Annotated in this window: 55 protein-coding genes (1 of these 55 only partly in view); 21 read left to right on the top strand and 34 right to left on the bottom strand. The window is 72.5% G+C overall.

The window, feature by feature from the left end; translation table 11 throughout:
* Positions 1-214: 214 nt before the first annotated feature.
* A complete protein-coding gene (locus F5972_RS35030) occupies positions 215-967 on the bottom strand; it encodes a maleylpyruvate isomerase N-terminal domain-containing protein (protein WP_150940168.1) in 753 nt (250 codons plus the stop codon).
* A 108-nt stretch (positions 968-1,075) separates the two neighbouring features.
* On the opposite strand from F5972_RS35030, the gene F5972_RS35035 reads away from it, so the two are divergent.
* A complete protein-coding gene (locus tag F5972_RS35035; protein ID WP_150940170.1) occupies positions 1,076-1,417 on the top strand; it encodes an MmcQ/YjbR family DNA-binding protein in 342 nt (113 codons plus the stop codon).
* Between the two features lie 20 nt (positions 1,418-1,437).
* Here the strand turns inward: F5972_RS35035 and F5972_RS35040 are convergent, their stop codons facing one another.
* Positions 1,438-2,229: an SDR family NAD(P)-dependent oxidoreductase gene (locus tag F5972_RS35040; RefSeq protein WP_150940172.1), complete on the bottom strand. Its 792-nt coding sequence runs from the start codon at positions 2,227-2,229 to the stop codon at positions 1,438-1,440.
* 85 nt (positions 2,230-2,314) lie between these two features.
* Here F5972_RS35040 and F5972_RS35045 point away from each other — a divergent pair, with 85 nt between their 5' ends.
* Together F5972_RS35045 and metE are read left to right on the top strand one after the other, a co-directional pair.
* Positions 2,315-3,166, top strand: coding sequence for a helix-turn-helix transcriptional regulator (locus tag F5972_RS35045; protein ID WP_150940173.1), 852 nt, complete (start codon positions 2,315-2,317; stop codon positions 3,164-3,166).
* Positions 3,167-3,337: 171 nt separating this feature from the next.
* On the top strand, positions 3,338-5,608 hold the full coding sequence (metE, locus tag F5972_RS35050; RefSeq protein ID WP_150940175.1) for a 5-methyltetrahydropteroyltriglutamate--homocysteine S-methyltransferase: 2,271 nt from the start codon (positions 3,338-3,340) through the stop codon (positions 5,606-5,608).
* On the opposite strand, the gene F5972_RS35055 is transcribed toward metE, so the two are convergent.
* Both F5972_RS35055 and F5972_RS35060 read right to left on the bottom strand, forming a co-directional pair.
* Positions 5,560-6,234 (bottom strand): response regulator, encoded by a 675-nt coding sequence (locus F5972_RS35055; RefSeq protein ID WP_150940177.1) that lies wholly within the window; start codon positions 6,232-6,234, stop codon positions 5,560-5,562. The two genes, metE and F5972_RS35055, sit on opposite strands and share 49 nt — an antisense overlap.
* On the bottom strand, positions 6,231-7,406 hold the full coding sequence (locus F5972_RS35060) for a sensor histidine kinase (protein WP_150940179.1): 1,176 nt from the start codon (positions 7,404-7,406) through the stop codon (positions 6,231-6,233). Before F5972_RS35060 ends, F5972_RS35055 begins: the two co-directional genes overlap by 4 nt.
* A 194-nt stretch (positions 7,407-7,600) precedes the next feature.
* Here F5972_RS35060 and F5972_RS35065 point away from each other — a divergent pair, with 194 nt between their 5' ends.
* Positions 7,601-8,620 (top strand): carboxymuconolactone decarboxylase family protein, encoded by a 1,020-nt coding sequence (locus F5972_RS35065; RefSeq protein ID WP_150940181.1) that lies wholly within the window; start codon positions 7,601-7,603, stop codon positions 8,618-8,620.
* Between the two features lie 31 nt (positions 8,621-8,651).
* On the opposite strand, the gene F5972_RS35070 is transcribed toward F5972_RS35065, so the two are convergent.
* On the bottom strand, positions 8,652-9,590 hold the full coding sequence (locus tag F5972_RS35070) for an AraC family transcriptional regulator (RefSeq protein ID WP_150940183.1): 939 nt from the start codon (positions 9,588-9,590) through the stop codon (positions 8,652-8,654).
* Positions 9,591-9,731: 141 nt separating this feature from the next.
* Between F5972_RS35070 and F5972_RS35075 the strand changes: the two genes are divergently transcribed.
* Entirely contained in the window at positions 9,732-10,289 is a 558-nt protein-coding gene (locus F5972_RS35075; protein ID WP_150940184.1) for an NADPH-dependent FMN reductase, read from the top strand.
* 27 nt (positions 10,290-10,316) lie between these two features.
* On the opposite strand, the gene F5972_RS35080 is transcribed toward F5972_RS35075, so the two are convergent.
* Genes F5972_RS35080 through F5972_RS35090 form a run of 3 tightly spaced genes read right to left on the bottom strand, consistent with a single transcriptional unit; the run spans position 10,317 to position 13,655 of the window.
* Positions 10,317-11,135: a PhzF family phenazine biosynthesis protein gene (locus F5972_RS35080; protein ID WP_150940186.1), complete on the bottom strand. Its 819-nt coding sequence runs from the start codon at positions 11,133-11,135 to the stop codon at positions 10,317-10,319.
* 44 nt (positions 11,136-11,179) lie between these two features.
* Positions 11,180-12,274 (bottom strand): acetate/propionate family kinase, encoded by a 1,095-nt coding sequence (locus F5972_RS35085; RefSeq protein WP_150940189.1) that lies wholly within the window; start codon positions 12,272-12,274, stop codon positions 11,180-11,182.
* Between the two features lie 46 nt (positions 12,275-12,320).
* A complete protein-coding gene (locus F5972_RS35090) occupies positions 12,321-13,655 on the bottom strand; it encodes an endo-1,4-beta-xylanase (protein WP_225312178.1) in 1,335 nt (444 codons plus the stop codon).
* Positions 13,656-13,822: 167 nt separating this feature from the next.
* Between F5972_RS35090 and F5972_RS35095 the strand changes: the two genes are divergently transcribed.
* Both F5972_RS35095 and F5972_RS35100 read left to right on the top strand, forming a co-directional pair.
* Complete coding sequence (locus F5972_RS35095; protein ID WP_150940191.1) at positions 13,823-14,392, top strand: CGNR zinc finger domain-containing protein; 570 nt, start codon at positions 13,823-13,825, stop codon at positions 14,390-14,392.
* A gap of 100 nt (positions 14,393-14,492) precedes the next feature.
* Entirely contained in the window at positions 14,493-15,242 is a 750-nt protein-coding gene (locus F5972_RS35100) for an SDR family NAD(P)-dependent oxidoreductase (RefSeq protein ID WP_150940284.1), read from the top strand.
* Positions 15,243-15,282: 40 nt separating this feature from the next.
* Here F5972_RS35100 and F5972_RS35105 read toward each other — a convergent pair whose 3' ends face one another.
* A complete protein-coding gene (locus F5972_RS35105) occupies positions 15,283-15,978 on the bottom strand; it encodes a PP2C family protein-serine/threonine phosphatase (protein ID WP_225312179.1) in 696 nt (231 codons plus the stop codon).
* 97 nt (positions 15,979-16,075) lie between these two features.
* Here F5972_RS35105 and F5972_RS35110 point away from each other — a divergent pair, with 97 nt between their 5' ends.
* On the top strand, positions 16,076-18,118 hold the full coding sequence (locus F5972_RS35110; RefSeq protein WP_150940195.1) for an N-6 DNA methylase: 2,043 nt from the start codon (positions 16,076-16,078) through the stop codon (positions 18,116-18,118).
* A gap of 40 nt (positions 18,119-18,158) precedes the next feature.
* On the top strand, positions 18,159-19,061 hold the full coding sequence (locus F5972_RS35115) for a serine/threonine-protein kinase (protein WP_150940197.1): 903 nt from the start codon (positions 18,159-18,161) through the stop codon (positions 19,059-19,061).
* Between the two features lie 16 nt (positions 19,062-19,077).
* Here the strand turns inward: F5972_RS35115 and F5972_RS35120 are convergent, their stop codons facing one another.
* The 9 genes from F5972_RS35120 to F5972_RS35160 form a co-directional block, all read right to left on the bottom strand.
* Positions 19,078-20,121, bottom strand: coding sequence for a DUF2293 domain-containing protein (locus tag F5972_RS35120; RefSeq protein WP_225312180.1), 1,044 nt, complete (start codon positions 20,119-20,121; stop codon positions 19,078-19,080).
* The gene (rodA, locus tag F5972_RS35125; RefSeq protein WP_150940199.1) at positions 20,114-21,301 is read right to left on the bottom strand and encodes a rod shape-determining protein RodA; all 1,188 of its coding nucleotides are present in this window, start codon (positions 21,299-21,301) and stop codon (positions 20,114-20,116) included. The genes F5972_RS35120 and rodA overlap by 8 nt, the downstream gene beginning before the upstream one ends.
* Positions 21,298-23,325, bottom strand: a complete 2,028-nt coding sequence (mrdA, locus tag F5972_RS35130) for a penicillin-binding protein 2 (RefSeq protein ID WP_225312181.1) — start codon at positions 23,323-23,325, stop codon at positions 21,298-21,300. Before mrdA ends, rodA begins: the two co-directional genes overlap by 4 nt.
* Complete coding sequence (locus F5972_RS35135; protein ID WP_150940201.1) at positions 23,318-23,872, bottom strand: hypothetical protein; 555 nt, start codon at positions 23,870-23,872, stop codon at positions 23,318-23,320. Before F5972_RS35135 ends, mrdA begins: the two co-directional genes overlap by 8 nt.
* Positions 23,872-24,741, bottom strand: coding sequence for a rod shape-determining protein MreC (gene mreC, locus F5972_RS35140; protein ID WP_191910472.1), 870 nt, complete (start codon positions 24,739-24,741; stop codon positions 23,872-23,874). Before mreC ends, F5972_RS35135 begins: the two co-directional genes overlap by 1 nt.
* Positions 24,742-24,794: 53 nt before the next feature.
* On the bottom strand, positions 24,795-25,829 hold the full coding sequence (gene mreB, locus F5972_RS35145; RefSeq protein ID WP_225312182.1) for a rod shape-determining protein: 1,035 nt from the start codon (positions 25,827-25,829) through the stop codon (positions 24,795-24,797).
* A 95-nt stretch (positions 25,830-25,924) separates the two neighbouring features.
* On the bottom strand, positions 25,925-26,953 hold the full coding sequence (locus F5972_RS35150) for a class A beta-lactamase-related serine hydrolase (RefSeq protein WP_225312183.1): 1,029 nt from the start codon (positions 26,951-26,953) through the stop codon (positions 25,925-25,927).
* 128 nt (positions 26,954-27,081) lie between these two features.
* Complete coding sequence (locus tag F5972_RS35155) at positions 27,082-27,768, bottom strand: response regulator (RefSeq protein WP_150940293.1); 687 nt, start codon at positions 27,766-27,768, stop codon at positions 27,082-27,084.
* 8 nt (positions 27,769-27,776) lie between these two features.
* A complete protein-coding gene (locus tag F5972_RS35160) occupies positions 27,777-29,117 on the bottom strand; it encodes a sensor histidine kinase (protein WP_225312184.1) in 1,341 nt (446 codons plus the stop codon).
* 394 nt (positions 29,118-29,511) lie between these two features.
* On the opposite strand from F5972_RS35160, the gene F5972_RS35165 reads away from it, so the two are divergent.
* Entirely contained in the window at positions 29,512-30,669 is a 1,158-nt protein-coding gene (locus F5972_RS35165; protein WP_225312185.1) for an alpha/beta hydrolase family protein, read from the top strand.
* 30 nt (positions 30,670-30,699) lie between these two features.
* On the opposite strand, the gene speB is transcribed toward F5972_RS35165, so the two are convergent.
* The 6 genes from speB to F5972_RS35195 form a co-directional block, all read right to left on the bottom strand.
* Positions 30,700-31,713 carry an agmatinase gene (gene speB / locus F5972_RS35170; RefSeq protein WP_150940207.1) on the bottom strand — a complete coding sequence of 338 codons (1,014 nt, stop codon included), beginning with the start codon at positions 31,711-31,713 and terminating at the stop codon, positions 30,700-30,702.
* Between the two features lie 61 nt (positions 31,714-31,774).
* Entirely contained in the window at positions 31,775-33,391 is a 1,617-nt protein-coding gene (locus F5972_RS35175; RefSeq protein ID WP_225312186.1) for a PH domain-containing protein, read from the bottom strand.
* Positions 33,388-33,849 (bottom strand): PH domain-containing protein, encoded by a 462-nt coding sequence (locus F5972_RS35180; protein WP_225312187.1) that lies wholly within the window; start codon positions 33,847-33,849, stop codon positions 33,388-33,390. Before F5972_RS35180 ends, F5972_RS35175 begins: the two co-directional genes overlap by 4 nt.
* 91 nt (positions 33,850-33,940) lie before the next feature.
* Positions 33,941-34,780, bottom strand: a complete 840-nt coding sequence (locus tag F5972_RS35185; protein WP_150940211.1) for an LLM class flavin-dependent oxidoreductase — start codon at positions 34,778-34,780, stop codon at positions 33,941-33,943.
* Between the two features lie 166 nt (positions 34,781-34,946).
* Positions 34,947-36,386 (bottom strand): MFS transporter, encoded by a 1,440-nt coding sequence (locus tag F5972_RS35190; protein WP_191910473.1) that lies wholly within the window; start codon positions 36,384-36,386, stop codon positions 34,947-34,949.
* A gap of 61 nt (positions 36,387-36,447) precedes the next feature.
* Positions 36,448-36,891, bottom strand: a complete 444-nt coding sequence (locus tag F5972_RS35195; RefSeq protein ID WP_150940213.1) for an ATP-binding protein — start codon at positions 36,889-36,891, stop codon at positions 36,448-36,450.
* A 266-nt stretch (positions 36,892-37,157) separates the two neighbouring features.
* On the opposite strand from F5972_RS35195, the gene F5972_RS37675 reads away from it, so the two are divergent.
* The 3 genes from F5972_RS37675 to F5972_RS35205 are packed head-to-tail and all read left to right on the top strand — an operon-like array spanning position 37,158 to position 37,784.
* Positions 37,158-37,307, top strand: a complete 150-nt coding sequence (locus tag F5972_RS37675; protein WP_191910474.1) for a hypothetical protein — start codon at positions 37,158-37,160, stop codon at positions 37,305-37,307.
* Positions 37,308-37,318: 11 nt separating this feature from the next.
* On the top strand, positions 37,319-37,546 hold the full coding sequence (locus F5972_RS35200) for a DUF6158 family protein (RefSeq protein ID WP_150940216.1): 228 nt from the start codon (positions 37,319-37,321) through the stop codon (positions 37,544-37,546).
* Entirely contained in the window at positions 37,539-37,784 is a 246-nt protein-coding gene (locus F5972_RS35205) for a hypothetical protein (RefSeq protein WP_150940218.1), read from the top strand. The genes F5972_RS35200 and F5972_RS35205 overlap by 8 nt, the downstream gene beginning before the upstream one ends.
* 112 nt (positions 37,785-37,896) lie before the next feature.
* Here F5972_RS35205 and F5972_RS35210 read toward each other — a convergent pair whose 3' ends face one another.
* Entirely contained in the window at positions 37,897-38,268 is a 372-nt protein-coding gene (locus F5972_RS35210; RefSeq protein WP_150940220.1) for a hypothetical protein, read from the bottom strand.
* Positions 38,269-38,373: 105 nt separating this feature from the next.
* Here F5972_RS35210 and F5972_RS35215 point away from each other — a divergent pair, with 105 nt between their 5' ends.
* From F5972_RS35215 to F5972_RS35240, 6 genes are all read left to right on the top strand, one after another.
* A complete protein-coding gene (locus F5972_RS35215) occupies positions 38,374-39,366 on the top strand; it encodes a LacI family DNA-binding transcriptional regulator (protein ID WP_150940221.1) in 993 nt (330 codons plus the stop codon).
* 57 nt (positions 39,367-39,423) lie between these two features.
* On the top strand, positions 39,424-40,434 hold the full coding sequence (locus tag F5972_RS35220) for a LacI family DNA-binding transcriptional regulator (protein ID WP_150940223.1): 1,011 nt from the start codon (positions 39,424-39,426) through the stop codon (positions 40,432-40,434).
* 158 nt (positions 40,435-40,592) lie between these two features.
* Complete coding sequence (locus tag F5972_RS35225; RefSeq protein WP_150940225.1) at positions 40,593-41,960, top strand: ABC transporter substrate-binding protein; 1,368 nt, start codon at positions 40,593-40,595, stop codon at positions 41,958-41,960.
* 84 nt (positions 41,961-42,044) lie between these two features.
* A complete protein-coding gene (locus tag F5972_RS35230; RefSeq protein ID WP_150940227.1) occupies positions 42,045-42,926 on the top strand; it encodes a carbohydrate ABC transporter permease in 882 nt (293 codons plus the stop codon).
* The gene (locus F5972_RS35235; RefSeq protein ID WP_150940228.1) at positions 42,926-43,819 is read left to right on the top strand and encodes a carbohydrate ABC transporter permease; all 894 of its coding nucleotides are present in this window, start codon (positions 42,926-42,928) and stop codon (positions 43,817-43,819) included. Before F5972_RS35230 ends, F5972_RS35235 begins: the two co-directional genes overlap by 1 nt.
* Positions 43,820-43,878: 59 nt before the next feature.
* Positions 43,879-45,462, top strand: coding sequence for a glycoside hydrolase family 13 protein (locus F5972_RS35240; RefSeq protein WP_150940230.1), 1,584 nt, complete (start codon positions 43,879-43,881; stop codon positions 45,460-45,462).
* A gap of 42 nt (positions 45,463-45,504) precedes the next feature.
* Here F5972_RS35240 and F5972_RS35245 read toward each other — a convergent pair whose 3' ends face one another.
* From F5972_RS35245 to F5972_RS35280, 8 genes are all read right to left on the bottom strand, one after another.
* On the bottom strand, positions 45,505-46,725 hold the full coding sequence (locus F5972_RS35245) for an alpha/beta hydrolase family protein (RefSeq protein ID WP_150940232.1): 1,221 nt from the start codon (positions 46,723-46,725) through the stop codon (positions 45,505-45,507).
* Positions 46,726-46,766: 41 nt separating this feature from the next.
* Positions 46,767-48,203 carry a S41 family peptidase gene (locus F5972_RS35250; RefSeq protein WP_150940235.1) on the bottom strand — a complete coding sequence of 479 codons (1,437 nt, stop codon included), beginning with the start codon at positions 48,201-48,203 and terminating at the stop codon, positions 46,767-46,769.
* Positions 48,200-49,258 (bottom strand): ABC transporter permease, encoded by a 1,059-nt coding sequence (locus F5972_RS35255; RefSeq protein ID WP_150940237.1) that lies wholly within the window; start codon positions 49,256-49,258, stop codon positions 48,200-48,202. Before F5972_RS35255 ends, F5972_RS35250 begins: the two co-directional genes overlap by 4 nt.
* Complete coding sequence (locus F5972_RS35260; protein ID WP_150940301.1) at positions 49,255-50,145, bottom strand: ABC transporter ATP-binding protein; 891 nt, start codon at positions 50,143-50,145, stop codon at positions 49,255-49,257. The genes F5972_RS35255 and F5972_RS35260 overlap by 4 nt, the downstream gene beginning before the upstream one ends.
* Before the next feature lie 35 nt (positions 50,146-50,180).
* Positions 50,181-50,576: a GntR family transcriptional regulator gene (locus F5972_RS35265; protein ID WP_150940239.1), complete on the bottom strand. Its 396-nt coding sequence runs from the start codon at positions 50,574-50,576 to the stop codon at positions 50,181-50,183.
* Positions 50,577-50,719: 143 nt separating this feature from the next.
* Positions 50,720-51,148 carry a large conductance mechanosensitive channel protein MscL gene (gene mscL, locus F5972_RS35270; protein ID WP_150940240.1) on the bottom strand — a complete coding sequence of 143 codons (429 nt, stop codon included), beginning with the start codon at positions 51,146-51,148 and terminating at the stop codon, positions 50,720-50,722.
* 244 nt (positions 51,149-51,392) lie between these two features.
* Positions 51,393-52,901: a serine/threonine-protein kinase gene (locus F5972_RS35275; RefSeq protein WP_150940242.1), complete on the bottom strand. Its 1,509-nt coding sequence runs from the start codon at positions 52,899-52,901 to the stop codon at positions 51,393-51,395.
* Positions 52,888-53,892 (bottom strand): LacI family DNA-binding transcriptional regulator, encoded by a 1,005-nt coding sequence (locus F5972_RS35280; RefSeq protein ID WP_150940244.1) that lies wholly within the window; start codon positions 53,890-53,892, stop codon positions 52,888-52,890. The genes F5972_RS35275 and F5972_RS35280 overlap by 14 nt, the downstream gene beginning before the upstream one ends.
* 417 nt (positions 53,893-54,309) lie before the next feature.
* On the opposite strand from F5972_RS35280, the gene F5972_RS35285 reads away from it, so the two are divergent.
* Positions 54,310-54,978: a DUF305 domain-containing protein gene (locus tag F5972_RS35285; protein ID WP_150940246.1), complete on the top strand. Its 669-nt coding sequence runs from the start codon at positions 54,310-54,312 to the stop codon at positions 54,976-54,978.
* 28 nt (positions 54,979-55,006) lie between these two features.
* On the opposite strand, the gene F5972_RS35290 is transcribed toward F5972_RS35285, so the two are convergent.
* Positions 55,007-55,630: a hypothetical protein gene (locus F5972_RS35290; RefSeq protein WP_150940248.1), complete on the bottom strand. Its 624-nt coding sequence runs from the start codon at positions 55,628-55,630 to the stop codon at positions 55,007-55,009.
* 158 nt (positions 55,631-55,788) lie between these two features.
* Here F5972_RS35290 and F5972_RS35295 point away from each other — a divergent pair, with 158 nt between their 5' ends.
* Positions 55,789-56,127: the 5' portion of a response regulator transcription factor gene (locus F5972_RS35295; RefSeq protein WP_150940250.1), read on the top strand. It continues 345 nt past the right edge of the window; only the first 339 of its 684 coding nucleotides appear in the window; it begins with the start codon at positions 55,789-55,791; the stop codon falls past the right edge of the window.

A 56,127-nucleotide genomic window follows, 5' to 3' on the forward strand; every position in this document is an offset into this window, starting at 1 on the left:
GACTCCGCCACCGAGATCGGCACCTCGAAGGTCAACGCCGACCTCGCCCTGCGCACCCCCGTCGACGTCGCCGCCGGCGAATACCACTCCACCCTCACCCTCTCCCTCTTCAACCAGACCTGACCCGGTCCTGAACCGGAGAGGGAACCACGTGCCCCGCGACACGCGTCGCGGGGCATGTGCGCGACAAGGCGCCGGTGGCCGTGCGGGCCGTTCACTGTGTGGCAGCGGTGCGCAAGGCGTGAAACTGGTCGAGCAGCGCCTGGTCACCGGACAGGTGCACGTCCCCGTCGCCGCCGCGGTTCCACAACCACAGCAGCAGCGGCTCGGCCTCACCGCTGACCAGGGCCTCGCCGTCGAGGCCGGTCGCGGCCTCCCGGACCTCCACCCCGGCCGGAGCGGCCCGCACTGTCCAGGCGTGGTGGCCGGTGGAGACCGAGAGCGTGCGCGGATCGGGTGCCTCCAGCAGCGAGCCGAAGTCGTCGTCCCACCTGGTGCTGCCATAGCCGAGGAAGAGGGTCAGCACCTCGTCCACGCCGTCGAGAGCCAGGTCGCTCGCGACAGGTGAGACCGGCCCGCCCGCGGCGAGCTCGGCGTCGACGCGGTGGGTGACGGTCTCCAGGGCCATGCGGCGGATCCAGAAGCCGACCGTCTGGTCGGGCTCGTGCCAGGTAGCCGCGGGATCGGTGGGGGAGTGCTCGGCGAAGGCCGAGGTCAGCCGCTCGTAGTACCTGTCCAGTGCGGTCAGTGGGTCGGACGGGATGTCCTCCGGCCATGCCTCGGGAAAGGCGTTCAGCCGGATGCACTCGGTCTTGTGCAGGTAGACCTGGGCGACGTGCCGAGTCAGGTCGGCGACCGACCACTTCGGACAGGTCGGCACGGGCGCCGTGGGTTCGGCGGCCATTACGGCCGCGCGCAGGAGGGAGAAGTCCCTGGCGAGATGCTCAAGAAGTCGAGGGTGTTCCATGCCCTAATCAGATCAGCCCCCGCCGGCCTCCTCGAACGATTTCCACAGGCCGGCCGGAATGTCGGTGGCCGCCGCTACCGTTCGTCGGGAACGGGAGGAGAGCGTCCGATGGTCACGGTCGACGACGTACGGCGGGTCGCGCGGGCACTGCCGCGCACCGAGGAGGCACTGGTCCGCGATCACGTGAAGTTCCGGGTCAGGGGCATCGTGTACGCCTCCGTGTCCCCGGACGAGACCCTGATGGGCTTCGGGTTCCCCAAGGAGGAGCGGGCGGCCCTCGTGGCCGCCGAGCCGGAGAAGTTCCTCATGCCCCTGCCCTCGGACGAGCGTTACCAGTGGGTCAGGGTCCGGCTGGCGGCCATCGACGTGGCCGAGATGCGGGAGCTCGTCACCGACGCGTGGCGGATGGTCGTCCCGAAGAAGGTGGCCGCCGCGTACGACGCGCTCTGACCCCCCACTCAGGCTCCCGCTCAGACCCGGGCGCCGCCGTCGACCCGCAGGACGGCGCCGGTCACGAAGGAGGAGCGGTCGCTCAGCAGCCAGGCGGCGGCCTCGGCGATCTCGGCCGGGTCGGCTCCGCGGCGAAGCGGCGTCATCGCGGTGAGCCGCTCCTGGAGTCCGGGGGATCTGGCCTCCCATTCGCGGATCATCTCGGTGAGCGTGTTGCCGGGAGCGATCGCGTTGACCCGGATGCCCTCGGGGCCGTAGGTGACGGCGGCCGACTCGGTGAGACTGTTGACCGCCCGCTTCATCGCGCCGTAGGCGGGCAGCTCGGGGTTGCCTCCCCAGCTGCCGACGGACGAGTTGTTGACGATGGCGCCCGTGCCGGCCGTGGCCCGGATCGCCTCCACCTCGGCGACCATGGCCAGCCAGACGCCCTTGAGGTTCACGGCGTAGAGGTGGTCGAAGTCGGCCTCCGCCATCCGGTCCATCGGGCCGGGCTCCTGGCCCGTCGCCCCGTTGTTGAAGGCGACGTCGAGCCGGCCGTACAGGTCCACGGCGCGGCCCACGGCGGCGCGCACACCGGCCGCGTCGGCCAGGTCGCACACCACGTGGTCCGCGGTGCCGCCCGCCGCCCGGATCTCCTCGGTCACCGTCTTGAGCTGGGCCTCCGTCCGGGCCGCGAGCAGCACGCGGGCGCCCTCCCGGGCGAACAGCCGCGCCGCCGCGGCCCCGATGCCGCGTCCGCCGCCGCTGACGAAGGCGACCTTGCCGGCCAGCAGGCCCGCACCGGGCGTGGCGTTCGTGAATGTCTTGTCCATGGCGACGAGCCTGCTCCGGTGGGCGCGGCCCATCCAGGTACCGGCGATACCTGGACAGTCCGCACACCCCGGGCAGACTGGGGGTATGGACCGACGAGAACTGGCGGCCTTCCTGCGCAGCAGGCGTGAGCGGATCAGCCCGGCCGACGTGGGACTGCCCGCGGGGATCAGGCGACGCACCCCGGGCCTGCGCCGTGAGGAGGCGGCGCAACTGGCGTTCATCTCGACGGAGTACTACACCCGGCTGGAGCAGGCCCGCGGCCCGCGCCCGTCCCGTGAGGTGCTGGCCGGGCTGGCCCGGGCCCTGCGCCTGTCGGACGCCGAGCGCGCCCACCTCCACCACCTCGCCGGCTCGCCGGTCGCCCCGCCGCCGGGGCCCCCGCGGGAGGTGCGGCAGAGCATCCTCGATCTGGTGCGGAGGCTGCCGCAGTCCGCCGCGTTCGTCACGTCCGCGACGCTCGAGGTGCTTGCCTGGAACGACCTGGCGGCCGCTCTGATGGAGGACTTCTCGGCTGTGCCGCGGCGTGACCGCAACCTGGTGCGCCGCGTGTTCCTCGGGCCGCACCCGGAGGGACGCCGCCTGTACGGCGTCTCCGACTCCGACGCGTTCGCCCGCCACGCCGCCCGGCGGCTGCGTGCCGCCGCCGCCCGCTACCCGGACGCGCCGGAGGTGACCGGGCTGGTGGACGAGCTCCTCGCGGGAAGCCCGGAGTTCGCGCGGCTGTGGGCCTCCCACGAGGTGGAGGGCCCGCACACGCTGTGCAAGACCTTCCGGCACCCGATGGTCGGCCCGGTCACCGTCAACTGCGACACCCTCGACGTCGCCGACCGCGACCAGCAGGTGGTGATCTACACCGCCGTCCCCGGCTCGCGGTCCGAGGAGGCGCTGCGGCTGCTGTCGGTCATCGGCACCCAGCGGATGGACGTCCCCCTCTGAGCCGCGCCGTGCGGTGCGATCCGGCGCACGTCGTTCACGACGGCTTATCGATGCCCTCGGCCTGCCAGGACGACGCCGAGGTGATCCATAAGCGGGGCTGATCGATCCGTCGCGGCGGAACCGGCCGGGGAGAGGATGCGGGGCGTCCTGTTCGACGAGCGAGGAGCCGTGATGACGTCGTCCTTTCCAGCATCTTTTCCCGAGTCCACCGTGCTGGGGTATCCGAGGATCGGGCCCGATCGGGAGCTGAAGCGGGCGCTGGAGGCGTTCTGGGAGGGCCGCTCGGACCGCGCGGCCCTGGAGCGCACCGCGCGGCGGCTGCGGGAGGACACCTGGCGGCGCCTGGCGGAGCTGGGCCTGGGCGGGTTGCCGTCGAACACCTTCTCCTACTACGACCACGTCCTCGACACGGCCGTGCTGCTGGGCGCGGTGCCCGAGCGCTACCGGAACGACGACGACCTGGCCGCCTACTTCGCGATGGCCCGCGGCGCCGATGGGCTGCCGCCGCTGCGGATGACCAAGTGGTTCGACACCAACTACCACTACATCGTGCCCGAGATCGGGCCGGACACGGTCTTCTCCCTCGACGCCGCCAAGCCGCTCTCGGAGGTTCGCGAGGCTCGCGCGCTGGGCCTGGAGACGCGGCCGGTGCTGGTGGGACCGGTGACGTTCCTCCTGTTGTCGCAGGCCGCGCCGGGAAGCCCGGACGGCTTCGCGCCGCTCGACCGGCTGGACGACGTGGTCGAGGTGTACGGACGCCTGCTGGGCGCGCTGGCCGCGGAGGGCGTCGGGTGGGTGCAGCTCGACGAGCCCGCGCTGGTCGCCGACCGGACCCCCGCCGAACTCGCCGCCGTCGAGGCGGCGTACGGCCGGCTCGGCGGGCTGGCGGAACGGCCCGCGCTGCTGGTCGCCACCTACTTCGGGAGCCTCGGCGAGGCGCTGCCCGTGCTGGCGCGGACGCCGGTCGAGGCCGTGGCCCTGGATCTCGTCCGGGGCACGACCGACGATGTGGGCCTGCTGGCCGGGAAGACGGTCGTCGCCGGCGTCGTGCCGGGCCGGGACGTGTGGCGCACCGACCGGGACCGGGCCCTCGCCACGCTGCACGCCGTACGGGAGCGGGCCGGGAGGGTCGTGGCCGGCACCTCCTGCTCGCTCCTGCACGTGCCGTACGACGTGGAGCGGGAGACCGGCCTCGACCCCGCGCTGCGGGACCGGCTGGCGTTCGCCGAGCAGAAGGTCGCCGAGGTGGTCGCGCTGGCGGCCCTGCTCGCCGAGGGCGCAGGGACCGACGCACCCCGCCTCCCCGCGCCGCAGGCGCAGCCTTCCGCGTCCGGAGCCGAGATACCGCATGAGGGCCGGGCGCCCTACTCCGTACGGGCGGCGGCGCAGGCGGAGCGCCTGAAGCTGCCGCTCCTCCCGGTCACCACGATCGGCTCGTTCCCGCAGACGGGGGAGCTGCGCCGGGCCAGGGCGGCGCTGGCGGCCGGGGAGATCGGCGAGGAGGCGTACGAGAGCCTGGTCCGCGCCGAGATCGAGCACGTCATCGCGGTGCAGGAGCGGCTGGGGCTGGACGTCCTCGTGCACGGCGAGCCGGAGCGGAACGACATGGTCCAGTATTTCGCCGAGCACCTCGACGGCTTCGCCGTCACCCGGCACGGCTGGGTCCAGTCGTACGGCTCGCGCTGCACCCGGCCGCCCATCCTGCACGGCGACGTGCGGCGGCCGGAGCCGATCACCGTCCGCTGGGCGCGCTACGCGCAGTCGCTGACGAGCAGACCGGTCAAGGGCATGCTCACCGGCCCGGTCACGATCGTGGCGTGGTCGTTCGTCCGCGACGACCTGCCGCTGCGCGACGTGGTCTTCCAGGTCGCCGACGCCGTCCGCGAGGAGGTGCGCGACCTGGAGGAGGCGGGCATCGGGGTCGTCCAGGTCGACGAGCCGGCCCTGCGCGAACTGCTGCCGCTGCGCCGGGACGGGCAGGCCGCCTACCTGGAGTGGGCCGTCGCGGCCTACCGCCGGGCGACCTCCGGCGCCGGCGACCACACCCAGATCCACACGCACCTGTGCTATTCGGACGCCGACCAGATCCTCGCCGCGATCGACGCCCTCGACGCGGACGTGACGAGCGTCGAGTCGGCCCGCTCACGCGGCCGGGTGCTGGCTGAGGTGGGCGGCTTCGGCCGGGGGCTCGGCCCCGGGGTCTACGACATCCACTCGCCGCGCGTGCCCGGCGCCGACGAGGTGGAGCGGCTGCTGGAGGAGGCCCTGCGGGCGGTGCCCGCCGACCGGCTGTGGGTCAACCCCGACTGCGGCCTCAAGACCCGGTCGCACGAGCAGGTCGAGGCCGCGCTCGCCAACGTGACCGAGGCCGCCGCCCGCCTCCGCGAGCGGCTTCACCGCGGGGAGGCGGGACGCCGGGGCGAGACCAGGCCGGACTCGTAGGCGAAGACGACGAGCTGGGCGCGGTCGCGCGCGCCCAGCTTGGTCATCGCCCTGCTCACGTGGGTCTTGGCGGTGAAGGGGCTGATCACCATGTGGGCGGCGATCTCCTCGTTGGTGAGGCCGCGGGCGACCAGGGCGACGACCTCCCGTTCCCGATTGGTGAGCGCGTCCAGGGTGGTCGCGGGCGTCGCCTCCGGCGGGCGGGAGACGTACTCGCTGATGAGCGTCCGGGTGACGGCGGGGGAGAGCAGGGCGTCGCCCCGCGCGGCGACCCTGATGGCCTGGAGGAGCTCCACCGGATCGGTGTCCTTGAGCAGGAACCCGCTCGCGCCCGCCCGCAGCGCGTCGAAGACGTACCGGTCGAGACCGTAGTTCGTGAGGATCACCACCCGGGTGGCGGCCAGCCGGGGATCGGCGGCGATCCGCCGGGTCGTCTCGATGCCGTCCATCACGGGCATCTGGATGTCGACGAGGGCGATGTCGGGCACATGCCGCTCGGCCAGGGCCAGGCCCTGCGCGCCGTCGCCCGCCTCGCCGACCACCTCCACGCCGTCCTCGGCGTCGAGCAGCGCGCGGAAGCCCGCCCGGATGAGCGCCTGGTCGTCCACGAGCAGCACCCTGATCACGCCGCTCCCTCCCGGACGGGCAGGGGGAGCTCGGCGTGGACGCGGAAGCCGCCCTCCACTCCCGGCCCGGTCTGGATGCGCCCGCCGAGCGCGGACACCCGCTCGCGCATGCCGGTGAGCCCCACCCCCGGCTCATGCGCGGCCTCCGGGGGGCCGTTCGCGCCCCGGCCGTCGTCCTCGACGCGTACGACGAGGGCGTCCGGCTGGTAACCGACGTGTACGGAGGCCGACGCGGGTCCCGCGTGCCGGGCGACGTTGGTGAGCGCCTCCTGCACGATCCGGTAGGCGGCGAGGTCCACCTCCGGCGGCAGGGGGCGCGGCGTGCCGGTGACCGCCAGCGTGGCCGGCACGCCCGCCGACCGCGCCCGCTCGACCAGCTCGCCGATCCGCCCGGCGCGGTCCTGCGCGCCGCCGTCCTCCTCGCCCGGCTCGCGCAGCACCTCCAGCGTGGCCCGCAGCTCCCGCATGGCGTCCGCGCTCGCGTCCTGGATCGCCAGCAGCGCGGCCGGCACCTCCTCGCCCCGCTTGCGCGCCAGATGGACGGCCACGCCCGCCTGCACCTTGATGATCGAGATGCTGTGGGTGAGCGAGTCGTGCAGCTCCCTCGCGATGCGCAGCCGCTCCTCGCCGGCCCGGCGCAGCGCGACCTCCTCGCGCGTGCGCTCCGCCTCGGCGGCCCGCTGCTCGGCCTGGCGCAGGTAGGCCCGGCGCTGCCGCGACACGATTCCCGCCACGTTGGCGGCGACGAACCAGCCGACCAGCAGACCGATCTGGTCCAGCACCTCGCGCGGGGTCCGCGCGCCGAGGTCCGCCAGCTCCCTCAGCAGGGCGGCGCCGAGGTAGACCACGCTCGCCGACAGCGCCCACACGCGCCGCCCGGCGCTCGCCGCCGAGTAGACGGTGATCAGGACGGGCAAGGTGGGGGCGGCCTCCGGAAACACCACCAGGGCGTAGCCGATCATGCAGGCCGTGGCGACGGCCATCGCCGCCACCGGCGCGGCCCGCCGCCCGGTCACGGCGGCGCACCCTCCCACAAGGAGCAGATAGCCGATCACCCCCACCCGCGCCGGGTTGTTCGGGGCGCCGGGGACTAGGGTGCCGGCCACGAGCAGCGCCGCCAGGACGGCCGCCGCCACCCCGTCCTGGGCATACGGCCGCAGATCACGGTCCATGTCCCGAAGCGTAAACCGCGCCCGGTTCGTCCGCCTCCTCCCGGCGGACCCTTCGGGCGCTACTCCCGGCGGAGTACGCCGGGCCGCGTTCGCTCTCCGGGGGAGCGGCTCGCGGACTCTCCCGCCGTACGACGACCCGGAGGGCCGTGACCGGCAGGATCGGCGCCTGACAGTTCGACTCCTGGGAGGCCGAGATGCCGACGCCGTACCGCTATGTGACACCCGTGCCCGTGGACGCGGCCACCGGCAGGGTGGCGGAGGTCTACCGCCAGATCGCCCGCGACTTCGGCATGACCCGGATGCCGCTCTTCCTGACGCTGTCGCCGGCGCCCGACGTGCTGGCCGCCACCTGGGCGTTGCTGCGCGAGTCGCTGCTCGTGGGCGAGGCGCCGAGGGCGGCCAAGGAGATCGTCGCCGCCGGGGTGTCGCTGGCCAACGAGTGCCCGTTCTGCGTGGACGCGCACACCGTGCTGCTGCACGCGACCGGTGAGCACCGGCTGGCCGAGAGCATCGCGCGAGGGGAACGGCCGCCGGATCCGGAGCACGCGCGGCTGTTCGACTGGGCGACCGGCGTGACCGGTGGCGGGCGGACGCCGCAGTGCCCTCCGCCGTGCCCTCAGGAGCAGGCCGCCGAACACATCGGCACCGCGCTCGCGTTCCACTTCATCAACCGTATGGTGTCGTCCCTGCTCACCGCCGACCTCCTGCCCGCCGGCCTGCAGCGGTCCCGGCTCGTACGCCGCCTGGGCGGCGGAGCCCTGTCCAGGGCGGTGCGCCGGAAGCCGCCGCGCGGGGAGGCGCTGCCCCTGCTGCGCGGGCTGCCGGCGTACCGGGAGCCCGGCTGGGCGGCGGGCGCCCCGATGGGCGCGGCGTTCGCCGCGCTGCTGGCCTGCGCGAGAGAAGGGGCCGCCCTGCTGGACGACGAGGCGGTCGAGGCGGTCCTGGAGGCCGTCGCCGTCTGGGACGGCGGGCATCCTCCGCTGTCCGGGTGGCCGTCCGGGCCGCTCGCGGACGTCGCTCCCGCGCGGCGCCCGGCCGCCCGGCTCGCGCTGCTCGCCGCCCTCGCGCCGTACCGGGTGACCGACGCGGACGTCGCCGCCTGGCGGGAGACCGGTCGCGGCCGGTCCGACGCCGACCTCGTACGGCTGCTGGCGTTCGGGGCGATCTCCGCCGTCGAGCGCGTCGAGGCCGCCCTCGACGTACCGTCCCGGTGACGCCAGGCGGCTTGGGCGGCTTTGGCGGCTTTCAGGAAACGGGAGCGCAGTCCGTACGACGGCGGTACCTGCCCGGGGAGATTCCGTGCTCGCGTTTGAACGCGTTTCCGAACGCGAACTCCGAGCCGTACCCGACCAGCTTGGCCACCTCCGCCACAGAGGCGTCGGTCTCCTGCAGCAGGCGGGCCGCGATGGACAGTCGCCACCAGGTGAGATAGGCCAGGGGTGGCTTGCCGATCAGATCGGTGAAGCGGCGGGAGAAGGCGGCCCGGGACAGGCCGGCGCGCTGTCCGAGTGACTGGACGGTCCAGGGGTGGGCGGGGTCGCGATGGAGGGCGTCGAGCGCGGCGCTGACGGCCGGGTCGGTGAGGGCGGCGGCCCAGCCCGAGTCGGAGCACTGCGCTCCCTCGGCCTCGAACCAGGCCCGCAGGATGTAGAGATGAAGGACGTCGATCAGGGACGAGACCACGGTGTCCGTGCCGAGGCGGGGAGTTTCGATCTCCTGGGCGAGCAGGTCCACCGCGGCCCGCAGTTCGGGATGTCGGCCGAGCCGGGCGGGCAGATGGATCACGCTCGGCAGTGACCGCAGGCTGGGATGGGACCTGGCCGGGGCGAGCCGGTACCCGCAGCAGAGCGTGACCGTCTCGGCTCCGGTGCCGCCGAGAGTCGCCGTACTGGTCGCACCGCCGTCCCGGAACGGGTCGCAGACGGGCTCGGCCAGGAGAGCCGACGGGTCGTCGGCCAGGCCGTACCCGCCGCCCTGAGGGAGGAACACCACGTCTCCCATGCTCAGCGCGACGGGCTCACCCTCGGGCGGAAGGAGCCAGCAGGAGCCGCGCAGGACCACCTGGAAGGTCGCGGAGCCGGGCTCCTCCGGGAAGCGCTGTCCCCAGGGGGCCCGCCAGGAGACGAGGGCGGAGCGCGGCCGGCCCGTACGCATGATGGAGACGACGTCACTGAGGAGATCCACACGATAAGTCTAGGGTGCGAGACTTTCGCGTATAAATCCCGTACCCATACGCATTGGTCTTCTTCCGGCTGCTTCCTAGAGTTGTCGTCACGCCGCGGGCCCCGGCGCCGAGTCCCCTCCTACCGGGAAAGAGACCATCCAATGATCAAAGTCGGTGTCATCATCGGCAGCACCCGCCCCGGCCGCAACGGGGCGGCGGTCGCCCACTGGGTCCACGACCTGGCCGTCAAGCGCGGCGACGCCGAGTACGAACTGGTCGACCTCGAGGACTACGCGCTGCCGCACCTGGACGAGCCGATTCCCGCCGCGGCCCGGCAGTACCAGCACGCCCACACCAAGAAGTGGTCGCAGGCGGTCGCGGCGCTGGACGCGTTCGTCTTCGTGACCCCGGAGTACAACCGCTCGACGACGGGAGTGCTCAAGACCGCCATCGACTTCCTGTACGCGGAATGGGAGAACAAGGCCGCCGGGTTCGTCGGGTACGGCGTGAACGGCGGCGCGCGCGCCATCGAGCACCTGCGTCAGATTCTCGGCACGGCCGCCGTGGCCGGAGTGGCCCCGCAGGTCACGCTCTCCATCCACGACGACTTCGAGAACTTCTCCGACTTCCGGCCCGCCGCCCGGCACGAGGACGTCCTGCGGCTCATGCTCGACCAGGTCGTCGCGTGGGCCGAGGCCCTGCGTACGGTGAGGGCATGACGGGCGCAGTGTGACGGGCGGGGGAGGTCAGACCTCCAGCTCGCCCGACCAGATGGTCACGGCGTGACCCGCGAGTTCGGCGCGGTCGCCCTGCGGGGTCGTGCCCGGGGCGGCGGGCGGGGCGGTGCGCAGGGTGGTGCGCACGGTTCCGCCGCGCTCCGACACCTGCTCGCCGACGAGCGCGTCCCGGCCCAGCCGGGCCGACCAGTACGGCGCGAGCACGCAGTGGGCCGAGCCGGTGACGGGGTCCTCCGGCACGCCCGCCCGCGGGGCGAAGAACCGTGACACGTAGTCGGCGGAGGTGCCCTCACCGGAGGCGGTCACGATGACACCGCGGGCCTCCACCGCGATCAGCCGCTCCATGTCCGGGTTCACGGCCCGCACCTCCGCGACGGACCCGACCTCGACCAGGAGGTCGAACTCACTGCGCCCGGTCCACACGGGTGTGACGCCGAGGGCCTCGACGAGGCCGTCCGGCGGCGTCCCCGGCGTGGCCGGCTTCGCGGGGAAGTCCATCGCGATCAGGCCGTCACCGGTCTGCTCGGTGGCGAGCACGCCGCTCTTCGTGGCGAACTCCAGCCTGCCGGACTCGCCCAGGGAGTAGAGGACGTGCGCGGCCGCCAGGGTGGCGTGCCCGCACAGCGCGACCTCGACGGCCGGGGTGAACCAGCGCAGCGAGTGCGGCCCGCCGTCCTCCCGCAGGACGAAGGCAGTCTCCGAATGGCGCATCTCGGCGGCCACCGCCTGCATCCACTCGTCGGGCACGGCGTCGTCGAGGAGGCACACCGCGGCGGGGTTGCCCCGGAACGGCCGGTCGGTGAAGGAGTCGACGGTGAAGATACGCATGTCGGCTGATTCTACGGCTCGGCTGATTCCACCACCGCTCGCGGTCAGGCGGGGTGGCCGAGGGCGGCGAGGGTCTCCCGGGCGACCTGAAGCTCCTCGCGGGGCCGTACGACGAGGACCGGCACCCGGGCGCCCTCCGGGCTGACGACGCCGTCCCGGTCCACGCCGCCGACGGCGGGAGGCGCCACGCCGAGCGGCGACAGCCTCCGGCACACCGCCTCGCGCACCTCGGGCTGGTCCCAGCCGATCTCGCCGGTGAACACGAGCGCGTCGAGCCGGTCCAGGGCGGCGGTCGAGGCGGCGATCTCGCGGCTCACGCGGTGGGCGAACACGTCGAGCGCCAGCGCGGCGGCCGGAGCGCCCGACGCGACGAGGTCGCGGGTGTCCCCGGACAGGCCGCCGGAGAGCCCGAGCAGCCCGGACGAGTGCTCCAGCCCGTCGCGCAGCTCCTCCAGGGCGAGCCGCGACCCGGACAGCAGCCACAGGAGCATGCCGGGATCGACGCTGCCCGACCGCTTGCTCATCGGCACCCCCTCCAGGGGCGTGAACCCCATGGAGGTGTCCACGCTCCGCCCGGCCCGTACGGCGCACACCGAGCACCCGCCGCCGAGATGCGTGACAACAAGCCGCAGGTTCTCGCGCCCGAGCAGCTCCGCCGCCCGCCGGGTCGCCCAGGCGTACGACAGGCCGTGGAAGCCGTACCGGCGCAGGCCCCAGCGGCGCCGCCACTCGGCGGGCAGCGCGTAGGTGGCGGCGGCGTCGGGCAGCCCCGCGTGGAAGGCGGTGTCGGGGCAGAGCACGTGGGGCACGGACGGCAGCACCCGCCGGGCCGCCTCGACCAGGGCGAGCGCGGGCGGCACGTGCAGCGGCGCGAGGTCGGCGTAGCCGCGCACCGCCTCCACCACGTCGTCGCCGGCGAGCGTGGGCGCGCGCACGGCCTCCCCGCCGTGGACGAGCCGGTGACCGACCGCGCTCACCTCGGCGTCCGCTCCGGACAGGAAGTCCGACAGCGTGCGCTCCGCGGCGGCGGGTTCGGGGCTCTGCTCGCTGTGCTCGCTGCGCAGCACCCGGCCCTCCCGCACCAGATGCAGCTGGAGGCTGGAGGAGCCGGCGTTGACCGTGAGCACGACCGGTGTCATGGCGATCCGTCTCCCCGCCGTCACGCGCCGCAAACACGGCGCCCGGTCAGGCGGGCCGGCAGGTGACCGTGGGCCAGGTCCGGTTTCCGTTGTGCCTGATCGACACGCCCCAGGTGTTGCCGTGGCCGTCGGGCCGGGCCGTCATGACACTCCGGGTGGAGTTCACGGTGGCGCCGGCGTTCCAGGTCGCGATGAACTTCTCCGGGTACGGCAGGGTCATGGTCACGATCCAGTCGTCCGAACCTGTGACGGTGACCTGGAGGTCGTACCGGTCGAACCACTTCGGACCCGACGTGAGGGTCGCGGTGCACCTCCCGGCGGGCGGCGTGGGACTCGGTGAGGGGTCGGTTCCGGCGGCGTTGAGGGTGTCGAGGACCGCGTCGTAGGCGGGCTTCCTGTCGTTGCCGCTGAACAGCAGCGGGGTGTCACCGGACCGCCAGGAGTCCTGGTCGCGTACGCCCCACACGGTGATGCCGGCGCAGCGGGGCACCGCGAGGCAGTCGGCGGTCACGGCGGCGTACGTCGTGGCCGGAGCGCCCTGGATGTCCAGCTCGGTGATCTGCACGTCGACGCCGAGTGCGGCGAAGTTCCGCAGCGTCGTGCGGAAGTCGGCGCTGTAGGGGGTGAGGCTGTTGAAGTGGGCCTGGAAGCCGACGCAGTCGATCGGCACACCGCGCTGCTTGAAGTCCTTGACCATGGTGTAGACGCCCTGCGTCTTGGCCCAGGACCAGTTCTCGATGTTGTAGTCGTTGTAGCAGAGCCTGGCGGCCGGGTCGGCGGCCCGCGCGGTCCGGAAGGCCACCTCGATCCAGTCGTCGCCGGTCCGCTGGAAGTTGGAGTCGCGCCGGCCGCCGGTGCTGTCGGAGAAGGCCTCATTGACCACGTCCCAGGCGTAGATCTTGCCCTTGTAGTGGGCCATCACGCCGTTGATGTGGTCGATCATCCCCTGGCGGAGCGCGCTGCCGGTGAGGCTCTGCAACCACGAGGGCTGCGCGGCGTGCCAGACCAGGGTGTGGCCGCGGACCCGCTTGCCGTTCTGCACGGCCCAGTCGAAGATCCGGTCGGCGGCGGTGAAGACGAACTGGCCCTGCCGGGGCTCGGTGGCGTCGAGCTTCATCTCGTTCTCGGGTGTCACCATGTCGAACTCGCGGCCGGCGATCGTGGTGTACGCCGGATCGCCGAGCTTGCTCGCACTGATCGCGGTGCCGAAGTAGCGCCCGCTGCGGGCCGCCGCCGTGCCCAGGGTGGTGCCGGGTGGAGCCGAGCCGGCGCTCGCGCCGGGGGACGGGCCGGCGGCGTTAGCGCCGGTCGTCCCCGGCGCCGCGACACCCAAGGAGAACACCGCGACCACGCAGGCGACGAGCACACTGGGACGTTTCACCGTGGTACGTCCTTCCACTGGGCGAGCTGGACGCCGATATGTTTCGAATTTTCAGCGAAATTTTGCGCACGGACAAGTCGTCCGTCATGTTGGGCTGCCTGTAACTGCCATGTAGGATTTCGCCAGTCACGTACCGGAATGCGGTACTGGAATGTGAAGGCGTAACCGTGAACTTCAACAGTCACACCGACGCCGTGGTGGTCATCGCCGTCGGCCTGGTGAACGCGTTGACGGCAGGCGAGGCGCGGGGGCGTCCGTACGAGCCGCCCGCGGACGGGGCGCGCGCCGAGGTCGTCGCCGAGATCATCGACGCGGGCCGCGGCGGAGCCGTCGCGATCGGCGAGGCGGAGGCCGGCGAGCTGGCGGAGACGGCGCGGGCGCTGCGCGGCGTGTTCGAGGCGGTGTCACGCGGGGACGTCGACACGGCGGCGCGCACGGTGAACCGCCTGCTGGCCGAGACCGACGCCCGGCCGCACCTCGACCGGCACGACGGCGAGCCCTGGCACCTGCACTTCCACGGCGCGGGCGGGACGCTCGCGGGCAACTACGCGGCCGGCTGCGCGACGGGCCTCGCCGTCGTGCTGGGCAGCGACCTGCACGACCGGCTGGGGGTGTGCACCGCGCCGCACTGCGACCGGGTGTACGTGGACACCTCCCGCAACGGCACCCGCCGCTTCTGCTCGACCGCCTGCCAGAACCGCGTCAAGACCGCCGCCTTCCGCGCCCGCGGCGCCTGACGCGCCGAACGACAGGACCGAATGACAGGACCGAATGACAGGTCCGATCGCCGCCGGACCCGTCCGGCGCCCTTCCGGCACGCTCGACGCCATGAACGACATGGACGAAACAAAGGACATGCACGGCAGGGCGGCCCTGGTCACCGGGGGCGGACGCGGCATCGGCGCGGCGGTCGTGCTGAAGCTGGCCGAGCGCGGGGCCGACGTGGCGCTGACCTACGAGAGCGACGCGGACAGCGCGGCGGAGATCGCCGGGAAGGTCAGGGAGATGGGCCGGCGGGCGCTGGCCATCAGGGCCGACAGCGGCGACGCGGCGGCGGTGAGCGCGGCCGTGGACGAGGCCGCCGCCGCGTTCGGCAGGCTCGACATCCTCGTCAACAACGCGGCGGTCTTCCCCGTCGCGCCGATCGAGGATCTCGGGCCGGATGAGGTCGACCGTGCGCTCGCGGTCAACGTGCGGGGGCCGTTCCTGGCCGCCCGGGCCGCGGCGGGTCACATGACCGAAGGCGGCCGTGTCGTCAGCATCGGGAGCAACGTCGCCGGACGGACGCCCTTCCCCGGGTTCGCCCTGTACGCGCTGAGCAAGACGGCGCTGATCGGGATGACCAGGGGCCTCGCCCGGGACCTCGGGCCGCGGGGCATCACCGTCAACCTCGTCAACCCCGGCCCGACCGACACCGCGCTCAACCCGGCCGACGGCCCGATGGCGGACACGATCCGGGGGCTCACGGCCCTCGGCCGCTACGCGGCGCCGGCGGAGATCGCGGAGGCGGTCGCGTACCTGGCGGGCGACGGCGGCCGATACGTCACCGGCGCGACGATCGACGTCGACGGCGGCTGGACCGTCTGACGCACAGCCGCGGCATCCGCCGCCTCTCGGGTACGAGCGGTCAGGCCTCGGCGGGCTCGACGTCGGCGACCACGCAGGAGATGTTGTCCGGGCCGCCGCCCTCGTTGGCCAGTTCGATCAGCCGGGCGACCGCCTCCCGGGGGTCGGCGACCGTGCTGAGGACGGTGTGCAGCGCCTCCGCTTCGAGGACGGCGGTCAGGCCGTCGGAGCACAGCAGGTAACGGTCGCCCGGGTACGCCTCCCGCAGCGACAGGTCGGGCTCGGCCAGGCCGCTCGTCTCCAGCGCCCGCAGCAGCAGGGACCGCCGCGGGTGACGGGCCGCCTGGTCGGGGCTCATCCGCCCGTCGTCCACCAGCGACTGCACCAGGGTGTGGTCCCGTGTGATCTGGTAGAGGGCGCCGTCCCGCAGCATGTACGCCCGGGAGTCGCCGACGTGGGCCAGGGCGAACCTGCCCTCGCCGTCCCACAGCATGGCCGTGACGGTCGTGCCCATGCGCTCGAGGGCAGGGTCCTGCGCGGCGAGGTCGCCCAGGCGCTGCCCGGCCTCGCGTACGGCGTCGGCCAGGGCGGCGACCGGGTCGGCGGGAGCGGGATCGTCCTCCAGGCGGGCCAGTTCGGAGATGACGGCGGCGCTGGCGACCTCGCCGTGTCCGTGACCGCCCATTCCGTCGGCGATGGCGAGCAGGCGCTCGCCCGCGTGCACCGAGTCCTCGTTGTTGGCACGCGAGCGTCCCACGTCCGACCCCGCGGCATACCGAATGCGGCTGTGCGTCATGGTTTTGAGTAAACCATTGGTTGAGTCACTTCACAAGCATGGTGCTACCCTCGTGTTCATGGATCACGAGGCCCCGGTGGACGCCGGCGTCGAAGCGACCGTGAACGCGGGTGACATCGCCCGGCTGGCCGACGTCGGCAGGGCGGCGGTCAGCAACTGGCGCCGCCGGTACGACGACTTCCCCCAGCCCGTCGGCGGAACCGCCTCCAGCCCGCTTTTCTCGCTGCCCGAGGTCGAGGCGTGGCTGCGCCGGAACGGCAAGTCGTTCGAGGTCTCCCAGGGCGACCGCGTCTGGCAGCGGCTGCGAGCCTCGGCCGACGACCTGCGGCTGGGCGAGGTGATCCGGGAGGCGGGCGCCTTCCTGCTCTACGTCCAGCGCGACCCCGGCGGCTGGAAGCGGCTCGCGAAGTCCGCCGACCTCGCCGTACGGCTCCCGCGTGTCGTGGCCGAGGCGACCGGCGACCTGTTCCCGGGGGACCCGTCGAGCGTCGAGCCCGGGCTGCTCCGCCTGGTCGCGGCCATGGCCGAGCGGCACGGCGCGGCCGCGACGTTCGAGTTCCTGTGCGAGCGCTACGCCGAGGCGCACAGCCGCAGGCTCGCGCTGACCCGGCCCGACGTGGCCGCCCTCATGACCCGGCTGGCCTGCGCGGAGGCGCGGACCGTGCTCGATCCCGCCTGTGGCATGGGAACGCTCCTGCTCGGCGCCGCCGAGGTCATGGCCGACCCGGCCAGGCCGGCGGAGAGGGTGGCGGACAGGCCGGCGTACAGCGTGCGGTTCCTCGGCCAGGACGCCAACGAGACGGCGGCGGCCCTCGCCGCGCTGCGGCTGCTGCTGCGCGGGCGGGACGCCCGGATCGTGCCCGGGGACGCGCTGCGAGGCGACGCCTTCCCGCCGGAGCGGCCGGTCGACGCGGTCGTGTGCGACCCGCCGTTCAACGAGCGGGCCTGGGGACACGAGGACCTCGTCGGCGACCCCCGCTGGCAGCACGGCATGCCGCCGCGGGGCGAGTCGGAGCTCGCCTGGGTGCAGCACTGCCTCGCCCACGTGCGGCCCGGCGGGCTGGTGGCGATCCTGATGCCGGCCGCCGCGGCGAGCCGCCGCCCGGGCCGGCGGATCCGCGCGAACCTGCTGCGGGCGGGCGCGCTGCGCGCCGTCTTCACGCTGGCCGCCGGAGGGCCCGACCTGTGGCTGCTGCGCAGGCCCGAGCCGGGCGAGCGGGGGCCCGCCACGATCGTCGTGGGCGACGCGGGCGACGACCCCGAGTCCGTCGAGCGGTGCTGGCAGGCCTACCTCGCCGAGGCCGAACCGCCGCGTGGCGGGCGCGTCGTCCGGATCATCGACATCCTCGACGACGAGGTGGACGTGAGCCCGGCGCGGCATCTGTCTCCGCGCGTCGACACCCGGGGCTTCCCCGCCGCGCGCGAGCGGTTCCGGGAGGTGTCGGCGGCCCTGGCCGACGGCCTGCCGGACCTGGAGGTGCTCACCGGAGGTGGGGCGGGCTGGGACGTCTCCTGGTCGACCGTGGCCGAGATGGCCAGGGCCGGCCTGGTCGTCATCCGGCATTCGCCGCTGAGAGCCCTCCCGGACGGCGAGACCCCCGAGGTCCCCGAGGGCGGCGAGGACGGTGAGGACGGCGTGCCCGTGCTGACGGCCGACGACCTGGCGGCCGGGGCGGCGGGAACGACGGGCTCCGCGCCGGCGCGGCGGATTCCCCCCGCCCCCGGCCTGGTCGCCGTGCGGCCCGGGGACGTCGTCGCGTCGGCGGTCACCGCCCGGGTGGTCACGGCGGACGGGGCGGTGCTCGGCCCGCATCTCAGCCTGTTCCGGGTCGATCCCGGCAAGGTGGACCCCGAATTCCTCGCGGGATTCCTGCGGTACGCGGCGGGCGGAGGCCGCCCGCACCCGGGCAGCGGCCGGGTGGAGGCCCGCCGGGCCCGCGTCCCGCAGCTTCCCCTGACCGTCCAGCGGGCGTACGGCGCGGCCTTCCGGCGGCTGCTCGCGCTGGAGGACGGCCTGCGCGAGGTGGCGGCCGCCGGGGAGGCGCTCGCCCGCCTCGGTGTCGAAGGGCTGGTCGGCGGACGTCTTCGCCCACGCGGGTAACGGTGTAGCTTTTTCCCCGAAAGGTCGACGGGAGGGGCGCATGGTCATCGGCGACCGGTATGAGCTGGACGACCTTCCCCTGGGCCAGGGCGGCATGGGCGCCGTGTACGGCGGCCACGACCGGCGGCTCGACCGCAAGGTGGCGGTGAAGTTCCTGCGCCTGCCCGACGGCCCCGACGAGGAGCTGCAGCGCCGGTTCATCCGCGAGGCGCGCATCCTGGCCAAGCTCGACCACCCGGGGGCGCCGGTCCTGTACGACTTCGGCACCTACGAGCAGCGCCTCTTCCAGGTCATGCAGTTCATCGAGGGCGTGACCGTGGCCGACCTGCTGAGCGAGCACGGCCCGCTGCCGGTGCCGTGGGCGGCGGCCGTCGCCGCCCAGGCCTGCGCCGTGCTGACCGCCGCGCACAAGCTGTCGATCTGCCACCGGGACCTCAAGCCGACCAACCTCATGCTCTGCCCGGACGGCAGCGTGAAACTGCTCGACTTCGGGCTCGCCATGCTCCGCGAGGCGGACCGCGCGGGGGTGACGGCCCAGTTCACCCGGATCGGGCAGATCCTCGGCACCCCGGCGTACATGTCGCCCGAGCAGATCCAGCGCGGGGTGGCCGGGCCGAAGAGCGACCTCTACTCCCTCGGCTGCGTGCTGCACGAGATGCTGACGGGCAACCAGCTGTTCACCGGGCCCACGGAATACGCCGTCTTCGACAAGCAGGTGAAGGAGCGGCCGCCCCGCGTGCCGGGCGTCCCCGCCGCCCTGGACCGCCTGATCGCCGAACTGCTGGAGAAGGACCCGGACCGGCGCCCGTCCGACGCGTACACGCTGTTCGAGCGGCTGCAGCCGTTCGCGGTGGACCTGCCCCCGCTGCCCGGCTTCCTCAACCCGTCGTCGGTGCCCAGCCCCGGGCGCATGTACGCCCAGATGGTCGGCCGCGTCCGCTAGACGTCCCCGGAAGTCGTCAGGCCCGCCAGGAGGCGAGCACCTCGTCGACGCGGGGGCGGATCCGCTCCCGGGCGGTCATCCGCGGCACCCCCGACATCAGCAGCACGTCGTAGTCGGTGTCCAGGTGCCGCACGCTCGCGACCACGGCGAGCGTGACGGCGCCCTCGTCGAGGGCGCGGGCGGCGGCGGTGCGGCCGACCCGCCCGCTGCCGCGTACGGCGGCGTGCCCGGCGATGGCCTCGGCCCGCCCGGCGGGACAGCCGGGGAAGAGCCGGCGGATCTCCTCGGCCATCCGGTCCCGGAACCCGGCGTCCTCGTCGGCCCTCCGCTCGCGATCGCGCTCCCGGCGGCGCAGCCGCGCCTCCTCGTCGGCCAGGCACTGCTCCTCGGCCCGCGCCAGCGCCTCCTCCTCCACGAGGACGCCGAGCCGCTCGTACCTCTTGCGCCGCCGGTTGAAGCGGACCACGACGGCCGACAGCCCGCTCTCCTTCTTGGCGCGGCGGCTCAGCGCCGCGTTGCCCGCGGGCAGCAGGCACAGGTGGTCCATGTCCGCGCACGTCAGGCAGTGCGGCGCATCGTCCTCCATGATCAGGTACGGCCCGCTCTCGCCGCAGCCGGCGCAGGTCCAGGCCTCCAGCGGCGCGACGGCCACGAGGTCGGGGGCCCGGCCCTGCCGTTCCTCGATCTGCCGCCGCCGGGCCTCGCTCAGGTCGGGCGACAGCCAGTGGACGCGGAAGGCGCGCTCCGTCTCCTCGCCGCCCGCGGCGGTGAAGCGCAGGGGCCGCCGGTCGCGGGTCCCGGCCGTGTACGCCGCCTCGCTCTCCAGCAGGTTCCGCGACCGGGCCCACTCCCGCAGATGCGACAGGGCCTCCTCCATCCGGTCCGCGTCCACGGCGGCCAGCCGTTCGAGGCTCTCCACGCGGCCCTGCCGCCAGGTCTGCACGTGGCGGTCGTGCAGCCAGCGCAGGCCGGTGAGGACGTCGATGGGGGTCACGTATCTGCGGGTGGCCAGGGCGATCTCCGCCGCCTGGGCCACCCGTCCGCCGAGCTTGCTACGCACCCCTCCTAGATTGCCCTATGCGGGGAGTGCGGGTGCGGCGGTTGACGGCGGCGAGCAGCCCCACGGCCGCGAGGCTGGAGATCGTGGCCGACCCGCCGTACGAGACGAACGGCAGCGGCAGCCCGGCGACGGGCAGCAGGCCCATCGTCATCCCCACGTTGACGAACGTCTGGAACGCCAGCCAGCACACCACCCCTCCGGCCAGGACCGTGCCGAACGGCGAGGGGCTCCGGGCCGCGATCCACAGACCCCGCCACAGCAGGGCGAGCATCAGCAGGATCACGCAGGCGCCGCCGACGAAGCCGAGCTCCTCGCCGGCGACGGTGAAGATGAAGTCGGTGTGCTGCTCGGGCACGAAGTGGCCGGCCGTCTGCTCGCCGTGGAACAGGCCCTTGCCGAGCAGCCCGCCCGAGCCGATCGCGATCCTCGACTGCGTGGCGTTGTAGCCCATGCCCATCGGATCGGCGTCGGGGTCGGCCAGCACCATCAGCCGCTGGAGCTGGTAGGGCCGGATGAGGTCGAGCCGCCACACGAGCAGCACCCCGGCGGCCCCGGCCGCGGCGAACGCCGCGAACCACCTCTTGGGCGCGCCGGAGACGGCGATCATCCCGAAGGTGAGGACCAGGAAGACCAGGGCGGTGCCGTGGTCGGGCTGCAGCGCGATCAGGCCGACCGGCACCGCGGCCACCCCCAGCGCGAGCAGCACCGCCCCCGCGCCCGGCCGGCGCTCCCCGTCGCGCAGTTCGCCGAGGATCGTCGCGAGCGCGAGCAGCGTGGCCGCCTTGGCGAACTCCGACGGCTGGAACTGCAGGCCGCCCCCGAGAACGATCCAGGCGTGCGAGCCGTTGATCGTGCGCCCGAGCGGGGTCAGCACGGCGACCAGCCCGGCGAGCCCGAGCAGGTAGAACAGCGGCACGTAGGCCCGCAGCAGCCGCAGGTCGATCCGGGAGACGGCCCACATCAGCACCAGGCCGATGCCCACGCTGACGGCCTGCCGTTCCGGCAGGGTGGAGCCCGGCCGGCCGCGGGTGGCCGACCACACCAGCAGCAGCCCGATCGCCGACAGGGCGACGGCGGGCAGCACCAGCCCCAGGGCGGGAAGGGAGACGCCCGCCGAGGCCCGCCGGCGGGTGGCGCGGGCCGATGGCAGCCGTACGGACAGGGGCCCCAGCGTCGTCATCGCCCACCACCCTTCTTGTGCTTCTTGTCCTTCTTGGGGTGCTTCTTGTGGTGGGTGAGCGCGTCGATGCCCTCCCAGATCTCCCTGGCCGCGGGGGCCGCCGTGGTCCCGCCCGTGCCGCCCTGCGACACCACGACGACCACGACGTACTTGGGGTCCTTCGCGGGGGCGAAGGAGGCGAACCACGAGGTGTCCTGCCTGCCGTACGCCTCGGCGGTGCCGGTCTTGCCGGCCACCGGGAAGCGCTTGAGCGGGAACCCCGCGAACGCGCCGGCGGCGGTCCCCTCGCGCGGCACGCCGGCCAGCGCGTCGCGGATGAAGCGCAGCGTCTTGCGGGAGGCGTCGATCTTGCCCACGACCGGCGGGACGATGGTGCGGACCACCGTGCCGTCGGGACGCTCGATCCGCTTGCCGATCCTCGGGCTGAAGACCGTGCCGCCGTTGGCGAGCGCGGCGTAGCCCCGGGCGAGCTGGAGCGGCGTCACCAGCACGTCGCCCTGGCCGATGGAGAAGTTGGCCGCGTCACCGGCCCACCAGACCCCGCCGGAACGGCAGTTGTCGGCCGCGAGCGCCTTGAGGTAGGCCGCCCGCTTCCGGTCGGACTCGTCCGGATAGCCGCTCTTGGCGCGGCGGCAGGCGTCGGCCCGGGTCCGCTCCCAGTTGGCCTTCTTCCAGGCCCGGTCGGGCACCCTCCCGGCCGCCTCGTGCGGCAGGTCGATCCCGGTGGGCGCGCCGAACCCGAACTCCTTCGCCATCTCCTGCATCGGGTCTTTGGGCCGCTTCACGGGCGTGAGGCCGCCGTCGCGCTTCCACATCCGCTCCGCGAAGCGGTAGAAGATCGTGTCACAGGAGACCACCAGGGCCCGCCGCATGTCCATGCGGCCGAGCTCGGCGCTCTCGAAGTTGTGGAACACCCGGCCGCCGATCTTGTAGCCGCCCGGGCAGTCGTAGGAGTCCCGCAGCCCGTAGCCCGCCTTCGCCGCCGCGGCCGTCGAGGTGACCTTCCACGTCGACCCCGGGGCCCACTGCCCCTGCACGGCGGCGCTGATCAGCGGCAGGTCCTCGTAGGCGCGCTGGGAGATGCCGCCGGTCCACACGACGGGGTCGTAGCTGGGGTAGTCGGCGATCGCCGTCACCCGCCCGGTCTTCGCCTCCAGCACGACCGCCGCGCCGCTGTCGGCGGGCTCGCCGCGCCCGCGCGCGCCGGCCACCGCCCGGGCCAGCGCCCGTTCGGCCACGTCCTGGATGCGCGCGTCGATGCTGGTCACCAGCGTCTCGCCGGGTACGGCGGCCTCCTCACGGATCAGGCCGGTGACCTTGCCGGTGCTGTCCACCGCCACCTCCCTGATCCCGGTCCGGCCGGCCAGGTCGCGGTCGTACCGCGCTTCGAGGCCGTCGCGGCCGATCAGCTCGGGGCCCCCTTCGGGGTCGTCGGGGGAGGGCGGCTGCAGGTAACCGAGGACGTGCGCCGCGGCCGGGCCGAGCGGATAGGTCCGCACCGGCCGCAGCGCCGTGCTGACGCCGGGGAACTCGTTCTGCCGCTCCGCGATCCACAGCGCCGTGCGCACGCTGACGTCGTCGGCGACGACGATCGGCTGGTACGGCGAGCCGGGCCAGCACGGCCGCGGCACGTCCCTCCCGCACAGCCGGGCCCGGTCGGCGAGTTCCTGGTACGGCCGGCCCAGGGCCCGCGCCAGCCGGGTCAGCACGTCCGTCCCGCCGTCGGGCTGGTGGAGGAGGGCCATGTAGTCCACCGACACCTGCGGCCGGGTCTCGTTGGCCACCAGTGGCCGGCCGCGCACGTCGAGGATCTGCCCCCGCACGGGCGGCAGGACCACCGAGCGCACCCGCGACTCCGTCGCGGCCCTGGAGTACGACGAGCCGGTGACGACCTGCAGATACCACAGACGGCCGAGCAGGGTCAGCATGAGCGTGGTGACCACGACGAAAACCACCGTGAGGCGCCCCCGGTTGGCGTTTCCCCGCATGCCGCCCCGGATGTCGGCGCGGGCGCCGCTACGCACGCCGTCCCCCGCGCGCGTACAGGGGGCGCGAGGCCGGCACCCGGCCGAAGGACCGGCGGCGGGGGAGGAGGGCGAGCCCGGCCGTCACGAGGGCCGCGCCGCCCGTGGTCCAGGCGATCGCGCCGGGGGCGAGCGCGGCCGCCCAGGGCGTCCCGTCCAGCAGGGCCGCGAGCACGCCCCCGGCGAACGACGCGCAGAGGGCCACGACGGCGGCGCCCGCGACACGGCGCCCGGCCCCGTCGTCGGCGGGGATCCGCGTGGACACCCAGCCGGCCAGGCACAGCACCAGCGCGAGCCGTCCGATGGTGTGGTCGGCGGGCGGGGCGACGTCGGCGGCCAGGCCCGCGGCGAACCCCAGGAGCGCTCCCGCCCCCGCTCCCGTCCCCGTGCGTGACCCCGTGTATGACCACAGCGCCGGCGCGAGCGCGATCACGCAGATCAGCACGATGTCGGGCACTCCCCCGGGGAGCGACCACCCGTTGACCACGGTGACCTGGAGCACCGGCGCGGCGAGGACGAGGAGCACCGACAGGATGACCGCCCTCATCACGCCCCCTCCGCATGCCCGGACGAGTCCTTCTTCTTCGCTCTCTTCTTCTTGGACTTCTTGGCCTTCTCAGGCTTCTTCTCGGGCTCCGGCCGGGCCGCGGAAGCCTCCGCCGCCGTGTCCGTGACGGCCTGCTTGTCCGGCCCGGTGTCCGGCAGCGGCCCGAGGACCACCGTGACGTTCTCCAGCGCGGTGAAGCGCGCGAAGGGGCGCACGAGCGCGGTCCTGGTCAGCGCGTCCGGCGCCGGCTCGACCGTGATCACGGTGCCGATCGGCACGTCGGGCACGAACGGCCGCAGGTCGCGTGACCCCAGCGTCACCACCCGGTCGCCCGGCTTCACGTCGGCCGAGGGGTTGAGCAGGCCAAGCCGCAGCAGGCCGTGCTCGGGCACGCCGGTCACCAGGCCGACCTCCCGCGAGCCCTCCAGGCGGGCGCCGACGGACGCGCCGGAGGCGGTGGCGAGTTGCACGGTCGCCGTTCCCGGGCCGGTGCGCAGGACCCTGCCGACCAGCCCGTCGCCGTCGAAGACCGTCATGTCGGGGGCCACCCCGGCGCCGGAGCCGGCGTCGATGGTGACGGTGCCGTCCCGGCCGAAGCCGACGGCGTGGGCCGAGACGACCTGGTAGCCGTTCCCCTCGGCCGGGGACGGGGTGGCCCGGCGAACGGCGAGCAGTTCGGCGCGCAGCCGGGCGTTCTCCCGTTCGAGGTCCTCCAGGCGGCCCGCGCCCGACGCCCAGCGGACGCCGGCGGACGCCGCGTCCTCCAGTCCGCCGTAGACCGCCGACCCGAACGCCCGCAGCGGATCCAGAGGGGTCACCGTGTCGGCCGCGATCAGCGCGGCGGCGGCGAGCGCCAGCAGCACGGGCACCCGGCGACCCGGGCGGCCCGGACGAGCCGGGCGGCCTGGGTGACCTGGCATCCTCATCTGCGGGTTTCGGGGAGGAACACGTCCTGCATCTCGTCGAACCGCTCGGTGCAGCGGCCCGCGCCCAGCACAACCGACTGGAGCGGCTGCTCGACGAGGTGGATCGGCATGCCGACCGCCTCTTCGAGCCTCCCGGCGAGGCCTTCGAGCAGCGCCCCGCCGCCGGTCAGCACGATCCCGTTGTCGAGCAGGTCGCCCGCGAGTTCGGCCGGGCACTGGTCCAGTGTGGTCTGGACGGCGTCGACGATCGTCTGGACCTGGTCCTCGATGGCCTCCCGGACCTGGCCCCTGGTGATCGTCGCCGTCTTGGGCAGGCCGGTGACCAGGTCGCGGCCCCGGATCGGCCGCGTCGTCGTGTCGTCGCCGCCCGGCCGGGCGCTGCCCATGGTGATCTTGATGTGCTCGGCCGTGCGCTCGCCGAGCAGCAGGGAGTGTTCCTTCTTGACGTAGTTGACGATCGCCTCGTCGAGCTCGTCGCCGCCGACCCGCACCGACTTCGACACGACCACCCCGCCGAGCGAGACGATCGCGACCTCGGTGGTCCCGCCGCCGATGTCCACGACCATGTTGCCGGTCGTGTCGCCCACGTTGAGGCCCGCGCCGATCGCCGCGGCCATGGGCTCCTCGATGATGTGGACGCGCCGGGCGCCCGCCTCGTACGCCGCCTCGCGCACCGCGCGCTGCTCGACGCTGGTGGTGCCGCTCGGCACGGCGACGACCACGCGGGGCTTGGCCAGGTAGCGGTTCCGGTGCGCGAGCTGGATGAAGTGCCGCAGCATGCGCTCGGCGGCGTCGAGGTCGGCGATCACGCCGTCCTTCAGCGGCCGCAGAGTCGCGATGTGGGGCGGGGTCCGCCCGATCATCTCCTTCGCCGCGGTCCCGACGGCCACGATCCGGTCGCTGTGCAGGTTGATCGCCACGACCGAGGGCTCGTCCAGGACGACGCCCTTCTTGCGGACGTACACCAGCGTGTTGGCGGTACCGAGGTCGACCGCCATGTCCCGGCCGAGCAATCCCCACGGGAAACCCATCGGCGACCAGCTTTCAGAGAGGAGGGAGAGCACGCGTGATCGCTGCCCGCCGCCCCCGCCTCTGAAACAGAACACATCCGCACGAAAGCGGGCCGCTAGGTGACGCTGAGATAGAGGTCTCTCGCCAGCTTCGTCACCCGTTCGGCCGACTTCGTGAAGGACGCCCCCGAGGGCTGCAGGGTGAGCACGACCATGATCAGCCGGTCGCTGATCACGCCTGTAGTGTGGAGCACCGGACGGCCGAAATCAACCGGTTCGCGGCCCATCGTGACCGGCCCGATACGGTACGACACGGCCTTCGCGCGGGCGCACCGGACCGGGGGCACGGAGCCGAAGCCGGACCATCCCTGCTTGATCGCCCAGGGCCGGGGAACGGCGCGGGGAATGCCGAAACGCTGGTCGAAGCCGTCGCTCGCGCACCGCCACGCCTGGCGCAGGTTGCCCAGGACGAAGTCGCGGACGCGGGGTTCGGCCCGCTTCAGCAGATACCGGTAGACGAGAGCGATGTCGGCCGCGCTGATGGCGGTGTAGCCCCAGAAGCCGGGTTTCGCCGCGGGCGGCGGGGAGGTTTCGGACAGGCCGATCCGGCGCGCCATCCGCCGGACGATCTCACCCTGGCCCCCGCGCCGCCACAGGGCCGTGGCCGCGTCGTCGTCGCTGCCGCGGAGCATGGGGGTGAGCAGCGCCCTGTCCCGGGCGGGGATCGCGCCCCGGTGCCGCTCCAGGTAGTCGGTCGCGATGAGGATCTTCACCACCGACGCCGACCGGAACCGGTGGTGCGCCAGGTGCTGGGCGACGGTCTTACCGGTGGTCAGGTCCACCACCGAGTAGCCCGCCGTGACCCCGGCCGGCACCCGTACGGGCCTCGCGGGGGACCGGAGCGGACGTCCGGCCCCCTCGGACGCGTCCCTGGTCGCCGGCCCGGTCGCCCGCACCGGAGTGCCCGGCGTGCCGGTCCCGGTCCCGGCCGGCGCCGCCGGGGCGCTTGCCCGTAAACCTGCCGAGCCGCCTCCGGCGTCCGCCGCGCCACCGGCCCTTGCGGCGCCACCCGAGGAGCAGCCGGTCAGCAGCGCCGGGAGCGCGGCGGCCACGGTCAGGACGGCGGCGGTTCTCGATCGTGTCACCCGACCATGCCTACCAGATCGCCTGTCGCCCGATGTGTGGAAATGTCAGGTGGAGCTTTCCCTTTCCCCTGCGGAGTCGATGCAGTGGACACCGCTGACCTGCGGTAGGACATAACGGTGCGGGCGGCTCAGGCAGGCGTACTCCCCGGTGGCCGGTCGGCGAGCGAGCCCGGGGTGACCAACCCGGTTTCGTAGGCGAGCACGACCGCCTGCACCCGGTCCCTGAGGCCGAGCTTGGACAGAATCCGCGCGACATGAGTCTTCACCGTCGTCGGGCTGAGGCTCAGCCGGTCGGCGAGCTCGGCGTTGCTCAGCCCGGTGGCGAGCAGGCGCAACACCTCCAGCTCCCGGGGTGTCAGCTCCGACAGATCCCCGTGCACGGCTGTCCCGGCCTCGTCGCGGCGGGCGAACCGCTCGACCAGACGGCGGGTGATCGTCGGTGCGAGCAGGGCGTCGCCTGCGCGCACCAGACGCACCGCGGCCACCAGGTGCTCGGGTGTGACGTCCTTGAGCAGGAAGCCACTGGCCCCTGCGGTGAGCGCGGCGTAGACGTAGTGGTCGAGGTCGTAGGTGGTCAGAATGAGAACGCGAGTCTCGCCCGGGTCGGCAGCCATGATCTGCCGGGTGGCTTCGAGCCCGTCCATCCGCGGCATCCGGATGTCCATCAGCACGACGTCCGGCCGAGTACGCCGGACGGCGGCGACCGCTTCCGCTCCATCGGCCGCCTCGGCCGTCACCTCGATGCCGTCGGCGGCGAGGATCATCCCGAACCCGCTGCGAACCAGCGCTTGATCGTCGGCGATGACCACGCGCATCGGCCCGTTCACGAAGTGGCCCACGGAAACCGCGCCTTGATCCGATAGCCGCCGTCGCTCCGCGGTCCGGCCTCCAGGGTGCCGCCGTAGAGGGCGAGCCGCTCCCGCAGCCCGATCAGGCCCCGGCCCTGGCCGTCTCCCGCGCCGGCCGTCCGCCTGCCGCCGGTGTCGGTGATCTCGATCTCCAGCCAGCCGCCTAGGTGGCCGATGGCGACGGACGCCGCCGCGCCGACCGCGTGCTTGATCGTGTTGGTCAGGGCCTCCTGGACGACGCGATAGACGGCCAGTTCCACCCCGGGCGGCAGTGGGCGGGGCGGCGGGGAGATCTCGACGCTGACCGGCACTCCGGCTGCGCGAACCCGTTCGATCAAGGAGTCGAGCTGGTCGAGTCCCGGTTGCGGTTCGAGCCCGTCCGCACTGTCGCCCGCCCGCTCGCTCTCCGGCCCGGCCAGCAGCCCCATGACGTTGCGTAGTTCCGCCATGGCGGCCCGGCCGCCGGCTTCGACCGCCAGCAGGGCCTGCTTCGACTGAACCGGAGCCGTGTCCATCACCGCGCGTGCCGCGCCGGCCTGGATCACCATCACGTTCACATTGTGGGTGACGACATCGTGCAGTTCGCCGGCGATCCGGGAGCGCTCTTCCCGGACGGCCTCGCGCCTGGCCTCCTCCTGTGCGCGCAGTAGTTCCGTGACTCGACGGCGGCCGGCGTCGAGTTGTCGCCGCCAGGATCGGACGAAAGCGGCGGCGACTCCGGCGCTCATCAGCACCACGAACGGCCCCAGCCAGCTTGGCAACGCCGGGACGGAGTCCCGGAAGGCGGCTCCTGCCAGCACGGCAGCGAGGACGAGTCCCCCCATGGCCGGCGCACGGTGCGGGCTGTGGACCACGGCCCCGTACCCGGCGATGGCGAACGTCAGCACGGTGATCCACGTCGCGTCGTCGTGGGTGGCCAACGCCGCGGCCAGCACCGCCCAGAAGGTGATCAGTGGGTACAGCCGTCGCACCGCCAGCGGCAGAGCCGTCAGAACCACCAGGAGCGGAAGCGGGCCGGAATCCTCCTGGCCGTCGTCGGGGGCGATGACAGGCCGTCCCCAGCGGTCAGGCGGTACATCGCCGCCTCGCGGCGGTGGAGAGGGCCGCAGTCGCAGGGGCTCCGACAGGGAGTGCGGCTGCTCGTCGACACGATGAGTGCCGTCTGTGGCGCCCGCCGTCGCGGCCACGGCCGCAATGGTCAAGGCGATCGCGAGCAGCAGGTCAGCGAGGAGCGACCGGCGCGAAAGCCGGGTGGGTTTCCGCACGGGGCGCGGCACGTCCAGCGTGAACTGCCACCATCCACGTCGTTCGCTCACTGTCTCATTGTCCTGATCGCGCGGCACGTCCCGCGTCAGCCTCAGTGACCGGATCCGACCTCCGCAAGAAGTACATCGGAAGGACGACCACGCGGAGGGTTCCTCCCCGGGATGGGGTCGATATCGGCAGGGCAGCCGACGCGGACGGGCCTGCCCGGCTCCTAGCGTCGTTGCCGCCACCGGCCGCACGAGCTCCGTCGAGGCGGCCCCCCACCCGGAAGGACAGGTCATGGATCACGCGATGGAGAGCATGCCAAGCCCCGCCTCAGTACACGGTGCAGGCGACGGTGCAGACGCCGGTGCAGGTGCGTCGCCGCCGCTCCGCCGGATCAGCCGAGGCGCCACCACCGTCGCGGCTCTGATCGCCTTCGCGGCCGCCGCATCGTGCGCCTCCGTGTCGGGTTCGGTCGTGTACGGCGCCACGCCGCCCAACGCGTCGCCCGGTTCCACCGCATCCGTCCCCGGTCTTCCGTCCGCCGGGATCGGCAGGCCCCGGCTCCCGGAACCGACCGGATCCCGGCCGGTCGGCACCACGTCCCTCTACCTCAAGGACGGCTCCCGCACCGATCCCTGGGTCCCCGGCGTGAAGGCGAGGGAGCTGATGGTCTCCCTGTGGTACCCGGCGAAAACCCGTAGGGGGAACCGCGCCCCGTACATGACGGCCAAGGAGTCGGAGCTCATCCTGAAAGGCGGAGAGATCACCGGCGTGCCGTACGACGCGTTGAGCAGAACGCGGGCCAACGCCCTCGTCGACGCCGCGCCGGCCGGTCGTGAACACAGTCTGCCCCTGGTGGTGCTCTCCCCGGGCTTCACCGAACCCCGCAGCTCGCTGACCGCGCTCGCCGAGGAACTGGCGAGCAGGGGCTATGTGGTGGCCGGCATCGACCACACCTACGAGAGCCTGGCCACGACCTTCCCCGACGGCCGGGTCACCACCTGCGTCGCATGTGAGGCGGGCAAGAGCCAGGAGTTCTGGAACACGGTGGGCCGGAGCCGGGCGGCCGACGTCTCCTTCGTGCTCGACGAACTGATCGGGACGCACCCCAGATGGAAGGGCGCCTCACTGATCGCCCGCTCCCGCGTCGCGATGGCCGGGCACTCGGCGGGAGGCGCGAGCACCATCGCCGCCATGCTGCAGGACACCCGCATACGTGCCGGGATCGACATGGACGGCACCACATTCGCTCCGATCCCGGACAGCGGACTGTCCCGGCCGTTCCTCTTCCTGGGCACGCGGGCCATGCACAGCCCGGGAGGCAAGGACACCACATGGGACCGCGACTGGGCCCATCTGACGGGATGGAAGCGCTGGCTCGTGGTGACAGGGGCAGAGCATGTCTCCTTCACCGACACCGCGCTGCTGGTGGAGCAACTCGGCATCTACCGCAATCCCGGCCTGCCCGGGGCCCGCGCCGTGGAGATCACCCGCAGCCACGTCGCGGCCTTCTTCGACCTGCACCTGCGCCACAGGCCCCAGCCCCTGCTGGACAAGCCGTCAACGCGCCACCCCGAAGTCCGGCTGTGTGACGTCGAGCGGAAAACCTGCGACTAGGCCGGGACCGTGCGGCCGGACCGTGTGGGGTCAGCGGCCGTCGAGGAGAGGCTGAGCGGGATCCCAGCGGGTGCCCTCGGCGGCGTCCCTGCGGCGCCGGGCGATCGCCGACAGCGCCTCCAGGACGACCCGGTTGCCGAGGTAGGCCGTGATGTCCGCGTGGTCGTACGGCGGGGCCACCTCGACGATCTCCAGCCCGACGACGGGCAGTTCGTAACAGGTCCTCCGGACGGCGTCGAGAAGCTGGCGGGCCGACAGGCCGCCCGGCTCGGGGGTGCCGGTGCCCGGCGCGTGGCCCGGGTCGCAGACGTCCACGTCGACCGACAGGTAGACACCGTCGCAGCCGTCCAGCGCGATGGCGTACGCCTCGGTGAGGCACTCGTCGAGCCCTCGGGCGACGATCTCGGTCATCTCGTACGACCGCATCCGCTGACCGGCCATCCAGTCGAGGATCTCCGGGCCGGGCCAGTAGCCGCGCAGGCCGATCTGCAGGAAGCGGTCGCCCCGGATCGCGCCCGACTCGATCAGCCGCCGCATCGGCTGACCGTGGCCGTGCAGGTGGCCGAACTCGATGTCGCCGGTGTCCGCGTGCGCGTCGAAGTGGATCATGGAGGCGCGCCCGAAGCCGTGGTGCCGCGCCACGCCGGTCGCGTCGGGCAGGGCGATCGTGTGGTCGCCGCCGAGGACGACGGGAACGGCCCCGGAGGCCGCGATGCGGGCGACGGCGTCCTCGATCGCGCGCAGGCTGCCCTCGATGTCGCCGGCGTAGGTCTCCACGTCTCCGGCGTCCAGCACCCGCAGGTCCTTGAGGGCGTCCACGCGCAGCGCCAGGCTCGGGCGCGAGCCGTCGTGGGGGAGATAGCACGTCTGGCGGATGGCGTTCGGGCCGAAGCGGGCCCCCGGGCGGTGTGAGGTGCCGCCGTCGAACGGCGCGCCCAGGATCACGACGTCGGCTCCCGCGTAGCCGGCCGGGTCGTCGAGGTCGCACCGCTCGACCCCGAGGAAGGTGATGTCGGGGCCGAACATCTGGCCGTAGCGGCTCATCCCACTCCTGATGTCTTACCGGTCGTATCAGGTCATATCGGTCTTATTGCGACATCACATGCTATTGGCTGACGGAACCGGCGGGTTCGAGGAACGGGTCGAGCAGGCCGGGGGTGCCCGCGGCGGCCAGGCGCAGCGCCTCGGCGAGATCGACGTCGCGCACCTGGTAGCTCTGCGCGCCCGCCGCGGTGGTCGCCGTCAGCGTGGCGAGGCCCGCCCGCCGCTGGAAGAACGATCGCTCGACGGTCCAGCCGATCACGCCGTCGCACCGCAGCACGACCCGGCGGCGGACGAGCGAGCCCCATCGGGTCACCAGGTATCCCGAGGTCAGGGCGTGCCCGAGGGACCGGTAACGGTCGGCGGCGAGCAGCGCCGTCACCGGCAGCAGGGCGGCGGCGGTGAGCCAGGGCCACAAGGGCGGCTCGCCCAGCACCCACAACAGGAGCAGCGCGAGCAGGATCGGCGCGTGCACGCCGAACGCGCGGGTGAACCGGCGGCGCAGCGCGGCCGGCCCGTGCGGGATGAGGGGCACGGTGAGGGGCGAGGTGAGAGGCCCAGTGTCAGGCCCGGTGTCAGGCCCGGTGACCGGCGCAGGGCCGCCGGTGGCGCCAGGCGTGTGGGACAGCACGAGCCCGGCCACCGCGACGGCCTCCGCGCGGGGAGCGGGCGGCAGCAGCGTCGAGCCGCCGCGCTGGCCGCCCTCCTTCGAGCGCAGGCCGGTCGTCACGGCGGACAGCCGGGCGCCGCGTACGGCCCGCAGCAGCAGCGGCTCGTCGATCTCGACCCCCCGCAGCCGCCGTTCCTCGATGGTGGTGGCCCGCCTGGTCAGCAGGCCCCGGGTCACGTGAAGGGTGCCCTCGGCGTGCCGGGTCAGCCGGAAGTTCCCGTACGCCAGGACGTAACCAAGCGTGGACGCGACGCCCACGAACACCATGAGCGCGAGCAGCACCGTCGCGATCTCCAGCGCCAGCGACATCGCGCTGAACCACCGCCAGGTCTCCCGGACCGGCCCCACCCGGTCGAGGTCGATGTTCCCCTCCGAGACCAGGCGGGACACGAAGCCCCCGACGACGCCCACGGTGACCAGCCCGGACATGGTGAACGGCCCGAACCTGACCCACCCGGGCCGCATCCGCGCGAGTTCGGTCTCCCCGGCCGCCATGCTCCCGGCGGGCGGCGGCACCGGAGACGCCGCGGGAGACTGTGCGGCGGGGGAGCGGTGCAGCAGTTCCACGCGCAGGCGGGCGGCCTCGTCGGCGCTGAGCGCGTCGAGCTTGAGCCGGCTGTCGTGCCTGCGGTCGGAGGTGCCCGTTCCCACCTCCACCCGGGCGAGGCCGAGCACGCGGTGCAGCACGTGGGAGGTGACGTCGACCGTGCGGACCCGGTCGCGGGGCACGGTCAGCACCTTCCGGTTCAGCAGCCCGCGCCTGACCTGCACCTGCTCGGGGGAGATCCGGTACGTCGTGGTGAACCAGCGGAGCATGCCGAACAGGACCGTCAGGCCGACGCCCGCGGCGCTCCACAGGTGACCCTTCCCGCCGCTGCTCGTTCCCGCCACCAGCAGGCCGAGCAGGGCCGGGGCGGCCCGTACGACCTCCTGGACGGGGTGGACCAGCAGCATCCGCGGGCTGAGCCGCCGCCAGCCGGTCTCGGCCGGGCCGCTCACGGGACCGCTCACGTCGCGTCGCCCGCCGTCGCCTGGGCGTTGGCGGTGAGTTCGGCGACCAGGCGCTGGGCCGTGTCCCGGTCGAGGCCGCCGACCTTGATGGGACCGGCGGCCGAGGCCGTGGTGACGGTGACGTTGGCGAGGCGGAAAAGCTGCTCCAGCGGGCCGCGCTCGCTGTCCACCGTCTGGATCCGCGAGACCGGGGCGATGCGCCACTCCTGCCGGAACCAGCCCGACTGCGTGAAGACCGCCGCCGGCGTGGCCTCCCAGCGGTGCACCCGGTAACGCCACTGCGGCATGACCGTGACGTGTGCCGCCGCGACGACGGCGGTCGCCGCGAGGCCGGTCACGTGTACGGAGAGCGGCATGCCTGCCGTGTCGGCCACCAGCCAGATCACCTGGGCCGCGAGGAGGATGAGCCAGCCGAAGGCGGCCCGCGCGGCCCAATACCAGATGGCGGTGCGGCTCACGCGGTGCCGAGGGGGTCGGAGGGTCGGGACGTCCACGCCTCAACTCTGCCCGATCGCCCGCGTCCCGGCGCAGCGCCCCCCGGCTCGCGGATCAGAGGGCGGACAGAAGCCTGTGAACGTGGGAGAGCGGGTCGGCGCCCACGGGACGGACGGCGACCGTGGTCACGCCCGCCTGCCACAATGCCCTGACGTGCGCGGACGCCTCCTGCGGGGAACCCACCGCCATCGCGACCTCCTCCGGCGCCACCCGCAGGAACGCCGCTTGCTGCTCCGCCGCGGGACGCATGATCTCGCGGGCGTCGTCGCCGACGCAGAGGTAGACGAACGCCACGACCTCGTGATCACCGGTCGCGCCGATGCGCTCGATGACCGGCGGCAGACGTTCCGGGCCGAGCCCCTCGGGGAGGATCGTGCCCTGGGCCACCCGCCCCGACAGGGCCAGCGAGCGGGGACTCACCACTCCGGCGAGGACGGGCGGCGGCTCGGCCGGCGGATGGACGAGGCGCACGGCGTCCAGGCTCACCTCGCGCCCGTGCACGGTGACGGTCTCGCCGCGCAGCAGCGCCCGTACGGACGTGATCGTCTCCTCCAGCAGCGACAGCGGTGACGAGGCGGCGGCGCCCACCTGACGCATCCACTCCTGCACTCCGTGCCCGATCCCGGCGGCCAGCCGCCCGGGATGGAGGCGGGCCAGGTTGGCCAGCTCCATCGCCAGCAGCATCGGATTGCGCAGGGGCGCCGGGGTGATGCCGATGCCCACGCGCAGGCGTTCGGTCGCGGCCAGCGCCGTCGCCGCCGAGGAGATCGCGCCCGTCCAGCCGAGGTCCTCCACCACCCACAGGTCGGAGACCGCGGTGCCGTCGAGCTCCCCGGCGAACCGGGGAAGCGACTCCGGCGGAAGGTCGCGGTCGAAGACGACTCCAAGCCTCACGGGCGGCCCTCCAGTGCGTGAGATCGGCTCCACGGTTTCCCAAGTATCCAGGACGGAGGGGGCGTGAACGGAAACAGGCACCTGCCGTGAGACAGGTGCCTGTGCCGAAGATCCGGAGCGTGCCTCCGGCGGACTCGAACCCGACGCCTCTGCGCCGGTCGGGCGGTCAGGCCATCTGGTGCTGCTCCGAGCTGAGGGGAGCGGCGATGTCCTCCAGCGAGCGCCGCGCGGCCTCCACGCCCATGAACCACTGCACCAGCCCCGCCGCGATCATCAGTACGGCGCCGATGACGTAGCCGACGACGACGTTGCCCACACTCTCGCTCTCCACCAGGCGGCCGAACAGCACCGGCCCGATGATGCCGCCGAGCCCGGTGCCGACCGCGTAGAACAGCGCGATGGCGAGGGCCCTGGTCTCCATCGGGAAGATCTCCGAGACCGTCAGGTAGGCGCTGCTCGCCCCGGCCGAGGCGAAGAAGAACACCACCATCCAGCAGATCGTGAGGGTCACCGGAGAGAGCACCTGCGCGTCGAACAGCGCGGCGGTGCCGAGCAGGAGCAGGCCGGACAGCACGTAGCTGCCCGCGATCATCGTGCGGCGGCCGATGGTGTCGAAGAACCGGCCGAGCAGGACCGGGCCGAGGAAGTTCCCGATCGCGATCGGGATGAGATACCACGGCGTGCTGCCGTCCGGCACCTTGAAGAAGGTCGACAGCACCAGCGCGTACGTGAAGAAGATCGAGTTGTAGAGGAACGCCTGACCGATGAACAGCGACAGGCCGACCACCGTGCGCTTGGGGTAGCGCCGCAGCAGCGTCGCCGCCACCTCCGTCAGCGGGGTGCGCTCCCGCTGGGTGATCCTGATCTCCCCGTGCGCGGGTTCGAGTGTCTTCCCGCTCTCGTCGCGGACCTTCGTCTCGATCTCGCCGACGATCTCCTCGGCCTCCCGTTCCCGGCCGTGGATGAACAGCCAGCGTGGGCTCTCCGGCACCGTACGGCGGACCAGCAGGATGGCCACGCCGAGGACGGCGCCCAGCCCGAACAGCAGACGCCAGCCGAGCCCCGCCGACAGCAGGCTCGTGTCGAGCGCCGGGATCGCGATGAGGGCGCCGAGCGCCGTGCCCAGCCAGAAGGAGCCGTTCACCACCAGGTCGACCGTGCCGCGCACGCGGGCCGGGATGAGCTCGTCGATCGCCGAGTTGATCGCGGCGTACTCGCCTCCGATGCCGGCGCCGGTGAAGAACCGGCACAAGTAGAAGTACCAGGCGTCGTGGGCGAACGCGGTGGCCACGGTGGCGGCGAGGTAGAGGGCGAGCGTCACCAGGAAGAGCTTCTTGCGCCCGAACCGGTCCGTCAGGTGGCCGAAGAAGAGTGCGCCCAGGCAGGCTCCCGCGACGTACACGCCGGCGGCGACGCCGACCTCGCTGTCGCTGAGCCCCAGCCCGCTGCTCGGGTCGGTGATACGCGGGCCGATGACCCCGACGATCGTCACTTCGAGCCCGTCGAGAATCCAGACGGTGCCGAGGCCGATGAGCACGAGCCAGTGCCAGCGAGCCCAGGGGAGCCGATCCAGTCGCGCGGGAATGTCGGTGCTTATCTGCGCCATATCGTCCCCTTCTTCGGAAGATATGGCGCCCGACTACCCGATATCGGGCGAGAAATTCACCTCAGACCGTCCAGGCGCCTTCGTTTCCCACACCTCCGGGCGGGGGAACCACGCCGTCGTGCCCGAGCTCGAACCACACGCAGACTCCGGCGCGGCTGGCCGACACGCCCCAGTGCCGGGTGAACAGGTCCACCAGGTGGACGCCGCGCCCCGGCGTGAGGTTGGGAGACGTCCAGCAACCGCAGCCCTGCGTGGACAGCGTGACCCGGGCGGCTCCGGGAGTGGCCAGGACCGACACGCCGTAGCCCGGCGGCCGGCCGCAGGAGTCGGCGTGCCGCAGGGACTCGGCGATCAGCTCGCCGATCAGCTGCACCGCGTCGTCCCGGCAGGGGTGGCCGTCGCCGAGGCGGGCGGCCACGAACCTCCGGGCGGCCCGCACCCGGGAGGGGTCTCCCGAGAAGGGGCGTGAGATCGCGATTCTCCCCGAGAGGTTGAGAATTGTCATCCCGTGATAACTCCCTGTGCACCCGCCTGCCGTCGGGGAATCGAGGCCGATGTAAGACTGCGTTCATCCTGCACTTTGCAATTCGGCTCCGCAATATGGCGAATGCGATTGCCTGGTTCCCTTTCGTGAGATAAGGGGGAGCGCGCCGTACGGGAGGAGGGGGCGGACCGACTGCCCGGCTCCGCCGGCGGCCCTGTCCTGAGCCCGCTTCCGGCCTTTGCGCCCGGGCCGGTATGGGGGTCGCCTCACCGGGCAGGAGACCTGGCATGCGAACAGAAGACGGTCGTTATATCGATATCGACGCGGACGAGCCGGACATCGCAGGCGAGTGGATGCCGTCCGAAACGGACCCGCCGAACGCGAAGCCGGACGACGGGAAGCCGGACGAGCGCTGGGAAAAGCCGACAGAGGTGTGAGGAGAAGGGTGATGACGATGGGAGTCGACCCCCGGGACCTGGGCGACGAGGATCTGCTCCGCGAGCTGCGCCATCTGCACGAGACCCGGAGCGAGACGTTCTTCCACGGGTCCGACGACGCGCTGGAGCGCCACACCTCCCGGACGCAGGAGCTGGAGGGGGAGTACCTCGCACGCTACCCGGACCGGCAGGTCGATCCGGAGCGGCTGCGGGAGGGGGCGAGGCAGCGCAGTGCGTGAGGAGGAGAGCCTGGGAGACGCCCAGGAGATGTCGGGGACCGAACTGGCGGTCTACGAGGCCGTCGCCGCGCTGAACGTGGACGAGCGGTCCGCGACCGTCGCGCAGGTCGCCGAGATGACCGCTCTCGGCGAGGACGACGTACGGCGGTGCCTCGGCTCGCTGGTGGAGGGCGGCAGGCTGGTCCCCAAGGGAGACGCCTACCTCCTCGGCGCGCACGACTGGGGACTCGAATACTGACTGGCCGGGGCCCGGCCGGCCCGTGCGACGGGGACGGCGGCGGTGGTGCGCCACACCGCGTGCCTCGCCCGTGTCGCCGGGGCCGGCCGGGGGTCCATGGGGGTGACCCGGATCAGGAGCAGGCGCTCCCGAGCTCCTGGGTCGCCTGGGTGGCCTTCTGGCCGAACTCGCTCAGCTTGGCCGCGGCGGCCGGGTCCTTCAGGTCGATCTTGAAGGAGCCCCACGAGTCGGCCATGCCCGCGAGCGCCACCTTCACGTCGCCGTCGGCCTTGCCGGACAGGTCCTTGAGCTGGGCGGCCAGGTCGGCGGTCGCGGTGTTGAGGCCCTTGACGTCCCCGGCCGCGGCGGCGGCCTTGGAGCTGTAGTCGGTGAACGCCTTGATCGCCTCCTCGCAGACGGCCGTCTGGCCGCTGCCGCAGGCGGCGGTCAGGGCGAGAAGGGTGGACGCCGCGGCGACGGCGAGGCTGTTCCTGAGGATGTTCATGACGCCTTCCTGAGTGATCTGCAACGCGCCGGACGCTACGGACGGCCTCTTTCACCCCGCTTACAAGCCGCTTGCAGCGCCGGTACGCGTCGTATGCTTGCCGCCATGACGCGGCGGCTTGCGGAGGTTGCGAAGAAGGTCGGGGTCAGCGAGGCCACGGTGAGTCGCGTCCTGAACGGCAAGGCCGGGGTCTCGGAGGCCACCCGGGAGGCGGTGCTGACGGCCCTCGACGTGCTGGGGTACGAGCGGCCGACGCAGTTGCGCGGGGAGCGGGGCCGGTTGGTCGGCCTGGTCCTGCCCGAGCTGCAGAACCCCATCTTCCCGGCGTTCGCCGAGGTCGTCGGGGGCGCCCTGGCCCAGCAGGGGTTCACGCCGGTGCTGTGCACCAGAACCGTCGGCGGGATCTCCGAGGCCGACTACGTCGACCTCCTGCTGCAACAGCACGTGTCGGGGGTCGTGTTCGCCGGAGGCCTCTACACGCAGACCGGCGTCGTCCACGAGCACTACCTGCGGCTCGTCGAGCGCCGGCTGCCCACCGTGCTGGTCAACGCCGCCGCCGAGCACTGGGACTTCCCCCGCGTCTCCTGCGACGACGCGATCGCGGTGGAGCAGGCGCTCGGTCACCTGCGCGCCCTGGGCCACCAGCGGATCGGCCTGATCGTGGGCCCCGCCGACCACATGCCGTCCGCGCGCAAGCTGGAGGCGTACCGCGCGCTGGGCGGCGAGCTGGTCGAGCACACGATGCACTCGCTGGAGGGCGGCCACGCGGCGGCCCTGAAGCTGGTGCGGCAGGAGGTCACCGGCATCGTCTGCGGCAGCGACCCGCTGGCTCTCGGCGCGATCCGCGCCGCCCGGCGCGCGGGCAGACGCGTGCCGGAGGACGTGTCCGTCGTCGGATACGACGACTCCGCGCTGATGACCTGCGTCGACCCGCCGCTGACGACGGTGCGTCAGCCGATCGAGGCGATGGGCCGGGCGGCGGTGGAGCTGCTGGTGAGCCAGATCGAGGGCACCGCCGTCGCGACGGGAGAGCTGTTGTTCGAACCGGAGCTGGTCGTCCGCTCCTCCACCGGGCGGGCCGGCGTCCCCGTCGCCTGAAGGGTCTGAAGGCAAGCGCGCGCAAATTCTTGCGTAGATTGTCGTACAGTTGCGTTCATGACACGACGGCTTGCGGAAGTTGCCAAGAAGGTGGGCGTGAGCGAGGCGACCGTGAGTCGCGTCCTGAACGGCAAGGCCGGGGTCTCGGAGGCCACCCGGGAGGCGGTGCTGACGGCCCTCGACGTGCTGGGGTACGAGCGGCCGACGCAGTTGCGCGGGGAGCGGGGCCGGTTGGTCGGCCTGGTCCTGCCCGAGTTGCAAAATCCCATCTTCCCGGCGTTCGCCGAGGTCGTCGGGGGCGCCCTGGCCCAGCAGGGGTTCACCTCCGTGCTGTGCACCAGAACCGTCGGCGGCGTCTCCGAGGCCGACTACGTCGACCTCCTGCTCCAGCAGCACGTGTCCGGGATGGTCTTCGCGGGGGGCGCGTACGCCCAGGCGGACGCCTCGCACGGCCACTACCGCAGGGTGCTGGACCGGAAGCTGCCCGCCGTGCTCGTCAACGCGGCGGTCGACCACCTCGGGTTCCCCCAGGTCTCGTGCGACGACGTCGCCGCGGCGCGGATCGCGCTGGCCCATCTCACGGCGCTCGGGCACCGGCGGGTCGCCATGCTCCTCGGCCCGCCCGACCACGTGCCGTCCCGGCGCAAGCTGGCCGCGTTCCGGGCGCACGCCGCCGAGGCCGGCCTCGAACTCGACGCGGACCACGTCGAGCACACGATGTTCTCGCTGGAAGGCGGGCACGCCGCCGCGGCGCGCATGGTCGCCCGCGGCGTGACCGGGATCGTCTGCGCCAGCGACGTGCTCGCCCTCGGCGCGATCAGGGCGGCCCGCCGGGCCGGTCTGTCGGTGCCCGGTGACGTCTCCGTCATCGGATACGACGACTCGGCACTGATGAGCTGCGTGGACCCGCCGCTGACCACCGTCCGCCAGCCCATCGACGCGATGGGCCGGGCCGCCGTCGAGCTGCTGGTGGCCCAGATCGACGCGGCCGTGGTGCCGGGCGACGAGCTGTTGTTCGAGCCCGAGCTGGTCGTGCGGGCCTCCACGGCGCCCGTACGTGCACTCTAGGACTCACTGTCACTTTTTTGCAGAGTTAATGACGGACTATTGCTCAGTCCTGCACGCCTCTGTATGTTTCTCGCAACCGAGCGGATCGGGGCGCTCCAGTCGGCCCCGAGCCGTGTGCTCCGACGGGTCGTGGCGCGCGGTTCCAGAAGGGAACGAGGATGAAATCCCAGAAGCTCTCGACACTGCTGGTCTCGGGACTCGCCCTGGCGGCGGCCGCCGCGTGCGGCTCCGGCGACGGCGACAGTGGTGACAAGGCCGGCGGGGCGCCCGGCGGAGCGAAGGTGACGATCTCGGTGGGCTGCCAGCCGCCGAAGACCAACCCCGTGCAGCGGGACGAGTGGAACGAGGACGTCGCGGCGTTCCAGAAGCTGCACCCCGGCATCAAGATCGACAGCAAGGACGGCTTCCCCTGCCACGACGTGAAGACGTACGACGCCAAGCTGGCCGGCGGCCAGATGGAGGACGTCTTCTACGGCTACGTCGGCGACGTGCAGCCGGCTATCAAGGCCGGTCAGGCCGCCGACATCACCGACTACGTCAAGGACGTCAAGACGTTCAAGGACATCGACCCCAGCGTCATGCGGGCCTTCACCGTGAACGGCCGGATCTATGGCCTGCCCAGGACGACGTACAAGGTCGGGCTCGTCTACAACCGCACGCTGTTCACCCGGGCGGGGCTCGACCCGGACAACCCGCCGAAGACCTGGGCCGAGATCCGCGAGGCGGCCAAGAAGATCGCCGCGCTCGGGCCCGGCTACGTCGGGTACGGCGAGTACAGCGCGGGCAACACCGGCGGCTGGCACTTCACCCAGGAGATCTATGGCCGCGGGGGAGACGTGGTGACCCCCGACGGCAGGCGGGCCGCGTTCAACACCCCCGAGGGCAGGGCGGTCCTGCAGAACCTCAAGGACATGCGCTGGACCGACGACAGTATGGGCACCAAGCAGCTCTACCAGTGGGACGACCTCATGCGCCTGATGGGCGCCGGCAAGATGGGCATGATCCTCGGCGCCCCCGACGTCATCACCGAGTTGCACGACAACCGGCACGCCAAGTACGAGGACTTCGGCCTCGCGGCGTTCCCCGAGGCCAAGGCGACCCTGGGCGGCGGTGACGGCTACATGTTCAACGTCAAGGACACGCCCGAGCAGATCAGAGCCGGCATCGCTTGGCTGGACTACTACATGCTGGCGCCGGGCCGGGGCCAGTTCGACTACGAGCGGCAGAAGGCCAGGGGGCGGGCCGTCGGCCTCCCCGACAACAACCCCTGGGGAGACAGCCCCTCGGGACGCACGCTGCTCGACCTGCGTAAGCAGTACGCCACGCTGCCGCTGGCGAACTACGGCGCGTACGCGGAAGGATCGGGGGCCATCCCGCTCAAGCTGGAGCCCCCGATGACCCAGCAGATCTACCAGATCCTCGACACCCCCATGTCGGCGGTGCTCACCCGGCAGGACGCGAACGTCGACGAGCTCCTGGCGGACGCGGAGAAGAAGGTGAACGACCTGCTCGCCAGGGCGGGCTGACCCGTCCGGGGTGCCGGGACCCCACCGGCACCCCGTCTCCCACGTCCGCCCCCCGACCGGGAGAGACCCCGAAAGTGACACCACATGAACGTCGCCACGAAGCGTGACGTACAGCGCAACCTGACCGCGTACGGCTTCCTGTGCGGAGCGTTGATCTGCTTCGCGTTCTTCTCCTGGTATCCCATGATCCGGGAGGTCTTCCTCAGCTTCCAGAAGAACAACTTCGTCAGCGACCCGGTCTGGGTGGGGTTCGACAACTTCAGGGCCGTCTTCGCCGACTCGGCGTTCTGGCCGGCCTGGCGCAACACGGCCGTGTTCACCCTGCTCGCGCTGGTGATCGGCTACCTCGTGCCGTTCGCGTCCGCGATCGTGCTCAACGAGCTCCGGCACGCCCGCGCGTACCTGCGGTTCGTGGTCTACCTGCCGGTCATGCTGCCGCCGGCCGTGTCGGTCCTGCTGTTCAAGTGGTTCTACGACCCCGGGGCCGGGCTGTTCAACCAGATCCTCGGGTTCTTCGGCGTCCCGCCGCTGAGCTGGCTCGACTCGTCCGGCACGGCCCTGGTGTCCCTGGTCATCGTGTCGACCTGGATGAACCTCGGCAGCGGCACGCTGATCTACCTCGCCGCGCTGCAGACGATCCCCGGCGAGCTGTACGAGGCGGCCGAGCTCGACGGCGCGGGGATCCTCCGGCGCCTGTGGCACGTCACGATTCCGCAGACCCGGCTCATCCTGCTCGTCATGCTGCTGTTGCAGGTCATCGCGACCATGCAGGTGTTCATCGAGCCGTTCATGCTCACCGGGGGCGGCCCGGAGAACGCGACCGTGACCGTCGCCTACCTGATGTACCAGTACGCCTTCAACTTCGGGAACTTCGGCGGGGGCGGCGCGCTCGGGCTGATGCTGATGATCGTCTTGATGGTGTTCTCGGTCGTCTACCTGCGCGTCGCCCGGGAGGACCACCCCTGATGCCCGACGCCACCCCCCAGGTCCGCACGCTCGTCTCCCCGCACCGGCTGAGCAGGGGGCGCGGCCGGGTGATCTACTGGATCGTCCTGGCCACGACGCTGGTCACGTTCACGCTGGTGTTCGTCTTCCCGTTGTACTGGATGATCACCGGCGCGCTGAAGTCACCGCAGGAGCTCGACCAGATCCCGCCGACGCTCTTCCCGGCGGACGGCCTCAACTGGGACACCTACCGGGAGGCGTGGGAGCTTCTCGACCTCGGCCGGCTGCTCGGGAACACGGTCCTGTACGCCGCGGGAGCCTGGATCTTCACGATGGCGGTGGACGTCACCGCGGCCTACGCGCTGTCGAAGCTGCGGCCCGTGCTCGGCCGGGTGATCCTCGGCGGCATGCTGGCCACGCTCATGATCCCTCCGATGGTGCTGCTGCTGCCGACCTACGTCACCGTGCTCGACCTGCCGATCCTGCACGTCAACCTGCTGAACACGCCGTGGGCGATCTGGCTGCCGGCCGCCGCGAACGGGTTCAACGTCTTCCTGCTCAAACGGTTCTTCGACTCGATCCCCCGCGAGCTTCTGGAGGCCGCGGAGATGGACGGCGCCTCCCCGGCGCGGATCCTCTGGTCGATCGTCCTGCCGATCTCCAGGCCGATCCTCGGTGTGGTGTCGATCTTCACGGTGGTCAACGTCTGGCGCGACTTCGTCTGGCCGCTGCTGGCGCTGCCCGACACCGAGAAGACGACGATCAGCGTGGCGATCAACTCGCTGTCGCAGACCATGCCGCAGAACGCGCTCACGGCCTCCCTGGTGATCGCGAGCCTGCCCACCATCGTCGTCTTCTTCCTGTTCCAGCGGCACATCATGGCCGGTCTCACCGCCGGCGGCCTCAAGGGCTGAGAGGCATTCCGCAGCCGTCACCGGTGAGCCGCCGTCATCCACAAGGAGTTGTATCCAGCATGCCCGGCACCACCCCGACCCCCGAATGGTGGCGCGGGGCCGCGATCTACCAGGTCTACCTGCGGAGCTTCGCCGACGGGAACGGCGACGGCACGGGCGACCTGGCGGGGCTGCGGTCACGCCTGCCCTACCTCGCCGACCTCGGCGTCGACGCCGTCTGGCTGAACCCGTGGTATCCCTCGCCCATGGCCGACGGCGGCTACGACGTCGCCGACTACCGGGCCATCGAGCCGGTCTTCGGCACCCTCGCCGAGGCGGAGAAGCTCATCGCGGAAGCCCACGACCTGGGCATCCGCACGATCGTGGACGTCGTCCCCAACCACGCCTCCGACCGGCACGCCTGGTTCCGGGAGGCCCTGGCGGCCGGTCCCGGTTCGGCGGCCCGGGAGCGGTTCTGGTTCCGTCCCGGCGTCGGAGACGGCCCGCCGAACGGCTGGCAGTCGATCTTCGGCGGCCCGGCCTGGACCCGGGTGCCGGACGGCGAGTGGTATCTCCACCTGTTCGCCCCCGAACAGCCCGACTTCAACTGGAACAACCCGGACGTGCGTCAGGAGTTCCTCGACGTGCTGCGCTTCTGGTTCGACCGGGGCGTGGACGGCGTCCGCATCGACTCGGCGGCCGTCCTGGTCAAGGACCTCGACAGCGTGGAGGAGTCGTACACCGACCACGACGACGTCCACGAGATCTACCGCGAGTGGCGGCGGCTCAGCGACGCGTACGGCGGCCGGGTCCTGATCGGGGAGGTGTGGCTGCCCGACCAGGAGCGGTTCGCCCTCTACCTGCGCCCGGACGAGATGCACACGGCGTTCAACTTCGACTTCCTGTCGTGCCCCTGGGAGCCGGCCGCCCTGCGCCGCAGCATCGACCTGACGCTGGCCACGCACGTGCCGATCGGCGCTCCCGCGACGTGGGTGCTCTCCAACCACGACGTGACCCGCCCGGTCACGCGGTACGGCAGGCGGGACACCTCGTTCGACCACGCCGACCGCAAGCACGGCATGCCGTCCGACCGTGAGTTGGGCAGGCGGCGGGCGCGGGCGGCCGCCCTGCTGGCCATGGCACTGCCGGGCAGCGTCTACGTCTACCAGGGGGAGGAGCTCGGCCTGTGGGAGGTCGAGGACATCCCGGACGACCTGCGCGAGGACCCGATCTGGGCCCGGTCGGGTCACACCGATCCGGGGCGCGACGGCTGCCGCGTGCCGCTGCCGTGGTCGGGCACCGAACCTCCGTTCGGTTACGGCACGGGCGAGCCGTGGCTGCCCCAGCCGGCCGGATGGCGCGACCTCACCGTCGAGGCCCAGCAGCGCGACCCCGGCTCCATGCTGTGCCTGTACCGCTCCGCCCTGCGCCTGCGGCGTGAGCTGCTCGGGGACGGCACGATGACCTGGCTGCCGGCCGGGCACGACGTGATCGCCTTCCGCCGCGACTCCGGCCTGGTCTGCGTGGTGAACCTCGGCGCGGAGCCGGTGCCGTTCCCGGCCCGGGGCTCGGTGGTGCTGGCCAGCGGCCCTCTCGGTCAGCGGAACGGAGGAGACCTGCTTCCCGGCGACACCGCCGTCTGGATCACGGAGGAGGCGCGATAAGGGAGCGGTTCCGGCTGAGGACGGAACCCGGGTCGCGTCCGCCTACCCGCAGACCTTGGTGCCCGGGGCGCAGAGCTCGACCTCGGGGTAGCGTGCCGAGGGCTTGTCCAGGAGAGGTTGGGGCTTGCCGCGCAGGTGCAGGTCGAGGAAGGCGCGGACGTACGCGCGGGTGATCTCGACCGAGCGGGCCACGGACAGTTTCCCCCGGACGTCCTCCCGGTTCCCGAGGCCGAGGGCATCCGCCAGTAGCGGCAGGTCCGTGAAGGACTGGTGGTCCGCGCCGGGCAGCACGGCCCAGCGCTTCCAGCCGGTCAGGAGCTTCCAGTCGCGGTCCCAGGAGTTGTCGCGGCCGCCGGGCGTGTGGGCCGCCGCGCCGATGAACATGAACGGCCGCGACAGCCCGCCCTTCGGGATCCGGGCGTACGTCGTGCCGTCCATGTCGATCCCGCCGCGTATCCGGCGGTCCTTCACCATGGCCGCCAGGGCGCCGGCACCGCCGATGGAATGGCCGACCATCGCGATCCTGGAGGCGTCGATCAGCGCGGAGCCCTCCCACTTCGCGCCGCGCCCGGTGAGCCGGTCGAGCACGAAGGAGACGTCCGCCGCCCGGATCCCCACCACCCTCGTGCCGAAGCCGGGGTCGCTGTCGCTCTCGCAGGCGACGCAGTCGGCGACGCGTCCGTCCGGGAAGGTCGTCCCGTAGTCCTCGTACGTGTGGTCGACGCCGGCCACCACGTACCCGTCGGAGGCCAGCTCCTCGGCCAGCGCCGTGAGCGTGGCGCGGGGCGTGGTGAAACCCGGAGAGAGCACCACCAGGGGCAGACGGCCCCGGCGCCCCGCCGGTTTCGCGTCCTCATAGGCGTTGGTGCGTGTCCTGCTCAGCAGGTCGTACGGCACGCCGGTCGCCTTCTTGCCCTTCAGGAGGAGCTCCGACTCCTTCGCGGTCATGTACGGGGCCCGCCGTCCCCCGCCCGCCCGCGCCGGGTACCACAGGGTGACCATGAGTTCCCTGGCCTTCACCTCCGGCACCCACGGGTCGGAGCGGGAGGTGTCCTTCAGATACAGCACGGTGCTCCCGACGGCCCCGCCGCCGGTGGGCGCGGGCATGGCCGGAACGCCGGTGGGCGACGGACCGGCGGACGCGGCGGCCGGAAGGGAGCGGGGGAGGGCGGGCGTGGAGCAACCGGCCACGGAGAGGACGACCAGTCCGGCGGCTGTCAGGCGGCCGCGTGGGACCGGCGCCGATCTGACGGCATGACTCATGAAGCATCCGTCCTTTCAGGACATGGCGGGAGACGAGCGCGTCACCCGTGCAGCAGGGCCAGGGCCTTGTCCAGAGCGGGGTCGCGCCCAGCGGCGGCGTCCGCGGGGGACGGCGGCACGTGGTAGTCGGGTGCGACGCCGACCCGGTCGATCACCTCGCGGCCGGGGGCCAGGTGACGCGTCGCCGGGAACGACAGAAGGGTGTTGTTCTTGAGGAGGTACGCCCGCGCCGGGCCGGAGACGGCGCCCGCGGTCCGCGTCCCGACCAGCCGGCCGAGACGGAGGTCCTTGACGGCGGAGCTGAAGTGCTCGCAGGCCGAGGCGCAGCCGCGGTCGGTGAGCACCACCAGCGGCAGGCCGAGCAGCGCGACGCTGTCGTCGGTCCTCATGGCCTCGCACCTGCCGTCCACCGCGCACTGGTACGCGGTGACCTTGCCGTGGGCGAACCCGCCCAGCAGCCTGTTCGCCTCGTCGGGACTGCCGCCGCCGTTGCCGCGCACGTCCAGCACGACACCGGTGAGCGGGTGGCCGGCCCTCATCCTGGAGATCGCCCTGAACGCCCGGCCCGCGACATCGGGCGCGAAGGCGCTCAGCCGTACGTAGGCGACGCCGTTCCCCAGCAATCCGGACGTCACCACCTGCGTCGTGGCCGGATCGGGCCGGAAGAGACCCGGCTTCAGCGTCACGGTCCAGCGCCGGCCGGTCTTCTGCCGCAGCAGGCGGAGCCGTACCGGCCCGTCTTCGGGGTATCGCGGGTACAGCGCGGCGACGGCGGCCGGGGTGACCGCCTGGCCGACGAAGGGCGCCGATCCGTTGACGGACTCGATGACGTCGCCCGGGTGCAGCCCCGCGGCCTTCGCCGGTCCGCCCAGGACGGCGGTGACGAACAACGGGGGCAGGGCGGCTCCGGGGGTGACGTTCACCTGGGGTCCGGCGCTGGCCCGCAGGCCCAGGCCGTACTGGTCGCCGTCGTAGAAGTCCGGCGGGCGCCGGCCTCCGTGTTCCCAGCGGGCGTGGTCGTCGCCCAGAGCGGCGACGACGGCCTGGAGGGTGGCCTCGGCCAGCCGTTCCCGAAGCTGCACGTCGTCCGGCAGCCGGTCGGTGACCCGTCGGTAGACCGCCTCGAACGCGGTCCAGTCGGCCTTGCGGTCACCCGTGAACGCCGGCACGCCGGCCTCGGGCGAGTCGCGCCCGCTGCGGTTGAGCTCCTGGACGAAGGCCGCGAATCCCGCGGTCAGCAGTGAGCGGTCGTCCAGCTTCGCCCCGCTGTAGTAGCCGGCGAGGATGCAGAAGTACACCTGCTCGACGACGTCGATCGTGGTGGGCGTCTCCGGCGGTGGATTGCCCCGGGGCTCGGCGCATACGGCCGGACCGCCGGAGGCCGCGGCGCCGGGCTCGGTGCGCGGCGGGGTCTGTGCCGCGCAGGCGACCGTAAGGAGGAGAAGCACGCCGGCCGCCAGCGCCCGGGCGGCCGTCACGGGCGCCTCCGGATCCACTGGAAACAGAGCGCCGTGAGGGCGAGGGTGAGCAGGGCGTAGGCGCCGGTCTCGATCCACTGCAACGGCCAGAATCGCTCGAACGGCTGGTAGGTGGCCTTCTGCCGGTAGCCCAGCCGGTTGATCTCCGCGAGACAGCTGTCCATGCCCCGTTCCGCCTCCTGAGCCTGCTGCGACGGTGCGCACGGCCCCGACGTCACGGACACGTGAACGGTGGCGGGGGCGCCGTCGCCGCCCACCACGTGCCCGGACGGATCGGTGAGGCGGCTGGACAGCACCCAGGCGCCCGTGTGGCCCGGTATCGCCGAATCCAGGATCACCTCCGGAAACTCCCTGTCGCTGGACTTGCCGAACGAGTCCACGTTCTCCGGGCCGAGCTCGAAGGAGGCGCTGACCGGAGGGAGGAGGTGGGGCCGGACCGTCAACGGCATGACGATCTGGACCGCCGCGAAGACGGCCAGGGTGACGGCCATGGCGGGCAGGGTACGCCCGACGACCAGCCCGGCGGTCACGCCAAGGGCGAACGCGAATGCCGCGTAGGCCATGGGGACGATGCCGCGTGCGCCGAACACCAGGGGATCCATGAGCGTGAAGCCCGGCGCGGCGGACTTGTCCAGAGGAGCGGACCACCAGGTCACCGCGAGACTGCACAGCCCGGCCGCGGCCACGGCGGCCCCGCCGACGACCGTGAGTTTGACGGCCAGCCAGCGGGTGCGGGTGATGCTCTGGTTCCACACCAGCAGGTGGGTGCCGGCCTCCAGTTCACGGGTGATCAGCGGCGCCCCCCAGAAGAGACCGGCCAGGGCCGGTAGGAGCAGGACGATGACGGTGGCGGCCTGGAAAGGTGCCTGGTAGTCGTCGAAGAACCGGTCGAAGAACTGCCCGCAGCCGCCGTCCCGCGTGCAGGCGGTGATACCGGCGGAGTAGTCGGAGGCCAGTTCCGGCCCGGTCAGCGCCAGGGCGACGGCGAGCACGACCAGTGCGGCGCCTGTCGTCGTGGCCGCGCCGCGGAACTGGCGCCAGGTCAGCCAGATCATCGCCGCACCTCCAGGACCGGGCGCCCCTTGGCGGGAGCCGGCCCTTCCATGTAGGCCAGGACGAGGTCTTCCAGGGTGAGCCGGCTGACGGTCCAGGCGGGGTCGTGGATCGGGTCCTCGGTGCGGATGACGAACGTGCTCTGCCGGTCGGTGTGGCTGGCGGAGACGACGTGCTGGCCGGCCGGGAGCCGGTCGGGGTCGCGTCGCGGGCCGGTGAGCCGGTGATGCGTGGCCAGCAGGTCGTCCACCTGTCCCGCGAGCTGGACGCGTGAGTCGACCAGCACGATCAGGTAGTCACATGTCCGTTCCAGGTCGGAGACGAGGTGGGAGGACAGCACCACGCTGAACTCGTGCTCGGCGACGGCCTCCATGAGGCCCTGCAGGAACTCGCGGCGGGCCAGGGGGTCCAGCGCGGCGACCGGCTCGTCCAGGATCAGCAGCTCGGGGCGCTTGGCCAGGCCCAGGGTGAGGGCGAGCTGGGCCCGCTGGCCTCCCGACAGCCTGCCCGCCCGGTGCGCGGGATCGAGGCCGAGCCGTTCGACGCGTTCTCGTGCGAGAGCGGCGTCCCAGCGGGGGTTGAGCCCAGCTCCCAGCCGCAGGTGGTCGGCGACGCTCAGCCCCGCGTAGACGGGGGTGTCCTGGGCGACGAACCCGATCCTGGCCAGCTGCGCCGCCCCGCCGGCCGGACGGCCGCCGAGGACGGTGATGTCTCCCGCGGTCGGCGGAAGCTGCCCGCCTGCCAGCTTCAGCAGCGTGGTCTTGCCCGCCCCGTTGGGGCCCACCAGCCCGACGACGTGCCCGCCCGGGATGTCGAGGGTGCAGTCTCTCAGCGCCCATCGCCTGCCGTACTTCCTGCCCAGTCCCCGGGCCCGCAGGACGGTGGTCATCGCCTCTTCCGAGACCGGACCGGCCAATCCCCTGATCATGCGACGTCCTCCTGAGAGGAGCTCCTGAAAGTGGTCATGAACAGGGCCTCGATGCTCTCGTCGTCGAGGCCGGCCAGACGCGCCGCGGCCAGCCAGCGCCGCAGGTCCTCACGCAGCCGGCCGTGCGCGGCCAGGGAGGCGTCGGTCAGCGTCCTGGTGACGAACGTCCCGATCCCCGGCCGTGCGGCCACCAGGCCCTCGTGTTCGAGTTCCCGGTAGGCCTTGAGCACGGTGTTGGGGTTGAGCGCCAGCCGCGCCACGACGTCCTTGACGGTCGGAAGCCGGTCGCCTTCGTGTAGCAGGCCCAGCCGCAGCGCGTGCCGTACCTGCTGGACCAGCTGCAGGTAGGGCGAGACACCGGACCGGCCGTCCAAGTAGAACTCGATCACCATAGCTCCATTTATCTAGGTGCCTAGTACTTTAGACACCTAGATGTTAAGTGATGCATAAGGATCGAGAAATCTCCCGCGCGCGGGCCGGAACGGACGCCGGCCCCCGATGGAGACTCCATCGGGGGCCGGCAAGAGGGCGGAGGTCAGGCGGGGGGCTTGTCCGCCGCGGAGACGGTGGACAGCTCGACGGTGCAGAAGGCGCAGCGCCGGGCGGCGACGGGGATGTCCGACAGGCACTCGGGGCACTGCTTCTCGGTGGCCTCCTTCTTGGTCTCGAAGAGGGCCAGGAAGCGGCTCATCGGCAGGACGACCAGCCAGTAGACAACCGCGGCGACGATCAGGAACGACAGCAGGCTGTTGACGAAGTCGCCGTACTTGAACACCGCGCCGTTGACGGTGAACGTGTAGCCGGAGAAGTCGGGCTCCTTGCCTCCGGTTATCGCCGCGATCAGGGGCGTGATGAGGTCCTTGACGAGAGCCTGGATCAGCCCGCTGAACGTCGCGCCCACGACCACGGCGACGGCGAGCTCCACCAGGTTGCCCCGCATCAGGAACTTCTTGAATCCGCTCATGAGGAAACGAGGTATCCGGTTTTGCCACCGCTATTCAAGGGCTTGACGCGGGTCCGGGGCGGTGCTAAACACTTTCGTCGCCAGGCCGGGCGGAGCGGCGCCGACCACGATTGGGCGGTGGCGGCCCGCCCGGCGGGCGAAAACAGACGATTATTTCGGTCCGAGTCGGGAGGTTTTACGGACGCGCCCCGACTTCCGGACTTGACAGCCGACAACAGAAATTTGTTCTGGGAGCGCTCCCAAATCAGGTACCAGTAGATCGCGCGAGGGCCGCCTCGACACCGTCCAGCGCGTGGTGCAACTCCTGCTTCAGCACGAGCGGCAGCCGTCCCTCGCCGTAGCGGACCTCCAGTTTGGTCCGCACCTCGGTGAGTCCCTGTCCCGCCGCCACCGCGTTGCGCAGCACCTGCTTGAGGTCGAGCGCCACGTCGTCGTCGATGTCATGGGTGGCCTCGGCGCCGTCCACGAGCAGCGTGAACCGGCGCACCGCGGTCTCGACCGCCAGGTAGGGGGCGGGAGTGGCCAGGGGCAGCGTGGTCACACCGGGTTTGCGGGTGACCGTCGCGCGCGGCTGGGCGGAGTCGCCGCCGTGCCGGCTCTTGACCCTGGTCTTCGTCGCGGAGGGGGAGGGGGTGGGCCCGTGCGCGCGCGCGGGGTCGGCCACCGGCTTCGCGGTGTGCCGGGCGACCGGTCCCGCCGTGTGGCGGGCCTCGGCCAGGGGTTCGGCCATCGGTTCGGCCACGGGTTCACCCAGCGCGGCCGACGGCGTGGGGGTGGCCTGCGCCGGCTGCGCGATCGCCGGGTTGAGCACGACGGCGGCGCCGAGGCCCTGGCCCCCCGACTGGGAGACCCACAAAATGCCGCCGAGAGCCGCGGCTCCGACGGCGGCGGCGCCCCAGCCCGCGCCTCGCGGCCCGGGCGGTTTGCGCACCGCGGCCAGCGCCGCGGCGACCGCGCGGGCGCTCGGCCGGTCGACGGGATCGGCGGACAGGCAGCGCCGGCACAGGTCGGCGACCTCCTGCGGCAGGCCGGGCACCCCTTCGGGGACCGGCGGCGGGCCGTCCCGCCGCGCCGCCTCGATCGCCTCCCAGGTCTTCTCGGGATACGGCAGGTGGCCGGTCAGCATCTCGAAAAGCAGCACGCCGAGGGCGTAGACGTCCACCGCCGGATCGGCGGTCGTCCCCCTCAGCCGCTCGGGCGCGACGTAGGGAGGCGTGCCGAAGTCGGCCACCAGCTGGTCGTCGGTCTCGCCGATGAAGGCGGCGATGCCGAAGTCGAGCAGCTTGGGCCCGTCGGCGGCGAGCAGCACGTTCTCCGGGGTGACGTCACGGTGGACGATGCCCCGGTCGTGCGCCGCCGCCAGCACCTGCGCCAGCCCGGCGGCGATCTGCGTCGCCTCGGCCCAGGGCAGCGGGCCCTCCATGATCCGGTCGGCCAGCGACCGGCCCTCAAGCAACCGCATGACCACGAACGACGCCAGCCTGCCGCCGTTCGTGACCGTCTCCCCGTAGTCGTAGACCTCGATCGCGTCGGGATGGATCAGCCGGGCGGTGGCCCTGGCCTCCCTGCGCATGAGTTCCCGGCCGGGGTTTTCGTCGTCGAGCGAGCCGTCCAGCACCTTGATCGCGACCATGCGCTGCAGTGACTGGTCGAAGGCACGCCAGATGACCGACATCCCGCCCGTCGCCAACCGCTCCTGGAGCAGGTAACGACGGGTCAGGATGTCGCCTTCTCTAAGCTCAGGCCGATTCACGAACCACCAGTTCCGTGGGGAGCACCGGATTGCCCTTGGGATTCTCCCCGTCCCCGAGTGTCATGAGAAGCAGTCGTGCGGCGAGCGTGGCCATTTCCTCGACGGGCTGCCGGACCGTGGTCAGAGTCGGCGACGTGTGCCGGGCCACCGGCGCGTCGTCGTACCCGATCACGGCCACGTCGTCCGGCACCTTGCGCCCGGCGCGGCGCAGCGTCTGCATGGCCCCGGCCGCCATCACGTCCGACGCCGCGAAGACGGCGTCGAGGTGCGGCGCCCGTTGCAGCAGCCACTGCATGGCGTGCGCGCCCGACGCGTGGGTGAAGTCGCCGTACGCCACGGGCATGTCGAGCACGCCCGCGTCGCGCAGCGTCTGCCGGAAGCCCTCCAACCGGTCGCGCGCGGCCGGCAGGGTCGGCGGCCCGGCGATCGTGGCGATGTGCTTGCGGTTGTTGAGCAGCAGGTGCTCGGCCGCCTGCCGTCCGCCGTCACGGTTGTCCATGTCGACGAATGGCAGGTCGATGCCGTCTGGCGGCCGCCCGGCACAGCGCACCGGGACGCCAGACGCCGCCAGCGTTACCGCGAGGGGGTGCCGCGCACGCGCTCCGATGAGGAGCACGCCGTCGACGGCGCCCGCGACCAGCGGTGGCGCGGCGATGGAGGCGGTCGCCGGGGTCGCGGTCATCACGACCATCGGCACCCCGTGCGTCGCCAGCACCTCCTCGCACGCGGACAGGAGCCTGGCATAGAACGGCTCGGTGAATAGGCGTGGACTGTGCTCGCAGACGACCGCGGCGATGATCTGCTCGGCCCGCCTGCCCGCCGCACCCCGAGGGGCACGACGCCGGACATAGCCCAGACGCGACATCGCGTCATGGACCTGCCGACGGGTCGATGTGGTCACGCGTACCGAGCCGGTCAAGACCCGGGAAGCTGTTGCCGGGGAGACGCCGGCTGCGGCGGCTACCTCTGCGAGGGTGGGAAGATCGGCCATCCGGTCTCCTCGGCCCGAAGGTTCACACGGCTTGGGAGCGCTCCCAAGCGAAAGTATCACTGTTTCGCTCGTGTCAACAGAGGTTTCCTCGGTGTGAAACCTTTCGTAGAGTTTCGCTCCCGTTTGACATAGTTGGAGGCTAGAGCACAGGGGTTGCTTGGGGTAGTCAAAGTTCGGTTTGACCCTATATGTCCATCTTGTCCGTAAATCTGAGTAAATATGCCGTAAAGCGGGCGGCTCAGTAGGGGGTGGACGCCCGTTACGGCGTGGTGACGGTGGCGGTATGGCGGTAGGGTCCTCCGCCAGGAACCAGGGCCGGTGTGGCGCAGGGTCCGCGGCGACCCGAGCCGGACGCCCACGCCCGGTCCCGGTGGCCGTGCCCGCCGTCCCCCAAGCCCCGACCGGAAAGGCCCCCCAGTGACGACCGCCCCCCGCCGTCCGCTCCCAGTCAACCCCGGCCTGACGGGCACGCTGACCGCCGTGCTCGCGATGGCCCTGCTCGCCGGCTGTGGCGGGGCGGACGGCGCCGCCCCCTCTCCGGCCCCCGCCCCGGCCTCGGCGGCCGCCGCCGAGCCCTCGGACGGCACGACCGTCACCGCCACGCCGGCCGACCCCGGCGGCGCGGAGACGTCGGCCGACCACAACGCCGCCGACGTGGCGTTCGCCGGCAAGATCATCCCGCACCACCTCCAGGCCGTCGACCTGGCCACGCTCGCCCAGACGCGGGCCGGCGACCCCTGGGTCAGGGACATGGCCTCCCGCATCCTCTCGGCCCGCGACACCGACATCCGCACGCTGAAGGGCTGGCTCGACATGTGGGGCGCCGAGCCGCTGCCGCGCGACCACAAGATGCCCGGCATGCAGACGAAGGCCGAGGTCGACGCCCTCGCCAAGCTGAGCGGCCCCGCCTTCGACAAGCGGTTCACGACCCTCATGATCAAGCATGACGGCGGGGCGATCGCGATCGCGGGCGCCGAGCAGGAGAAGGGCGTGTTCGAGGGCGGGAAGGCGCTGGCCACGGCCATCTCCACGGCCCTGTCCGCCGAGGTCAAGGAGCTGAAGGGCTACCTCGCCAAGCTGAAGTGACCCCCGGCCGCTCGCCCCGGGCCGCCGCTCAGCGCTCGTACGTGTCGAGCCTGGGCGGCAGGGCGTTCCACGCGCAGAACGCCGACGACTCGTGCACCTCCCGGAGGAAGGCGACGCGCAGCCACTGGTCCTCCTCCCAGACCTTGACCTGGTAGCCCTCGTTCGGCGTGGCCGTGACGACCCGGCAGTCCCGTGAGGTGACCGCGATCGTCGCCCGCCCGCCTTTCAGGGTGAACGTGTGCAGGGTCTCCTCCGCGGGGTCGCGGTGCGGCCGGGTGCTCGGCGGCGGGGCCGACCCCGCCGCGTCGTCCGGACGGTCGGTGCGGGCGGTGGGAGAGGAGCGGGCCGTCCGCGACGGGGTGGCGGTCGCGTTCCGCCGCGCCGGGCGCGGCGTCGGTGACAGCGACCGTGACAGGGACGGGGGCGGAGACTCCGGGCCTGGGGTGGAGGCCGCGTCCGGATCGGTCCCCGGGTCGGCGGACGGAAGCGCCGCGTAGGCCGTGACCGGGGCGGCGACGGCCACCACCGGGGCGAGGGGGGCGTCGTCCAGGACCGCGCTGCGCAGCACGTCGCGCACGCCGAGCCAGGACACGCCGACGGCCAGTGCGGTGGCCCCGCACCAGGCGATCGTGTAACCGGTGGCCCGTCTCATGTGGCCGCTCACTCTATCTTGTGCCCGGATCTCGCGCCTTGACTGATTTCGGATGATCTATAAGGACATAAGGGCAGGGGAGAATCTCCCTTGATCCACACTTTCCGGATCGCTCTTCGGCGGACGCGGCAGGGGCGAAGAGTGTACGTTTCTGCCCCATGGCGACCGTTCTGGTGGTGGAGGACGACGAGTTCGTCCGTTCCGCGATCATCCGCGACCTGACGGGGCGCAGCCACGCCGTCCGCAGCGCGGGCCGGGCGCTCGACGCGCTGCGGGAGATCGCCCACGTCGCCCCCGACGTGGTCATCCTCGACCTGGGGCTGCCCGACCTCGACGGCGCCGAGGCCCTGAAGATGCTCCGGGCGATCTCCGACGTGCCGGTCATCGTCGCCACCGCGCGTGACGACGAGGCCCAGATCGTCCGCCTGCTGCGCGACGGCGCGGACGACTACCTGGTCAAACCGTTCTCGGGCGACCACCTCAACGCCCGGCTGGAG

This window comes from Microbispora cellulosiformans, from assembly GCF_008728085.1.
GTDB lineage: Bacteria > Actinomycetota > Actinomycetes > Streptosporangiales > Streptosporangiaceae > Microbispora > Microbispora amethystogenes.

Excerpts from the sequence above, each read along its gene's own strand:
- F5972_RS35215 (WP_150940221.1), top strand. The coding sequence starts at position 38,374 with ATGACGCGGCGGCTTGCGGAGGTTGCGAAGAAGGTCGGGGTCAGCGAG.
- F5972_RS35280 (WP_150940244.1), bottom strand. The coding sequence starts at position 53,892 with ATGGCCGATCTTCCCACCCTCGCAGAGGTAGCCGCCGCAGCCGGCGTC.
- mscL (WP_150940240.1), bottom strand. The coding sequence starts at position 51,148 with ATGAGCGGATTCAAGAAGTTCCTGATGCGGGGCAACCTGGTGGAGCTC.
- F5972_RS35210 (WP_150940220.1), bottom strand. The coding sequence starts at position 38,268 with ATGAACATCCTCAGGAACAGCCTCGCCGTCGCCGCGGCGTCCACCCTT.
- speB (WP_150940207.1), bottom strand. The coding sequence starts at position 31,713 with ATGAGCCGCTACGGCCAGATGTTCGGCCCCGACATCACCTTCCTCGGG.
- rodA (WP_150940199.1), bottom strand. The coding sequence starts at position 21,301 with ATGACGACGCTGGGGCCCCTGTCCGTACGGCTGCCATCGGCCCGCGCC.
- F5972_RS35225 (WP_150940225.1), top strand. The coding sequence starts at position 40,593 with ATGAAATCCCAGAAGCTCTCGACACTGCTGGTCTCGGGACTCGCCCTG.
- F5972_RS35255 (WP_150940237.1), bottom strand. The coding sequence starts at position 49,258 with ATGATCTGGCTGACCTGGCGCCAGTTCCGCGGCGCGGCCACGACGACA.
- F5972_RS35240 (WP_150940230.1), top strand. The coding sequence starts at position 43,879 with ATGCCCGGCACCACCCCGACCCCCGAATGGTGGCGCGGGGCCGCGATC.
- F5972_RS35080 (WP_150940186.1), bottom strand. The coding sequence starts at position 11,135 with ATGCGTATCTTCACCGTCGACTCCTTCACCGACCGGCCGTTCCGGGGC.
- F5972_RS35155 (WP_150940293.1), bottom strand. The coding sequence starts at position 27,768 with ATGCGCGTGGTCATCGCCGACGATCAAGCGCTGGTTCGCAGCGGGTTC.
- F5972_RS35065 (WP_150940181.1), top strand. The coding sequence starts at position 7,601 with ATGCCGACGCCGTACCGCTATGTGACACCCGTGCCCGTGGACGCGGCC.
- F5972_RS35265 (WP_150940239.1), bottom strand. The coding sequence starts at position 50,576 with ATGGTGATCGAGTTCTACTTGGACGGCCGGTCCGGTGTCTCGCCCTAC.
- F5972_RS37675 (WP_191910474.1), top strand. The coding sequence starts at position 37,158 with ATGCGAACAGAAGACGGTCGTTATATCGATATCGACGCGGACGAGCCG.
- F5972_RS35115 (WP_150940197.1), top strand. The coding sequence starts at position 18,159 with ATGGTCATCGGCGACCGGTATGAGCTGGACGACCTTCCCCTGGGCCAG.
- F5972_RS35060 (WP_150940179.1), bottom strand. The coding sequence starts at position 7,406 with ATGGACCGTGATCTGCGGCCGTATGCCCAGGACGGGGTGGCGGCGGCC.
- F5972_RS35035 (WP_150940170.1), top strand. The coding sequence starts at position 1,076 with ATGGTCACGGTCGACGACGTACGGCGGGTCGCGCGGGCACTGCCGCGC.
- F5972_RS35260 (WP_150940301.1), bottom strand. The coding sequence starts at position 50,145 with ATGACCACCGTCCTGCGGGCCCGGGGACTGGGCAGGAAGTACGGCAGG.
- F5972_RS35290 (WP_150940248.1), bottom strand. The coding sequence starts at position 55,630 with ATGAGACGGGCCACCGGTTACACGATCGCCTGGTGCGGGGCCACCGCA.
- F5972_RS35190 (WP_191910473.1), bottom strand. The coding sequence starts at position 36,386 with ATGGCGCAGATAAGCACCGACATTCCCGCGCGACTGGATCGGCTCCCC.
- F5972_RS35040 (WP_150940172.1), bottom strand. The coding sequence starts at position 2,229 with ATGGACAAGACATTCACGAACGCCACGCCCGGTGCGGGCCTGCTGGCC.
- F5972_RS35045 (WP_150940173.1), top strand. The coding sequence starts at position 2,315 with ATGGACCGACGAGAACTGGCGGCCTTCCTGCGCAGCAGGCGTGAGCGG.
- F5972_RS35230 (WP_150940227.1), top strand. The coding sequence starts at position 42,045 with ATGAACGTCGCCACGAAGCGTGACGTACAGCGCAACCTGACCGCGTAC.
- metE (WP_150940175.1), top strand. The coding sequence starts at position 3,338 with ATGACGTCGTCCTTTCCAGCATCTTTTCCCGAGTCCACCGTGCTGGGG.
- mreB (WP_225312182.1), bottom strand. The coding sequence starts at position 25,829 with ATGGGTTTCCCGTGGGGATTGCTCGGCCGGGACATGGCGGTCGACCTC.
- F5972_RS35030 (WP_150940168.1), bottom strand. The coding sequence starts at position 967 with ATGGAACACCCTCGACTTCTTGAGCATCTCGCCAGGGACTTCTCCCTC.
- F5972_RS35195 (WP_150940213.1), bottom strand. The coding sequence starts at position 36,891 with ATGACAATTCTCAACCTCTCGGGGAGAATCGCGATCTCACGCCCCTTC.
- F5972_RS35200 (WP_150940216.1), top strand. The coding sequence starts at position 37,319 with ATGACGATGGGAGTCGACCCCCGGGACCTGGGCGACGAGGATCTGCTC.
- F5972_RS35135 (WP_150940201.1), bottom strand. The coding sequence starts at position 23,872 with ATGAGGGCGGTCATCCTGTCGGTGCTCCTCGTCCTCGCCGCGCCGGTG.
- F5972_RS35100 (WP_150940284.1), top strand. The coding sequence starts at position 14,493 with ATGGACGAAACAAAGGACATGCACGGCAGGGCGGCCCTGGTCACCGGG.
- F5972_RS35235 (WP_150940228.1), top strand. The coding sequence starts at position 42,926 with ATGCCCGACGCCACCCCCCAGGTCCGCACGCTCGTCTCCCCGCACCGG.
- F5972_RS35085 (WP_150940189.1), bottom strand. The coding sequence starts at position 12,274 with ATGACACCGGTCGTGCTCACGGTCAACGCCGGCTCCTCCAGCCTCCAG.
- F5972_RS35075 (WP_150940184.1), top strand. The coding sequence starts at position 9,732 with ATGATCAAAGTCGGTGTCATCATCGGCAGCACCCGCCCCGGCCGCAAC.
- F5972_RS35220 (WP_150940223.1), top strand. The coding sequence starts at position 39,424 with ATGACACGACGGCTTGCGGAAGTTGCCAAGAAGGTGGGCGTGAGCGAG.
- F5972_RS35110 (WP_150940195.1), top strand. The coding sequence starts at position 16,076 with ATGGATCACGAGGCCCCGGTGGACGCCGGCGTCGAAGCGACCGTGAAC.
- F5972_RS35245 (WP_150940232.1), bottom strand. The coding sequence starts at position 46,725 with ATGAGTCATGCCGTCAGATCGGCGCCGGTCCCACGCGGCCGCCTGACA.